Origin of the sequence: Chryseobacterium sp. JJR-5R (genome assembly GCF_034047335.1) — a bacterium.
In the GTDB taxonomy this organism is placed as follows: Bacteria; Bacteroidota; Bacteroidia; order Flavobacteriales; family Weeksellaceae; genus Chryseobacterium.
On the sequence record NZ_CP139137.1, the window covers coordinates 57,672 to 115,342 of the forward strand.

The 57,671-nt window shown below is 40.7% G+C and carries 57 protein-coding genes and 4 tRNA genes (2 of these 61 cut by a window edge); 19 read left to right on the plus strand and 42 right to left on the minus strand.

The genetic code is table 11. The features are described from left to right. Positions 1-1,153 carry the 3' portion of a right-handed parallel beta-helix repeat-containing protein gene (locus SD427_RS00265; protein WP_320559341.1) on the plus strand. It extends 683 nt beyond the left edge of the window, so 1,153 of the gene's 1,836 nt are visible here — the last part of the coding sequence; the start codon falls outside the window, past its left edge; its stop codon occupies positions 1,151-1,153. A 292-nt stretch (positions 1,154-1,445) separates the two neighbouring features. On the opposite strand, the gene SD427_RS00270 is transcribed toward SD427_RS00265, so the two are convergent. The 4 genes from SD427_RS00270 to SD427_RS00285 all read right to left on the minus strand — a co-directional run bounded on the left by SD427_RS00270 (position 1,446) and on the right by SD427_RS00285 (position 1,967). Continuing rightward, positions 1,446-1,527 (minus strand) — tRNA-Leu (locus SD427_RS00270). A gap of 186 nt (positions 1,528-1,713) precedes the next feature. After that, positions 1,714-1,797: transfer RNA gene (locus SD427_RS00275), tRNA-Leu, on the minus strand. A 6-nt stretch (positions 1,798-1,803) separates the two neighbouring features. Then, positions 1,804-1,879, minus strand: a tRNA-Gly gene (locus SD427_RS00280). Between the two features lie 6 nt (positions 1,880-1,885). Beyond that, a tRNA-Leu gene (locus SD427_RS00285) sits at positions 1,886-1,967 on the minus strand. Positions 1,968-2,147: 180 nt separating this feature from the next. Here SD427_RS00285 and SD427_RS00290 point away from each other — a divergent pair. The 3 genes from SD427_RS00290 to SD427_RS00300 are packed head-to-tail and all read left to right on the plus strand — an operon-like array spanning position 2,148 to position 4,118. Further along, on the plus strand, positions 2,148-2,531 hold the full coding sequence (locus SD427_RS00290) for a DUF3127 domain-containing protein (protein WP_320559342.1): 384 nt from the start codon (positions 2,148-2,150) through the stop codon (positions 2,529-2,531). A 56-nt stretch (positions 2,532-2,587) separates the two neighbouring features. Beyond that, a complete protein-coding gene (gene aat, locus SD427_RS00295) occupies positions 2,588-3,241 on the plus strand; it encodes a leucyl/phenylalanyl-tRNA--protein transferase (protein WP_320559343.1) in 654 nt (217 codons plus the stop codon). Next, positions 3,228-4,118, plus strand: coding sequence for a DMT family transporter (locus SD427_RS00300; protein ID WP_320559344.1), 891 nt, complete (start codon positions 3,228-3,230; stop codon positions 4,116-4,118). The genes aat and SD427_RS00300 overlap by 14 nt, the downstream gene beginning before the upstream one ends. 214 nt (positions 4,119-4,332) lie before the next feature. Here the strand turns inward: SD427_RS00300 and SD427_RS00305 are convergent, their stop codons facing one another. The 4 genes from SD427_RS00305 to SD427_RS00320 form a co-directional block, all read right to left on the minus strand. After that, the gene (locus SD427_RS00305; RefSeq protein WP_320559345.1) at positions 4,333-5,721 is read right to left on the minus strand and encodes a tetratricopeptide repeat protein; all 1,389 of its coding nucleotides are present in this window, start codon (positions 5,719-5,721) and stop codon (positions 4,333-4,335) included. Between the two features lie 123 nt (positions 5,722-5,844). Next, positions 5,845-7,227 carry a phosphoglucosamine mutase gene (glmM, locus tag SD427_RS00310; protein WP_320559346.1) on the minus strand — a complete coding sequence of 461 codons (1,383 nt, stop codon included), beginning with the start codon at positions 7,225-7,227 and terminating at the stop codon, positions 5,845-5,847. 1 nt (position 7,228) lies between these two features. Beyond that, positions 7,229-7,408 (minus strand): hypothetical protein, encoded by a 180-nt coding sequence (locus tag SD427_RS00315; RefSeq protein WP_320559347.1) that lies wholly within the window; start codon positions 7,406-7,408, stop codon positions 7,229-7,231. A 304-nt stretch (positions 7,409-7,712) separates the two neighbouring features. Further along, positions 7,713-7,901 carry a hypothetical protein gene (locus SD427_RS00320; protein WP_320559348.1) on the minus strand — a complete coding sequence of 63 codons (189 nt, stop codon included), beginning with the start codon at positions 7,899-7,901 and terminating at the stop codon, positions 7,713-7,715. Positions 7,902-8,052: 151 nt separating this feature from the next. On the opposite strand from SD427_RS00320, the gene SD427_RS00325 reads away from it, so the two are divergent. Beyond that, the gene (locus SD427_RS00325; protein WP_320559349.1) at positions 8,053-8,175 is read left to right on the plus strand and encodes a hypothetical protein; all 123 of its coding nucleotides are present in this window, start codon (positions 8,053-8,055) and stop codon (positions 8,173-8,175) included. 58 nt (positions 8,176-8,233) lie between these two features. Here SD427_RS00325 and feoB read toward each other — a convergent pair whose 3' ends face one another. From feoB to SD427_RS00340, 3 genes are all read right to left on the minus strand, one after another. Then, on the minus strand, positions 8,234-10,267 hold the full coding sequence (gene feoB / locus SD427_RS00330; protein ID WP_320559350.1) for a ferrous iron transport protein B: 2,034 nt from the start codon (positions 10,265-10,267) through the stop codon (positions 8,234-8,236). Further along, positions 10,267-10,473, minus strand: coding sequence for a FeoA family protein (locus SD427_RS00335; protein WP_056219827.1), 207 nt, complete (start codon positions 10,471-10,473; stop codon positions 10,267-10,269). The genes feoB and SD427_RS00335 overlap by 1 nt, the downstream gene beginning before the upstream one ends. 184 nt (positions 10,474-10,657) lie before the next feature. After that, positions 10,658-11,590 (minus strand): GLPGLI family protein, encoded by a 933-nt coding sequence (locus tag SD427_RS00340; protein WP_320559351.1) that lies wholly within the window; start codon positions 11,588-11,590, stop codon positions 10,658-10,660. Positions 11,591-11,826: 236 nt separating this feature from the next. On the opposite strand from SD427_RS00340, the gene SD427_RS00345 reads away from it, so the two are divergent. The 8 genes from SD427_RS00345 (at position 11,827) to SD427_RS00380 (ending at position 18,872) form a co-directional block, all read left to right on the plus strand. After that, positions 11,827-12,321 (plus strand): hypothetical protein, encoded by a 495-nt coding sequence (locus tag SD427_RS00345; protein WP_320559352.1) that lies wholly within the window; start codon positions 11,827-11,829, stop codon positions 12,319-12,321. A 24-nt stretch (positions 12,322-12,345) separates the two neighbouring features. Continuing rightward, complete coding sequence (locus SD427_RS00350) at positions 12,346-13,197, plus strand: YoaK family protein (protein WP_320559353.1); 852 nt, start codon at positions 12,346-12,348, stop codon at positions 13,195-13,197. A gap of 284 nt (positions 13,198-13,481) precedes the next feature. After that, the gene (gene mutL / locus SD427_RS00355) at positions 13,482-15,266 is read left to right on the plus strand and encodes a DNA mismatch repair endonuclease MutL (protein ID WP_320559354.1); all 1,785 of its coding nucleotides are present in this window, start codon (positions 13,482-13,484) and stop codon (positions 15,264-15,266) included. Between the two features lie 164 nt (positions 15,267-15,430). After that, positions 15,431-16,015, plus strand: coding sequence for a rhomboid family intramembrane serine protease (locus SD427_RS00360; RefSeq protein WP_320559355.1), 585 nt, complete (start codon positions 15,431-15,433; stop codon positions 16,013-16,015). Between the two features lie 6 nt (positions 16,016-16,021). Next, positions 16,022-17,014 (plus strand): endonuclease/exonuclease/phosphatase family protein, encoded by a 993-nt coding sequence (locus SD427_RS00365; protein ID WP_320559356.1) that lies wholly within the window; start codon positions 16,022-16,024, stop codon positions 17,012-17,014. Positions 17,015-17,085: 71 nt separating this feature from the next. Further along, positions 17,086-18,060 (plus strand): endonuclease/exonuclease/phosphatase family protein, encoded by a 975-nt coding sequence (locus SD427_RS00370; protein ID WP_320559357.1) that lies wholly within the window; start codon positions 17,086-17,088, stop codon positions 18,058-18,060. A 4-nt stretch (positions 18,061-18,064) separates the two neighbouring features. Further along, on the plus strand, positions 18,065-18,427 hold the full coding sequence (locus tag SD427_RS00375) for a hypothetical protein (protein ID WP_320559358.1): 363 nt from the start codon (positions 18,065-18,067) through the stop codon (positions 18,425-18,427). A gap of 40 nt (positions 18,428-18,467) precedes the next feature. Beyond that, positions 18,468-18,872 carry a hypothetical protein gene (locus SD427_RS00380; RefSeq protein WP_320559359.1) on the plus strand — a complete coding sequence of 135 codons (405 nt, stop codon included), beginning with the start codon at positions 18,468-18,470 and terminating at the stop codon, positions 18,870-18,872. A gap of 43 nt (positions 18,873-18,915) precedes the next feature. Here SD427_RS00380 and SD427_RS00385 read toward each other — a convergent pair whose 3' ends face one another. From SD427_RS00385 to mraZ, 17 genes are all read right to left on the minus strand, one after another. Then, positions 18,916-20,430 (minus strand): GH3 auxin-responsive promoter family protein, encoded by a 1,515-nt coding sequence (locus SD427_RS00385; RefSeq protein ID WP_320559360.1) that lies wholly within the window; start codon positions 20,428-20,430, stop codon positions 18,916-18,918. Positions 20,431-20,537: 107 nt separating this feature from the next. Then, on the minus strand, positions 20,538-20,948 hold the full coding sequence (locus SD427_RS00390; RefSeq protein WP_027387341.1) for a BrxA/BrxB family bacilliredoxin: 411 nt from the start codon (positions 20,946-20,948) through the stop codon (positions 20,538-20,540). Positions 20,949-21,326: 378 nt separating this feature from the next. Then, positions 21,327-21,773, minus strand: coding sequence for a GatB/YqeY domain-containing protein (locus SD427_RS00395; RefSeq protein WP_320559361.1), 447 nt, complete (start codon positions 21,771-21,773; stop codon positions 21,327-21,329). Between the two features lie 101 nt (positions 21,774-21,874). Beyond that, complete coding sequence (ftsZ, locus tag SD427_RS00400; RefSeq protein ID WP_320559362.1) at positions 21,875-23,800, minus strand: cell division protein FtsZ; 1,926 nt, start codon at positions 23,798-23,800, stop codon at positions 21,875-21,877. 90 nt (positions 23,801-23,890) lie between these two features. Continuing rightward, on the minus strand, positions 23,891-25,288 hold the full coding sequence (ftsA, locus tag SD427_RS00405) for a cell division protein FtsA (RefSeq protein WP_320559363.1): 1,398 nt from the start codon (positions 25,286-25,288) through the stop codon (positions 23,891-23,893). A gap of 76 nt (positions 25,289-25,364) precedes the next feature. After that, on the minus strand, positions 25,365-26,327 hold the full coding sequence (locus tag SD427_RS00410) for a cell division protein FtsQ (protein ID WP_320559364.1): 963 nt from the start codon (positions 26,325-26,327) through the stop codon (positions 25,365-25,367). A 44-nt stretch (positions 26,328-26,371) separates the two neighbouring features. Continuing rightward, complete coding sequence (murC, locus tag SD427_RS00415) at positions 26,372-27,739, minus strand: UDP-N-acetylmuramate--L-alanine ligase (RefSeq protein WP_320559365.1); 1,368 nt, start codon at positions 27,737-27,739, stop codon at positions 26,372-26,374. Positions 27,740-27,794: 55 nt separating this feature from the next. Further along, positions 27,795-28,886 carry an undecaprenyldiphospho-muramoylpentapeptide beta-N-acetylglucosaminyltransferase gene (gene murG / locus SD427_RS00420; protein ID WP_320559366.1) on the minus strand — a complete coding sequence of 364 codons (1,092 nt, stop codon included), beginning with the start codon at positions 28,884-28,886 and terminating at the stop codon, positions 27,795-27,797. A gap of 10 nt (positions 28,887-28,896) precedes the next feature. Then, on the minus strand, positions 28,897-29,139 hold the full coding sequence (locus SD427_RS00425) for a hypothetical protein (RefSeq protein WP_320559367.1): 243 nt from the start codon (positions 29,137-29,139) through the stop codon (positions 28,897-28,899). Positions 29,140-29,150: 11 nt separating this feature from the next. Continuing rightward, on the minus strand, positions 29,151-30,389 hold the full coding sequence (locus SD427_RS00430; protein WP_320559368.1) for an FtsW/RodA/SpoVE family cell cycle protein: 1,239 nt from the start codon (positions 30,387-30,389) through the stop codon (positions 29,151-29,153). Then, the gene (gene murD / locus SD427_RS00435; RefSeq protein ID WP_320559369.1) at positions 30,386-31,741 is read right to left on the minus strand and encodes a UDP-N-acetylmuramoyl-L-alanine--D-glutamate ligase; all 1,356 of its coding nucleotides are present in this window, start codon (positions 31,739-31,741) and stop codon (positions 30,386-30,388) included. Before murD ends, SD427_RS00430 begins: the two co-directional genes overlap by 4 nt. 72 nt (positions 31,742-31,813) lie before the next feature. Further along, positions 31,814-33,055, minus strand: coding sequence for a phospho-N-acetylmuramoyl-pentapeptide-transferase (gene mraY, locus SD427_RS00440; RefSeq protein WP_320559370.1), 1,242 nt, complete (start codon positions 33,053-33,055; stop codon positions 31,814-31,816). A 49-nt stretch (positions 33,056-33,104) separates the two neighbouring features. Beyond that, positions 33,105-34,565 (minus strand): UDP-N-acetylmuramoyl-L-alanyl-D-glutamate--2,6-diaminopimelate ligase, encoded by a 1,461-nt coding sequence (locus tag SD427_RS00445; protein WP_320559371.1) that lies wholly within the window; start codon positions 34,563-34,565, stop codon positions 33,105-33,107. 79 nt (positions 34,566-34,644) lie between these two features. Then, positions 34,645-36,636: a penicillin-binding transpeptidase domain-containing protein gene (locus SD427_RS00450; RefSeq protein WP_320559372.1), complete on the minus strand. Its 1,992-nt coding sequence runs from the start codon at positions 36,634-36,636 to the stop codon at positions 34,645-34,647. After that, on the minus strand, positions 36,620-36,985 hold the full coding sequence (locus tag SD427_RS00455; RefSeq protein ID WP_320559373.1) for an FtsL-like putative cell division protein: 366 nt from the start codon (positions 36,983-36,985) through the stop codon (positions 36,620-36,622). Before SD427_RS00455 ends, SD427_RS00450 begins: the two co-directional genes overlap by 17 nt. A 62-nt stretch (positions 36,986-37,047) precedes the next feature. Then, positions 37,048-37,941, minus strand: coding sequence for a 16S rRNA (cytosine(1402)-N(4))-methyltransferase RsmH (gene rsmH, locus SD427_RS00460; RefSeq protein ID WP_320559374.1), 894 nt, complete (start codon positions 37,939-37,941; stop codon positions 37,048-37,050). A gap of 42 nt (positions 37,942-37,983) precedes the next feature. Continuing rightward, positions 37,984-38,442: a division/cell wall cluster transcriptional repressor MraZ gene (gene mraZ / locus SD427_RS00465; protein WP_320559375.1), complete on the minus strand. Its 459-nt coding sequence runs from the start codon at positions 38,440-38,442 to the stop codon at positions 37,984-37,986. A gap of 272 nt (positions 38,443-38,714) precedes the next feature. On the opposite strand from mraZ, the gene SD427_RS00470 reads away from it, so the two are divergent. The 3 genes from SD427_RS00470 to SD427_RS00480 all read left to right on the plus strand — a co-directional run bounded on the left by SD427_RS00470 (position 38,715) and on the right by SD427_RS00480 (position 40,611). Further along, complete coding sequence (locus SD427_RS00470) at positions 38,715-39,476, plus strand: alpha/beta hydrolase (protein WP_320559376.1); 762 nt, start codon at positions 38,715-38,717, stop codon at positions 39,474-39,476. A 69-nt stretch (positions 39,477-39,545) separates the two neighbouring features. Further along, complete coding sequence (yihA, locus tag SD427_RS00475) at positions 39,546-40,169, plus strand: ribosome biogenesis GTP-binding protein YihA/YsxC (RefSeq protein ID WP_320559377.1); 624 nt, start codon at positions 39,546-39,548, stop codon at positions 40,167-40,169. Then, positions 40,162-40,611 (plus strand): GNAT family N-acetyltransferase, encoded by a 450-nt coding sequence (locus SD427_RS00480; protein ID WP_320559378.1) that lies wholly within the window; start codon positions 40,162-40,164, stop codon positions 40,609-40,611. Before yihA ends, SD427_RS00480 begins: the two co-directional genes overlap by 8 nt. A 68-nt stretch (positions 40,612-40,679) precedes the next feature. Here SD427_RS00480 and SD427_RS00485 read toward each other — a convergent pair whose 3' ends face one another. The 13 genes from SD427_RS00485 to SD427_RS00545 all read right to left on the minus strand — a co-directional run bounded on the left by SD427_RS00485 (position 40,680) and on the right by SD427_RS00545 (position 50,287). Then, entirely contained in the window at positions 40,680-41,582 is a 903-nt protein-coding gene (locus SD427_RS00485; protein ID WP_320559379.1) for a hypothetical protein, read from the minus strand. An 8-nt stretch (positions 41,583-41,590) separates the two neighbouring features. Then, positions 41,591-42,931, minus strand: coding sequence for a beta-carotene 15,15'-monooxygenase (locus SD427_RS00490; protein WP_320559380.1), 1,341 nt, complete (start codon positions 42,929-42,931; stop codon positions 41,591-41,593). A 4-nt stretch (positions 42,932-42,935) separates the two neighbouring features. Further along, positions 42,936-43,343 carry a hypothetical protein gene (locus tag SD427_RS00495; protein WP_320559381.1) on the minus strand — a complete coding sequence of 136 codons (408 nt, stop codon included), beginning with the start codon at positions 43,341-43,343 and terminating at the stop codon, positions 42,936-42,938. Continuing rightward, positions 43,336-43,746 carry a DUF6804 family protein gene (locus SD427_RS00500; protein ID WP_320559382.1) on the minus strand — a complete coding sequence of 137 codons (411 nt, stop codon included), beginning with the start codon at positions 43,744-43,746 and terminating at the stop codon, positions 43,336-43,338. The genes SD427_RS00495 and SD427_RS00500 overlap by 8 nt, the downstream gene beginning before the upstream one ends. 2 nt (positions 43,747-43,748) lie before the next feature. After that, positions 43,749-43,970, minus strand: a complete 222-nt coding sequence (locus SD427_RS00505; RefSeq protein ID WP_320559383.1) for a TM2 domain-containing protein — start codon at positions 43,968-43,970, stop codon at positions 43,749-43,751. Positions 43,971-43,974: 4 nt separating this feature from the next. After that, entirely contained in the window at positions 43,975-44,601 is a 627-nt protein-coding gene (locus tag SD427_RS00510; protein WP_320559384.1) for a PH domain-containing protein, read from the minus strand. Position 44,602: 1 nt separating this feature from the next. After that, on the minus strand, positions 44,603-45,115 hold the full coding sequence (locus SD427_RS00515; protein ID WP_320559385.1) for an SH3 domain-containing protein: 513 nt from the start codon (positions 45,113-45,115) through the stop codon (positions 44,603-44,605). 2 nt (positions 45,116-45,117) lie between these two features. Next, positions 45,118-46,188: a type I restriction endonuclease gene (locus SD427_RS00520; protein WP_320559386.1), complete on the minus strand. Its 1,071-nt coding sequence runs from the start codon at positions 46,186-46,188 to the stop codon at positions 45,118-45,120. Next, positions 46,178-46,531, minus strand: a complete 354-nt coding sequence (locus tag SD427_RS00525; protein WP_320559387.1) for a YegP family protein — start codon at positions 46,529-46,531, stop codon at positions 46,178-46,180. The genes SD427_RS00520 and SD427_RS00525 overlap by 11 nt, the downstream gene beginning before the upstream one ends. Positions 46,532-46,897: 366 nt before the next feature. Then, entirely contained in the window at positions 46,898-47,563 is a 666-nt protein-coding gene (locus tag SD427_RS00530) for a response regulator (RefSeq protein ID WP_320559388.1), read from the minus strand. 119 nt (positions 47,564-47,682) lie between these two features. Continuing rightward, positions 47,683-48,345, minus strand: a complete 663-nt coding sequence (locus tag SD427_RS00535) for a response regulator (RefSeq protein WP_320559389.1) — start codon at positions 48,343-48,345, stop codon at positions 47,683-47,685. 16 nt (positions 48,346-48,361) lie between these two features. Beyond that, entirely contained in the window at positions 48,362-50,002 is a 1,641-nt protein-coding gene (locus tag SD427_RS00540; RefSeq protein ID WP_320559390.1) for a hypothetical protein, read from the minus strand. Between the two features lie 72 nt (positions 50,003-50,074). Beyond that, complete coding sequence (locus SD427_RS00545) at positions 50,075-50,287, minus strand: hypothetical protein (RefSeq protein ID WP_320559391.1); 213 nt, start codon at positions 50,285-50,287, stop codon at positions 50,075-50,077. Positions 50,288-50,683: 396 nt separating this feature from the next. On the opposite strand from SD427_RS00545, the gene SD427_RS00550 reads away from it, so the two are divergent. Then, positions 50,684-51,469 carry a hypothetical protein gene (locus SD427_RS00550; RefSeq protein ID WP_320559392.1) on the plus strand — a complete coding sequence of 262 codons (786 nt, stop codon included), beginning with the start codon at positions 50,684-50,686 and terminating at the stop codon, positions 51,467-51,469. A gap of 81 nt (positions 51,470-51,550) precedes the next feature. Further along, positions 51,551-53,341: a metallophosphoesterase gene (locus SD427_RS00555; protein ID WP_320559393.1), complete on the plus strand. Its 1,791-nt coding sequence runs from the start codon at positions 51,551-51,553 to the stop codon at positions 53,339-53,341. A 96-nt stretch (positions 53,342-53,437) separates the two neighbouring features. Here the strand turns inward: SD427_RS00555 and SD427_RS00560 are convergent, their stop codons facing one another. Next, positions 53,438-54,514, minus strand: coding sequence for a phosphatidylinositol-specific phospholipase C1-like protein (locus SD427_RS00560; protein WP_320559394.1), 1,077 nt, complete (start codon positions 54,512-54,514; stop codon positions 53,438-53,440). Between the two features lie 327 nt (positions 54,515-54,841). Here SD427_RS00560 and SD427_RS00565 point away from each other — a divergent pair, with 327 nt between their 5' ends. Next, positions 54,842-57,671, plus strand: the 5' portion of a protein-coding gene (locus SD427_RS00565; RefSeq protein ID WP_320559395.1) for a TonB-dependent receptor. The gene runs 215 nt beyond the window's last position; the window shows 2,830 of its 3,045 coding nt (coding positions 1-2,830); its start codon is at positions 54,842-54,844; its stop codon lies off the right edge, out of view.

Here is a 57,671-nt window from a genome sequence, read left to right on the forward strand (position 1 = left end):
TAACAATACCGCAAATTACGGTTCCGGAATTCATACAGATCATGATACATCGGTGTTTTCCGGAAATGTAATCTATAACAGCAGTGCTTTAGTTGACGGTGGCGCTATTATAACTTATTACAGCAACATTACGGTCAGTAACAATAAAATATATAATAATACGGCTTCCCGGGCAGGGGGTGTTATGGTCACCAGCGGAAGCAGTACATTTACGGGGAATATCATCTATAAAAACAAATCAACCAGCGGCATTGCGGGAGGCATTTTCCTAAATTACGGAACGAATATCTTCTTGAACAATGTATTATATGAAAACAATGCATATTCTGCAGGAGGAGCGGTATATTCTGCCGGTAATAATACATTTACAAATACAATTGTCTACAAGAATTCATCATATACTGGCGGCGGCGGTTTTTTTTTAGGTGCAGGAACGCATATTCTCAATAACAATACATTATATAGCAATTCTGCCAGCGTTAATGGTGGCGGAATATACACCAGTAACGGAAACAGCATTTTAAAGAACAACATCTTTTGGGATAATAAAAAAGGAACTTCAGCAAGCGTGGCAGGTGCTGATTATTTTAACCTCAGCAATTCAACTGCAGTAAGCTTCTCAAACAATCTTTTACAGCTTCCGAATGCTTCCTACACCACAGCAAGCTTCAATTCTTTAGGTTCGAATCCTCAGGGAAATATATTTGCACAAAATCCAGATTTCGGAAATCCTGCCAGCCCTCTCAGAGCAGATGGTATTCCTCTTACGGCAGATGATGGCCTGGCACTGCAGAACAGCAGCATTTGCCGCAGCGCAGGAACTTCTTCCGGTACACCGGATTTTGATTGTACCGGTGCGCCCCGTACCGGAATTCCTAATATGGGTGCTTATGAAGTTGTTTTCACAACGCTTGACCTATCAGAAACCGGAACTGAAAGTACATTAAGGATATTCCCCAATCCTGCAAAAGAAATCCTTTATTTTTCGGAAGAATTGACTAATATACAGGTGTACTCTATGGAAGGCAGGGCATTAAACATTCCGGCCACCAAAAAGGATGCTGATCTTTCTCAACTGCAAAAAGGCTTATACATCATTACCGGAAAAGATAAAAACGGGAACAAGGTATCTCAGAAAATTATAAAGGAGTAAAATATCCTGTAATCAGATGATATTAGAGTATGTTGAATGCATTTTCAGCATACTTTTTTATTTATCAGGGACGTGTCTGCTAAAAAACAAAAACCTCTGTAATCAAATTAATTACAGAGGTTTTTTAAGTGCACTGGACATAACCTGAATCTACAGGTCTTTGTACACAAATTTCAAGTCCTTGCTGTCTGTTGGTACAATACCAGCTATATTACGGAGCGAAAAACAGAGCCCGGATAGCGGCCAACTTTAAAAGAGGTTGGTTGATCTGGCTGAACTGTCTCGCAAATTGTGCGGATGAAGGGACTCGAACCCCCATGCCTTGCGGCACCAGATCCTGATTCTGGCGTGGCTACCAATTACACCACATCCGCAGTTTAGATTATTTTGTAAGAACCTGCTTGCTTTATTAAGTACAAATATAAAATATTTCCGGATAATTTCATAGAGAGAAATAAAAAAATATTGTTTAATACACGTTATTTCCGGTAATGCATATGTAAATAATGATCAGACCGAAAACAAAAAACCTCCGTAATCTGATTACGGAGGTTTTTAAGTACCCCAGACGGGACTTGAACCCGTACGTCCTTACGGACACAGGATTTTAAGTCCTGCGTGTCTACCAGTTCCACCACCAGGGCATGGAGTGGAGCGAAAAACGGGACTCGAACCCGCGACCCCAACCTTGGCAAGGTTGTGCTCTACCAGCTGAGCTATTTTCGCATACAGTGCGGATGAAGGGACTCGAACCCCCACGCCTCTCGGCACCAGATCCTAAGTCTGGCGTGGCTACCAATTACACCACATCCGCGTTGTTTTTTTTGAAGTCGTATTTTAAAGAGCTTGCTTCGTTTTTGTGAGTGCAAATATAGGACATTTTCCTTTACTTCCAAACTTTTCAGTAAAAAAAATTAAAAAAGTTATATTTTTTATTTCCGACCCTTTGTATTACGTTTCATTTTATTACTTTTACACCGTTAATTAATATGATATGGAATTACAAGGAACGGTAAAGAAACTTTTTGATGCTCAGACATTTGCGAGCGGTTTCCAAAAAAGAGAAATGGTTATCCTTACGCAGGAGCAGTATCCGCAGCCGATAAACATAGAATTTTTATCTGATAAGATCAGTTTATTGGATAATCTGAAAGAAGGCGAGAACGTAAAAATAGGAATCAACATCAGAGGGAGAGAATGGGTTTCTCCTCAGGGCGAAACAAAATACTTCAACTCAATTACCGGGTGGAGAGTGGAAAAGGTTTCCGACAATGCTTCTGAGCCTACCCAGGCAGCACCTTCCCAGTCTGCATCTTCTGCATCTGCATCCAACGAAAACCCTTTCGCAGGTGACGATGACGATGATCTGCCTTTTTAATTAAACAACACTTACATATAAATCCTGCTTTTTAAGTGGGATTTTTTTTCCTGAAAATGGTTAGGCTGGATAACAAAGAGATTTCATTTCCTGATCCTGAACTTTATGACGGTCATGAAGGTATTATTGCTTTCGGCGGAGACCTGTCGGTAGAGCGGATCTGGTTTGCTTATCAATTGGGTATCTTCCCCTGGTACAATCCCGGGGAAGAAATTCTCTGGTGGTGCCCTGACCCGAGATTTGTCCTGGTTCCTGCAGAATTGAAGGTTTCAAAATCGATGCGGAAAATCCTTAACCGCAGTGATTTTACATTTTCGGAAAACCGGAATTTTACGGAAGTCATTAAAAACTGTCAGGAAATCAGCCGGAAAGGGCAGGAGGGAACGTGGCTTTCAGACGAGCTGCTGGAATCCTTTATTCAGCTTCACAGGTACGGATTGGCAAAAAGTATCGAGGTCTGGCAGAATGATGAATTGGTAGGCGGGTTTTACGGCCTGCAGATCGGGAATATGTTCTGCGGCGAAAGCATGTTTGCCAAAGTAAGCAATGCCTCAAAAGCAGGGTTTATCCATTTTGTGGAAACACATAAAAATGAGCTGGAGCTTATCGACTGCCAGTCGCACACCGATCATCTGGAAAGCCTTGGCGCAAAAATGATTCCCAAAAGGGAGTTTCTGAACATTTTATACCGGAACAATGAACGCGGATAAAGAAAAATGGGTTCTTTTGATTGTCCTGAGCCTGATCTGGGGATCATCATTTATTCTGATCAAAAAATCACTGGAACATTTCAACCCTTATCAGGTCGGAGCTTTAAGGGTTCTGATTGCCGGTATCATATTAATGCCGGTCGCTGTTTCAAAATATAAGCTATTTCCTAAAAGGCATCTGAAATGGCTGCTGCTGGCAGCATTTACAGGAAATTTTATCCCGATGTTCCTGTTTCCGATTGCAGAAACCGAAGTAAGCAGCAGCATTGCCGGAATCATTAATTCCATGATGCCGATTTTCGTAATTGTCGTCGGTGCTCTGATCTGGAAATTTGAAACCACAAAACAGCAGGTTCTGGGTACCCTGATCAGTTTTGCCGGAGTTTGCCTGCTGGCTTTCGGAGGTGATGGTGAAGGTGGATCCTTTAAGCTGATCCCGATCCTTTTATTGTTAACTGCTACTTTATGTTATGCCATCAGTACAACAACCGTAAAATCGAAATTAATGGAGGTTTCTTCCACGGTTTTATCGGCTTTTGTATTTGCCTTTGTCCTGTTTTTGCCTTCATTCTTTGCTTTAACGTGTACCGGATTCTTTTCTACGTTCAGCTTTAACCGGGATACGATGCTCGGACTGATGTTTGTAAGCCTGTTATCTGTTTTCGGGACCGGACTGGCCATGATGATGAACTACAGGCTCCTGAAAGTCTCTTCGCCTCTTTTTGCCTCAACCGTTACTTTGCTGATGCCGGTTGTTGCCATTGCCTGGGGTACCCTGGATGGTGAAAAGCTGTCTGTGGTGCAGTTTGCAGGAACTGTGGTTATTATTGCCGGACTGGTCTTTCTGAGGGCTAAATCGGTTATAAAAGCCAGATAATAATTTAATGGACACGACCGATTTAACTGCTAAATTTGATAATGACCAGTTTTTTCCATACACAGTCGTAAAACAAGAATTTGAATGTATATCAGCAGAAAATATATGAATATAAACAAAAACAATCCTGCAGCCTGCAGGATTGTTTTATTATTCACCAAAGACAATGTAAGATCGGCCTGAATGTAGTTTCTACTTCAGGCCTCTTATTATCTTATCCTTCTGAGTTCTTCTTTTTCGCCTTTGCCTTCACTTTTTTCACCTCATCCCTGATAAAAGGGTATTTCTTCTGCATATCAGATACAAGGGAAGGATCAAGTTCCAGGGCTTTAAGCAATGATTCTTTGCCTTTTTCCTGATCTTTAAGGTTGAGGTAACAGTTGCTAAGCTGGTAAAACAGTTCTGCCCTGTGATGGGCTTTTACCGCTTTATTCAATAAAATAATCGCTTCTTCATACTCGCCTAAAAGCATCAGTACTTCAGAATAGGCATACCAGTTGTAAAACCTTGTAGGCTCAGCTTCCACCAGCTTTTTCAGGCAGGAAAGGCTTTCTTCAAACTTCCCGGAATCAATAAATAAAAAGGCCAGTCTTTTCTGGTAATCCAGATTGCCTTCATTCAGGTGGGTTGCTTCTTTGGCAAAATGCAAAGCTTCCGTCATGCCGCCCATTTCTTCGTACAGGTAAGACTGTTCCATCATGGCAAGGTAAAACTGAGGGTCTTCCCTTAATGATTTCTGGAACGCATTCAGTGCTATGATAGGCTGTTTTAATGCTTTATAACAAAGCCCGATTTTATAAAATGTAAACGCTTTGGTATATTCCAGCTCCAGCATTTCCTCATAGACTTCGATAGCTTTCTTATACTGTCCCAATGCTTCGTAGCAGGCTGCTTTATTCGCATACACCCCAACGGAGCTTGAATTGATAGCCAACAGGTAATCATACCCTTTTATGGCTTCTTCATAATTTTTTCTGTTGAAATAGAACTGCCCGTACTCAAACCAGGCAATTTCGGAATAAGCGTATTCATCCAGGTATTCATTAAGAAAGGCAATGGCCTCGTCATTCTTATTCAGATCCGAAAAACAGACCATGCAGTTTTCCAGCGAATAATCATCGGTAGGATCTTCCGAAAGGGCTTTGCGGTAATGTTTAAGAGCGTTAAAAGGATCTCCGAGATTTACATATTCATCTGCAATAAAATTATGGAGGAAGTTCTCTTCTTCTTTCAGTTCCAGTGCTTTTTTACAGATATCTATCGCTTTTCTTGGGTTTCCTAAATTCGAATAATACTTTGCATAGCAAACCAGAAAGTCTGTGTTTTCCATAGAAGAACCTTTCAGCTCGCTGATCAGCTCTTTCGCCGTATTATAATCTTCCCATTCCAAAAGGATTTCAAGTTTTTTGATCTTGATATCTAAAGAATTGGGATGAAGCTTTAGTCCGTAATTCACTGCCGTATCGGCATAATTAAAGTCTCCCAGCTCCAGATAGTAAACAATAATGTCTTCTAACTCTTCTGTATCAAAGTAGAATTCATCATTATTTTCCATCATTTCCTCGAACTTTTTTACAAGTTCATTTCCAAAATATTCTTCCAATATAAAACAGTTTTAAGATTAAAGACTTGAGATATGAGATATACAAATACTCGGTTCTGAAAATCTTAGTACTAAATTTAATAATAAATATGATTAAAACGGTAACAGGGATGTTAATATTTATTAAATCAGGCTATTGATTTTAGCTATCATTTCATCTCCTAACTGGTCGGCTTCCTCCTGGGATTTAGCCTCTGTATAGATTCTGATAATCGGTTCTGTATTAGACTTTCTAAGGTGAACCCAATTATTTTCAAAATCTATTTTTACGCCGTCTGCTGTAGAAACCTCTTCATTTTGATATGCTTTTTCCATTTTGGTTAAAAGGTCATCCACATTAATCTCCGGAGTCAGTTCAATTTTCTTTTTGCCCATGAAATAGCTTGGGTACCCTGCTCTCAGTACGGAAACCGTTTTGTCTTCCTTTGCCAGATGCGTTAGAAATAAAGCAATTCCTACCAGAGAATCTCTTCCGTAATGCAGGTCAGGATAGATAATCCCTCCGTTTCCTTCTCCGCCGATCACTGCATTTTTTTCTTTCATTAAGGTTACCACATTCACTTCTCCCACGGCACTTGCAAAATACTCGGAATGACGGGTGTGTGCTACGTCTCTCAGGGCCCGGCTGGAGGAAAGGTTGGAAACTGCCACACCGTTTTTATGCTTCAACAAATAATCTGCAACGGCAACCAGGGTGTATTCTTCCCCGAACATTTCACCTTTTTCATCAATCAGTGCCAGCCGGTCAACATCCGGATCTACCACTACACCAAGATCTGCATTTTCTTTCTTTACCAGCTCACAGATATCTCCCAGATGTTCCTTCAGCGGTTCAGGGTTATGCGGGAACTGCCCGTTGGGTTCACAGTATAATTTTACGGTTTCACAGCCTAATGTATCCAGCAGCATCGGAATGGCAATGCCTCCCGTAGAGTTGACAGCATCCAGAACCACTTTGAACTTTTTAGCTTTAATGGCTTCTGCATCTACCATCGGCAGCGCAAGGATCTGCTGAATATGAATGTCAAACGCATCATCTCTGGTTACATACGTCCCCAGATCATCAACTTCGGCATAGCTAAAATCTTCACTTTCGGCCAGGGCAAGAACTTCTGCCCCGTTTTCTCCGGTAATGAATTCCCCTTTTTCGTTTAACAGTTTCAGGGCATTCCATTGTTTTGGGTTATGTGAAGCTGTAAGGATAATACCGCCATCTGCATTCAGTTCAGGCACCATGATCTCAACCGTTGGTGTGGTGGAAAGTCCCAGGTCAACCACATGGATCCCAAGGCCCTGCAGGGTTGCGGTTACCAGAGAAGAAACCATCTGTCCCGAGATTCTGGCGTCCCTCCCTATAACGAGGGTAAGGTCTTTTTTATTTTTATTGTTCTGAAGCCAGGTCCCGAATGCCGAAGCAAATTTCACCACGTCCAGCGGCGTAAGGTTATCATTTACGGCACCGCCGATGGTTCCCCGGATTCCTGAAATACTTTTTATTAGTGACATCCTATTTTTTCTTAGTTTGTTTTAAAATTTTCTTTTCATCATTTTCCAATTGGCGCTGGACTTTTTTAACATCTTCCAATGCAGGAAGATGTTCAGGTTTTATTCCTCGTTCTCCAGGCATTTTTCTTACTGCCAAATTATTTTCAATATGTTCATTGGCAATTTGTATGTAGCTATTCAAATCTTTTTCAACAACATTATGGCCGGTTAATTCGGTTGCAAAATCTTTAGCTTTAATTGTTAAAGTAGGAAGAAAGTCTGCAAGAGGCCTGGTCGCCTTTCGAACGGATTACTGAAAAACTTTTTTCGTCAACTCCTCTTTCATAGATAATCCCTGAAAGTCTTTTCTCTGTTTTCGAGAGTTTGTCTCTCGCAGTTACCCTTGCAACATCTAAAAGTCTTTTTTCAATAATTTCCTGCTTTCTCGTCTGGACAGCAAAATAAGTCTGTGCAAAAGCTATTTCTGATTTTGATGAATCTCCGTTTTAAGCAATAAGATAACAACCATAACGAGTTAAAGCTATATCCGGAATTTCTCTCTCTGATCCGCTTCCCAATAACACCATTTTCCCGATGTCGGCAAAATGGTTCTGCACATCTTCACCTACATTTTCACAAGCTTTTTTAGCTTTTTCAATAACCTTTAAAAAGTTATCCCACTTTGTATAATTCAAAATTCCCTGCAAATCTCACGCACTCCAGAATTCAATATCATTATATATGTATGATGCATTTTCGAATTTCAGAAAAAGCAGTTGTATTAATTCCTTTTTCACTGTAATTGTGTTTTATCCCACAAAAATAAGTAAAAAATGAATCTCAGAAATGTTTAGTTTTCCACAGGGATGTCATTTTTATGAACATCCGCAGTCTTTGTCGCAGTTTGTTCTCTTGGAACTGAATTTCTTCGGTGCAAAATTCTTCCTGAATACCTTAAACAAGGCATAACAAGCAAATGCAACAATAAAAAGGACAAGTATATATTGTAAAATCAGTGAAGAATCCATTATTTTAATATCTGGTATGCTAACATCGACACAAAGTAGGCCAAACCGGTCATCATCGCTACCTGAAAAGCGGTCCATTTCCAGCTTTTGGTTTCTCTGTAGACTACTGCAAGTGTGGAAATACACTGCATTGCAAATGCGTAAAACAAGAGGACGGAAACACCTGTTGCAAAACTGAAGACTTTTTCACCGTCCGGTTTTACATCGCGTCTCATTTTATCAATTACCTTTACTTCCGGGGCATCATCTTCCAGGCTGTATAAGGTAGACATTGTCCCTACAAAAACTTCCCGCGCCACAAAACTGGTCAGGATTCCCACTCCCATTTTCCAGTCGTAACCGAGAGGGGAAATCACAGGTTCTATCCCTCTGCCCATTTTTGCCAGATAAGAATGGTCAAGCTCAACATCGGTAGCTACCCATTCGTCCGGACTCTGTTTCGGGCCGAAATAACTCAGGAACCAGATAATGATGCTGACAATAAAAATGATTTTCCCGGCTCCGGTAATAAAGTCCCAGACTTTTCCCAATACCATCTTCAGATCGTAGGTAAAAAGCGGCGTTTTGTAGGTCGGCAGGTCCATCACCAGATAGGTTTTGCCTTTATTTTTGATGAATTTATTAAGGACGGCCGCAGAAAGCAATGCTACGACGAATCCCAGCAGGTACATTCCCATCAGTACCAAAGCCTTGTATTTTATTCCTAAAAAGGTATCGTCTGAAATAATAAGCCCGATGATAATACTGTATACCGGAAGCCTTGCAGAGCACGTCATAAAAGGAGTTACCAATATAGTCAGCAAACGTTCTTTTAAATTTTCAATATTCCGGGTTGATATCACGGCCGGGATGGCACAGGCTGTTCCTGAAACCAGCGGTACGATGCTTTTGCCGTTTAATCCGAAAGGCCGGAGAATCCGGTCCATTAAAAACACCACTCTCGCCATATACCCGGAATCTTCCAGCAGATACAGGAAGTATAATAATATCCCGATCTGGGGCGCAAAGATGACAATTCCTCCTATTCCCGGAACAATTCCCTTGGATATCAGAGAATTAATGGGTCCTTCCGGCAGGTGCTCGCCTGTAAAAGCAGACAGCCATGCAAAAAGCGTGTCGATCCAGTTCATCGGGTATTCTGCCAGAAAAAAAACACTCTGGAAAATGATTAACAAAATCATCATGAAGACCACATATCCCCAGAACTTATGAACCAATACCCGGTCTAATTTTTCGGTCAGCAGCTCTTTGAACTGAGGCTTTTTAGAAATAACGTCTGCTAAAACGGTATCGGCATGCTGATACCTTCTTACCGTTTCCTGAACCTGCAGCCTTTTCGGGACCAGGCTTTTTGAATCCGGCTCATTCAGCTGCTCCACAACAGAGCTGATTCTTCCCAGGTCTGTTCCCAAAGATAAACTCAGCCAAGCTTTATATTCATTGTCAATGCCTTGATGCGCAGCTACTTTATGAATAAAATCTTTATGTTCATTCGGGGTTTCAAAAGTCTGTTTGCCAGCTTTCACAAAAGTATTGTGTAAAACAGCTTCTTTGATATCATTGATTCCGATCTGCTCTTTGGCATTGGTACGGATAATTTTTATTCCCAAAGCTTCCGAAAACTTCTCAACATCAATGGTAATACCTCTTTTCTCTGCCTGATCAACCTGGTTTACGACCAGGATCATCGGAACGCCCAGATCCTGGATCTGCTGGAATAGCAAAAGTCCCCTTTTTAAGCTTAAGGCTTCAAGGATATAGATAACCCCTGCATAATCCTGCTGATGGTCCATTACAAATTTAGAAAAGATAGCTTCATCTTCAGAACTCGGATATATACTGTATGATCCGGGTAAATCTACAACCTCAACCTCCTCATCTTTATAGGTGTAATAGCCCGAATGGCTGGCTACGGTAACCCCGGCGTAGTTTCCGGTTTTCTGCTTCTTGTTGCAAAGCGCATTGAAAACCGTTGACTTCCCTACATTGGGATTCCCGACTAAAAGAACCTGTTTTCTCTGAATTTCCTGCATTAATTCAATTCTTCAACGATAATAAAATCGCCCTCTTCTTCGCGGAGAGCAATACGGCTTTTTTCATTTCCGAACTCTACATACATCGGTCCGCTGAAAGGTGCCTGGTATAAAATCCTGAATGACGTTTCCGGAAGAAGTCCCATTTCAATGATCTTATTCGGCATGGCAAGGCTGTCATTATCATACCCCAGAATTTTCCCCATTCTGTTTTTGGGAAATCCGCTCAACTTATGTAAACCGTTCTCTTTCAAAGCCAAAATTTTGTATATGCAAATATACGCTATTTAAATTTAATCTAAATAACAGGCGTGTATAAAAGAAATCAACCCAAATGCAATACTGCATTTGGGTTGATTCGAAATATAGTTAAATATGAATGTGTCTGTTTTAGTCTTTTTCTTTTCCTACCTTTTCCACGGTTCCCACTTTCAGTTTTTCATAAGGCGGTTCAATCGGGTTATCATTTAAGTTAAAGAAATCTTTGTACATTTTTTCCTGTTTTTTCATCATGTCACCGATTGTTCCATCCATTCCAGGGATTGTTTTCGACATCATTTCGTTGTTCATCATCGGTCTTATGGTTGCAAAAGGGTCTTTTTTGAAATCATTGAATGTTTTCTCAAATTTCTCTCTTGGCATTTCAGTTACTTTTAAGCCTACATTAGAAACTTTCTCGGCATATGTCAGTTCATCCCAGTTTGGTATTTTCCTGTTTCCCTGAAGAATCCATGAATAATTTTTACCTTCATCTTCAATTTTTACAATCAGTCCCGGAAGTCCTGAGAATTTGTATGGGCCATCCTGAAATGGAAGGTCTGTACTGAACCATGCCGTCCATTTTCGCCCTCCGAACTCAGCGGTAGCTTTCTGCGCATTGTAAGTTCCTATTTTTGCTTTTTCATTTGAAATCTTCCAGTCGAATTTAACGGTTTCATTATATCCGATGTTCATCGGGGTAAATCCGCTTGCTATTCTTTCGATGTACTGTAATTTCATATCCGGATAATGCTTTACAATTTTTTCTGAAAACTTAGGCATTTTAATGGATTTCGAAAGATCTTTAAAGGTACCTGCCTTTTGCATGGCCTCAACCTGTACCTTGATAATTGAATCCTGCCCGACAGCTGTATAATCCCGGTATACGGATCTGTCTTTAACAATATCAAGTACAGCCATTACTTTTTCGAGTTTGGCAGAGTCTTTCTTGGGCTTAAAGGTCAGCTCATAGAAAAAACGGTTGGCTGTTTCTTTGGAATCTTTGTCCTGTGCACCTGCAAAAGCAAAAAGAGCGATGAAGAATATTGAAAATAGGTTTTTCATTGTTTTTCTGATGTTTGAATAATTAGTTAGCAGTCTCATACTTTTGTTACATTATTTTTCTGATTTTTTTTACTTATCCTGATCAGGATCTTTTCAGACACATCCGGCTTTAATAAATTCTAATCTCATTTTAATCTCATTAATCACATTTTAATTTCGTTCCAAAGTCTTTTTAATCTTAACATCCTAATTTCGTATCATCGAAAAAGATAATGTAGAACCCAAATCTTGATGATATGACCAAAACGATTTTAATAGCCACAGATTTTTCTCTTGAGTCTTTAAATATTTTAAAGAAAGTAATGAAAGAGAAGCATGCCTCGGAAGATGAAAATCAATACAATATTCTTTTGGTTTCAGGATATGACACCGGAGATTCTATCAGGGATCTTCTGTTCAATACAAAAAGTACAATCTTTAATAAACTGATGCCGAAGGAGTTTGGCGATGCATACGGGATTATTAAAAATAAATACCCGCAGCTGATCAGTAAAATCGTCTGTGATATTTTTACGGGAAGCTTCCAGCGTACGTTTAACAACTATGTTAAAGTGGAAGAGATCAGTGAAGCATACTATTCTCCCTCGATTAAAAGTAAAGGAAAAGGAAAATTTGACCTGATCCCTTATATTAAAAAATGCAAAGACCTTGAGTCTTATGAAATTGCTGTAGCGCCTCAGAAAGGTCTTCCGGAAAAAGGAAGGCTGGCAGAGATCTTTGCAGAAGCCTAATGTGGAACGAAAAAGAAATGAAAAATGTTAAGGAATTATAGTAACAGCAGAACGTTGGGAGACAACATCAGACTGGGGACGCTGACCGCTTTTACAGCAGGGACTATAAATATTGCTTCCCTGTTGATATTTCTCTCTTTTACGTCTAACGTAACCGGTCATTACGCCATTTTTGCGGCAGAGATCAGCAAAGGGAACTGGTCGCAGGTAGCTGTGGTGGGGTTGTGGATCTTCCTGTTTTTCTTCGGAGGGTTTGTGTCCAATTTCATCGTGATTACTTTCAATAAAAGAAGCAAGTATTTCGCCCATGCCATGCCCTTGGTCCTGGAAATCATATGCCTTTTGTTCGTAGGGGTTTACGGACAGTTCTATTACCGGAAAACACTGGAAGAAACGGAATACCTGGTTTCCCTGATGCTGTTCGCAACAGGCCTTCAGAACGGCTTAACGGCAAGCATCTCCAACTTTTCAGTAAAAACTACCCACCTTACCGGTACTACTACCGACCTGGGGATCCTGTTCTCTATGTTTACCCAGAAGAAGTTCAGGGAAAACGGTGAGCTGGTGGCAAGAGCGAAGCTGCTGATGAGCATTATGCTGGCCTATGTTATAGGAGCTGTATTCTCTGGATTAACGTATTTCTATCTTGAGTTCAGGGTTTTCTATATCATCAGTCTGTGTCTGTTAGTGGTTATAGGATATGATGCCTATAAAATCCATATCAGGCATTTTAAAACCCGGTACAGATACAGCAAGATTTATAAAAAGCCGAATGCAATAGCATATCTGTATGACAAAATCCACGGCATTCCGGAGGTCAAACCGGAGATTAAGGAAAGGCGGGAGAAGAAGCGGACGCTTATATTTGAAGATTAAATGTGAATATCTGAGTTTTACGTATTTCTGGCTCTTAAAAAGAAAGTAAATAAAAAATATAAATATCAATGTTAATTTGTGTAAACTAGCTGTGAATCAATCCTCTGACTGTGTAATGCAATCAGGGGATTGTGTTTTTATGAACGCGGGTTTACCTTAATGTTCTGTATAAAGCTTTTTTGCGGCTAGGTTGTTGATATGTTGATAATTAAATTTTAATTCAGAAGGTTATTATTTCAATTCTTATTCTGAATGCCTATTTTTGTAAGTTGATTTACGTTTTTATGTCAGATATTATTCAGCTTTTACCGGATCATGTAGCCAACCAGATTGCAGCAGGGGAAGTGGTGCAGAGGCCGGCGTCCATTGTAAAAGAACTTTTGGAAAATGCAATTGATGCAGACTCTACAAAAATTGAGCTGATCATCAGGGATGCGGGGAAAAACCTGATCCAGGTGGTGGATGACGGTACAGGTATGTCTGAAACGGATGCAAGGATGGCATTTGAAAGGCATGCCACTTCCAAAATCAGAGGCACGGAAGATATCTTTAAAATTTCTACGAAAGGGTTCCGCGGTGAAGCACTGGCTTCTATTGCTGCTGTTTCCCAGGTGGAGTTAAGAACGAAGCGGAAAGAAGCTGCGATTGGGACCAATATCTACATAGAAGGCGGGGTTTTTCAGTTTCAGGATCCGGTTCAGACAGCTGAAGGATCTAATTTTTTAGTTAAAAACCTGTTTTATAACGTCCCGGCCAGAAGAAAATTCCTTAAAAACAACAATATTGAATTCAGGCATGTTATTGACGAATTCCAGCGTGTGGCCTTAGCTCACGAGAACCTGGAATTTTCCCTGTTCCATGATGACGAAGCAGTATTCAGATTAAGGAAAGGCAGCCAGATGCAGCGGATTGTCGATATTTTCGGAAGAAAGCTTCAGCCGCAGCTGATTCCCATTAAAGAGGATATCCTGTGGTGCAAACTCCATGGGTTTGTTGCCAAACCGGAAGGTGCCAAGAAAACAAGAGGCGAACAGTTCCTTTTTGTCAACGGCAGGTATTTTAAGAGCTCTTATTTCAATAAAGCCGTGCAGGATGCTTTTGAAGGGTTGCTGCTGCCGGGTTATATCCCGACGTTCTTCCTTTTCCTGGAACTGGATCCTGAAAAGATTGACGTGAATATCCACCCGCAGAAAACAGAAGTAAAGTTTGAAGACGAGCACCTGATTTTTGCCTTGTTGCGCTCAACCATCAAAAGGTCCCTGGGAATTTACAATGTAGCACCGAGCCTTGATTTTGAAAAAGATCCTCAGCTGGAGGAAATCCTGCAGAAGACTTTTCCAAGCAAAAGCAACGGCGGAGGCGGTTTTGTAAAGATGCCTGAAATTATTGTAGACAAAGATTATAACCCGTTTCTGGAAGAAAGGGGAATAAAACAGTCGGAAATTCAGAATCTGGCAAATATGTACCATCAAAATATTGCTGCCGAACCTTCAAAGATCAACCTGTTTGAAGATGAGGATTTTGATGAGGATCTTATGAGGCTGCCCAATGGATACTGGCTTTTCAACAAAGGGGACAGAACCCTGATGCTGGACATGGGTAGAATGCACAGGCTGGTGGTTTCCGAACATGCTAAGCCATTGAGGAAAGGAACAACCAACAGTCATTCTCTGTTATTCTCCCTGGAATATCATATGAATGAGATTGAGAAGAGTAAATACAAATCCATTAAAAAATACCTTCCGGAGTTAGGATTCGAGACGAGCATTGCGCATGAAAATGTCATGAGGATTGACGCCGTGCCGGAAGGGTTGAAAGAAACCCAGGTGATGAAGTTCCTTGAGGATCTTTTTGAAATCCTGGAATATAAGACAGAAGAGGAATTCCTGCATTTTTACCACAGCCAATGGAACAAAATGCAATCAAAATCCAGGTTTGATTTTATCTACAAGAAAGATGCGGAACAGCTGATTAAAGATTTTACGGCACTGGGCTTCCCGGAATTTTTACCGAACGGAAAAAGATGTTTCTTTGAAGTGCCCTTTAATGATTTTAAGAATAAATTTTAGAAAACATGTTTAACAGTATACCACCGATTACAAAAAATATAATTATCATCAATGTTATTGTTTATATAATTGCGAATCTTGTTCCAGTACTATATAATATTCTATCAGGATTCTATCCTTTTTCTCCAAATTTTAAATCATGGCAGATCATTACTCATATGTTTATGCATGCACCTATTAGAGAAACTGGGGGATTTATGCATATTTTATTTAATATGTTTACCTTGTTCAGCTTCGGGCCTGTTTTAGAACAGAATCTAGGTCAGAAGCGGTATCTGATACTTTATTTCCTAAGTGGTTTAGGCGCATTCTTCTTATTCAATCTATGGAATTTCATTGAAGTACAGCAAATATCCAGTGAACTGCAGCAGTTAGGATTTGATATCAATGGATATTTGTCCGGTGCCAGTGTTCATTTTTCAGGCACATCAGACTCGGTTATCCAGCAGAAAGGTTTGGTAGAGAACCTTAATGGCATAATGGGAACACCTATGGTGGGTGCTTCGGGAGCTATTTTTGGGGTAGTTGCTGCTTTTGCCACGGTCTATCCTGATGCAAAAATCGGGATCATGTTCATTCCGATACCGATGAAAGTAAAATATGTGTTGCCTGTTATCATACTGGTGTCAATCTGGCTGGGTGTTTCCGGGAATTCAGGAGGCATTGCCCATCTTGCCCACGTTGGCGGAGCTCTGGTAGGGTTCATCCTGGCTATGCTCTGGAAAAAACATTTGTATAGACTTAACTAAAGCTTTGTGAAAATTATCCGTCTCATACTTCTGATCTTACACATAGGAATTTTCTTTCTTTTAACCGGGATGCTGCTGAACGCTTATATTCCGCCGAAGATTTCACCGTGGTTCAATCTGCTTTCCCTGGGATTTCCTGTCCTGATGATTGTATATATTTCCCTAACCCTGTTCTGGATTTTCTGCTGGAAAAAGAGGGCCTTTGTATTTATTTTTTCAGGGCTGCTTTTTTTTAATGCTTCCATACGGTGGATTAATTACATGCCTGCAAAGAATGACCTGTCAGATTTAAAAATTGTATCCTTCAACACAAAAGGAGGAAAAACAGCAGGGGAACAAAATATTGAGAAATACCTGAATTCCCAGAATGCCGATGTCCTGCTTTTACAGGAAGAATCAGGGAATGGTTTAAATTTTTCCGGATATACTAGAGGAAGCATAAAGGCACTGACAGCAGTATTTACAAAGCATGAGATTGTAGATGAAAAACTGATAGATCCGGATTCGGAATATATAAGATCCTACGGGACACAGACGGATATTAAAATCCGGGGGAAAATATACCGTTTTATCAATGTGTACCTTCACCCTTTTAAGTTTGAAAAAAGCATGGTAAAACTTGATGGAAACAATGTGCAGGATGAAGAGAAAATAAAAAACATCGTCAAAAGACTGATCCCTACCTTTAAAATTCATCAGGAAGAAGTAGCGGCAATCAGAAAAGCAGTGGAAAGCTCGCCGTATCCTGTCATTCTCGCTGGGGATTTTAATTCGGTGCCGAATTCCTACGAATACTATCATTTATCGGAAGACCTGAAAGATGCTTTTATGGAAACCGGAAGGGGCAGCGCCACAAGTTTTCACGACTATAAATTCCCGATCAGGATTGATTACATATTTTCATCAAAATCAATACAGCCTGTCAGATACACAGTAGACCGTTCCGTCAGAATTTCAGATCATTTCCCGGTTATTGCGACTTTCAGGCTTCAGCGGTAATCATAAAAATCGTTAAACTTTATGGGTTGGTCGGTTTTTTGCTGAAAAAATGGGGTATCTTTACTAGTATAATGAAGTTCCGCCAGATCCTGTTATTCTCGCACATTGCTGTTGCTGTCTTACTCCTGAGTACTTTGGGAAATGCGTGGGTGCCACCTAATTTTGTAGGCTACCTCAATTTCCTGTCATTGGGATTCCCTTATCTGATTTCTCTTTATCTTATATTTACCTTAATCTGGGTTGTTAGGAAAGAAAAAATAGCCATTGCTTTTTTATTGGGAACTTTCTTGTTTTATAACCCGATCCGCCGCTGGATCAACTTTACGCCGAAAACTGAAAACTTAAAATCCGTCAGAGATATAAAAGTTATTACGTTTAATGTTAAATACGGTGATTTCGGGTGGGAGAAAGTAAAGAAATACATCAGTGATCAGGATGCGGATATTATACTGGTTCAGGAAAAAGATACCAGCCGGGCACTGAGGGACGACATGGTTAAATATCCGTCTGTTATCCTGAAAACCAAGCACAAGATCATAAGGCAGGAAGAACTGATTACCGACAAATCCCGCGGAAATTCATTTTACGCAGATGTTGATATCAATGGTAAGATTATTCGGATCATTAATGTATATCTTGAGCCTTTCAGGCTGCAGAAATCAATGTTTAAACTTGACGGTGCAGGAAAAGAGGGAGGCAAAATCAATACGCTTCTTTCTCATATGACACCTACCTTTAAAGCACATGAAGACCAGATCAAAAAAATAAGGAAGGCTGTAGACCTGTCCCCGTATCCGGTGATCTTAGCGGGCGACTTCAATTCAGTACCGAATTCCTATGAATATTATAACCTGGGCAAAGACCTCCAGGATGCCTTTCTGGTGGCCGGAAACGGTAGTTCTTCCAGCTTCCATGATTATAAGGTTCCGCTCAGGATTGATTATATCTTCAGCTCAAAATCAATTATTCCGTTAAGCTATAAAGTTGATAATTCCGTTAAGTTATCAGACCATTATCCTGTAATTGCAGAATTTCTTTTAAATTAGTCTCATGAAAAATTTATTTTTTGCAGCATTTATTTTTTCAGTTGCGGCGGTTTCATGTTCTAAAAAAGAACCGGTAGACCTTTATCCTGCAGACAGCCCGAAACCGGCCTATGATACGGCTGCCGTAGATTCTTTTTCCAATGGTGCCACTTCGGTGGATATCGTGCGACAGATCAGGATGTCTTCACAAAAATACCAAGACTCTGTAAAAGAAGCGGTAAAACTTCAGGAACAGGAGAATAAGATGAAAGAAGAGCTTGAAAAAGAAAGCAGAAAGAAAGCGGATGAAGAGAAGAAGAAAGCAGATGCTGAAAAAGTAAAGAAACCATCTGAGGCACCTGCTGCAAATGAGCCTAAAACAGAGTAGCCATAACTTATACAATTACATTTTAAAATTATAAATACGTATGAAAAAAAACATTTTATCAGCATTGATCGTTGCAGTAGCAATTGTATCATGCACAAAATCAAGCACAACGGAAAAAGTGGAAAATCCGGATGGATCCGTAACGACTACGACTACAGTTTCTGAGAATACATTAGGTATTGACACGGCAAAGATCAACCAGACCAAAGAAAATGCAGATGCTAAAATTGATGAAGCCGACAGGAAAATAGACCGTGTTGCAGAGAATGCGAAAGATAAGATTGACGCTACGGCAGATAAAACCAAAGCAGACCTGCATAAGGCCGGACAGGATATAAAGCAGAGTGCTAAAGAAGTGGGTAATGATGTAAAGGATGCTGCTGCAAAAGGAGCTTCCAAAGTAGAAGAAGGAGCAAAAAAGCTGAAAGAGGATTTAAGCCGATAAATAAAAAAAACCGCAGACTCAAACCATCTGCGGTTTTTTTATTTTATTTATTCAGTTCCAGCAAAGGATCTATATATTCCCTGTCGTTGCTTAAGCGGGGCACTTTATTCTGTCCGCCGAGCTTGCCCTTGGCTTCCAGCCACCGGTAAAATAAATTTTCTTTCGCAATATGGACAATAGGCCTCTTCAGTGTTATGTTATTGTACCGTTTTGCTTCGTAATCCGAATTGATGGACTTAAGATGGTTGTCGAATACATCAACAAACAATTCCAGGTTATCCGGCTCTTTACAGAACTCAAAAATCCATTCGTGGGCACCGCCTTCATTATCTTTCATAAAAATGGGAGCGCCAGTAAAGTCAGAAACCGATGCTTTTGTCTCTTCACAGGCTTTTGTAAGTGCCGATTCTACATTGGTAATCATCAGTTCTTCCCCGAAAGCATTGATATAATGTTTCGTCCTCCCGGTAATCTTTATCCTGAAAGGGTTTACTGAAGTAAATACAACGGTATCACCGATCAGGTACCTCCATAACCCGCCGTTGGTGGTAATAACCATGGCGTAATTTTTTCCGGTTTCCACGTCTTCCAGATTGACTACTTTCGGATCAGACAGGTGGAACTGGTCCATCGGAATAAACTCGTAAAAGATCCCGTAATCCAGCATCAGCAGCATTTCATCACTGTCAGACCGGTCCTGGATCCCGAAAAAGCCTTCAGAAGCATTATAGATTTCATAATAATTGATCGGTTTTCCGATGATCTGCCTGTACTGTTCCCTGTAAGGCTTAAAACTGATCCCGCCGTGAAAAAATACCTCAAGATTCGGCCACAGCTCAGCGATATTGCTGATGTCGGTTTCCTGAATTACCCGCTGCAGCAGGACCATCATCCAGCTGGGAACACCCAGGATGCTTCCTACATCTTCATTCTTCACTTCAGAGATAATTGCTTTCAGCTTGCTTTCCCATTCTCCCATCAGGGAAACCTTTTTGCTGGGCGTAGTAGTTACTTCTACCCAGAACGGCAGGTTATCTATGAGAATAGCCGAAAGGTCGCCGAATTTGGTGTTGAAATCGGCATACAGTTCGGAGCTTCCTCCCAGACGCAAGTTTTTATAGTTGAAAAGCTGGTTTTCCGGGTGGTTATTCGCATAGATGGAAACCATGTCTTTTCCGGCTTTCATGTGACAGTATTCCAGGCTTTCCGTAGAAATCGGGATAAACTTGCTTTTTGCGTTAGTAGTTCCGGAAGATTTGGCAAAATGCTTTATGTAGCCAGGCCAGCTTACATCTTTCTGCCCCTGCCTTGCTTTTTCAATATAGGGCTCCATTTCCTCATACGTGACTACGGGAACCTTATTTTTAAAGTCCTGATAGCTTGAAATAGAATTGAACCCGTATTTCCTGCCGTATTCCGTGTCTTCTGCATGAAAAAGCTGAGAGAACAGGATGCCTTTCTGTGTCTCGATGGGATGATCCATAAAATTCTGGATCTGGTCGATCCGTTGGCGGATAAACCAGTTAACCACAGTATTGAAAAGTGCTTTCGTTGCCATTTCAACAAATATAATACTATTTGATTTTTTATAGGATTTTTATCGCAAAAAAATAAAAAAACCGTTACATTTTTTGTAACGGTTCCCTATTTAAGATTGATAATTTCCTAGCAATATTCATCATAGGCAGCCTGAAGGTTTGCTGCAATGGCACCTGCAGGATTTCCTTCGATGTGGTGTCTTTCCAGCATATGAACCAGTTCCCCGTCCTTGAAAAGCGCTACGCAAGGTGAGCTTGGAGGGAATGGTGCCAGGTGTTTTCTGGCTTCAGATACAGCTTCAGTATCAAAACCTGCAAAAACAGTAGTTAAATGATCCGGCTTTTTATCTCCAGTCAAAGAGTATACTACACCCGGTCTTGCCGCGCCTGCAGCACATCCGCATACGGAATTGATGACCAAAAGGGTAGTTCCGGACTGTTTGATGGCCTCTTCTACCTGAGCCGGGTTTGTAAGGTCTTCAAAACCTTTATCTGTAAGTTCAGCCTTCATAGGCATTACTAAATCTGTTGGATACATATTTTTATTTTTAATAATTCACAAATTTACGCATTTCTTTACTTTTCATCAATATATAAAAACTATCGGTGTCTTTGTTAAATGAAATGGATTAAATGCAGATATAATATTTATAATCAATTTTGTATGAATTAAATTTATTAATATTTAAAAATAATTACTAAATTTGAAATGATTCTGAAGACAAAATACTATGAAAAAACATTTACATTTATCCCTCAGTATGTTACATGACCCTGAATCCCTCTTGAAATAGCCAGGCCATGAGTAATCAGTAATCTAAAACAGAATCCCGCAACTGAAAGTTGCGGGATTCTTAATCAAATCGATATGCAATGGTTGGATATCCTCAGTTATGGAAACAGGATAAATTTCTTATTATGAAAGCAGTTTCTTCGCCATTTCGGAAATGCTTTTGCCATCTGATTTTCCGGCCAGGGATTTTGATGCTATTCCCATCACCTTGCCTAAATCTTTTACAGATTCGGCTCCGGTTTCAGCAATAATAGCCTTAATTTCTGCTTCCAGCTCTTCTGAAGAAAGCTGTTTAGGCAGAAACTGCTCAATAATTTTCATCTGTGCATCTTCCACTTCTGCAAGGTCAGTTCTTCCCTGTGCCGTAAACTGATCGTAAGAATCTTTACGCTGTTTCACCATCCGCTGTAAAATGGCAATTTCCTGCTCTGCTGTTACTTCCGTGTCCCTTGCTTCGGTCTTAAGCAGCAAAATCTGGGATTTTACGGCACGCAGGGAATCCAGGGCAACTCTGTCTTTAGCCCTCATCGCCGTTTTTATTGCTTCGCTTATGGTATTTTCTAAACTCATGGTTTTATCTTTAAGCTTGAGGCAATAAGCGGTAAGCTTAATAATTCTAATCCGGCCGGAAAAGTCTGATGCTTACTGCTTATTGCTTACAGCAATTTAATCTAATCTACGTCTTTATTTAAAAATCTGTTTTCCCTGATCTGTATTGACCCGTTGTTATCAGACAGATAAGTATTGATGTTCTGGTCTGATGCATTGTTGTCGTCAATAGAAATATTTTTTCTTTTAAAGGCAGGAACCGATTCAAATTCGCTTGAACTGTCAAAACTCTGATATCTCGAATTGAATTCTTTCAATTTATTTCTCCGCTCTATGATTCTTTCCTGATCTACTGTTTTATTCACAAAAGTGAATGCCGTTTCATCAGTTTGATGAACCTCTGCCTCTCTGCTGTTTGCTGTTATTTCAGGCTCTTCTGCAGGTTCTTCTTTTAAATGCTGAAAGAAATGCTCTACTTTCTGTAGAGGTTCTTCCGTGAGCTGGTTCACCTGGTGAGAAGCGAACTCCGCTTTTGGCTGTCCGGAATCATTCTTAGGCTCTTTTTTTACCGGTTCATTCACAAAGAAATTGAACTCGACAGGTTTTTCCTGAGCATAGGTATTACCAAACGGGCTGTTGGAATGAGGTTCTTCCTTTTTGTCATCAAAGTCAAATCTGAAGGACTGGGTTTCCAGGTCATTCGGGTCATCGCTTTCATCATCTGAAGAAGTAAACAGGCTGTAAGACTCTTCCCGGTCTTCCTCCTCATTTCTCCAGCTTTTGGTAAAACTTTCCGGTGCATCATCTTCATGATCAAGGAATCTGCTTTCAGGTCTTTTGGGTTCTTCCTCAATCATCATTTTTTTTTCAGCAGAAGAAGAACCGAACAGAGGCGTATCATTATCCTCGTCATCTAACCTGAAAAGGTTTTTCCCGCCGAAATCATGATTGCGTACGGAGTTCGACTCTCTTTGATCCCTTGTTTTAAAAGGTGATTCTTTATGGCTGTCAAATGTATCATTCAGGCTGATCTTGATTTTCTCGGTAGGTCCGGAAAACTTTTTATTGTCATTGGAAAAACCAGTGGCAATAACCAGTACGCTTACAGAATCTCCCAGTTCCTCATCAGCACCTACCCCGAAAATAATATCTGCCGTGTTTCCGGCTTCTTTCTGGATATGGTCCATGATTACACCGATTTCGTCCATCGTTACCTCTTCGGCACCGCTTCTGATCAGCAACAGTACATTTTTGGCACCGATAATCTTGTTGTCATTCAACAATGGGGAATCAAGTGCTTTGCGTACCGCTTCCGCTGCTTTATTTTCACCAGAAGCCACACCTGTAGACATCAATGCCGTGCCTGAATTCTGAAGTACGGATTTGGCATCTCTAAAGTCAATGTTTACATCGAAGTATCCGGTAATTACTTCCGCCATTCCTTTGGCAGCGTTGGTCAATACTTCATCGGCTTTTGAAAATCCCTGTTTAAAGCCGAGATTTCCAAATTGCTGTCTGAGCTTATCATTGTTGATCACGATTAATGAATCAACGTTGTTTCTTAATTTGTCAAGCCCGTTTTCAGCCTGCTCAAGCCTTCTTTTGCCTTCAAAGCTGAAAGGAACCGTTACGATACCCACAGTAAGGATCCCCATGTCTTTTGCCACTTTGGCAATAACAGGTGCTGCCCCGGTTCCCGTACCACCGCCCATTCCGGCTGTAATGAAAACCATTTTGGTATTCTGGCCCATGGCCGCTTTGATCTCTTCGATGCTTTCTATGGCTGATTTTTCACCGACTTCCGGATCTGCACCGGCACCAAGGCCCTCCGTAATGGTAGTTCCCAGCTGTACTTTATTGGACACCGGATTATTATCCAGCGTCTGGGCGTCCGTATTGCAGATGACGAAATCCACCCCGTGGATCCCTTTTTCGTACATGTGCTTCAGCGCGTTATTTCCACCGCCTCCGACACCGATTACTTTTATGATTGATGAGTTTCCTTTTGGCAAATCAAATGAAAACCCCTGTGTCCCTAAATTTTCCATAACTATATTTTTTTATAATTATAATGATAACTGACTGATGATATACGATAAGGAAAAATCATACGCCATTTATCATTCATCATTTATAATTTACTCTACTTCTTCAAAGAATTTTTTTACTTTTTCCATCAGCGACTGGCCGAAAGTCAGTTTTGCCGCTCTTTTTTCCCGCTGCTCACTTATCGGATCATGTTGCATAACGGGCTCAGCCTGTTCTAAAGCCTGCTGCAGCAATATTCCGTCCGTAACTGTTTCGTTTTCAGATTCAGATGAAGCCTCTTGCTGTTCCTCAACAGTTTCCTGAAGCTCTGCATTCTGCTTCTTATCCCTGATCTTCAAACTCTCCATTAACAGTCCGATGGATGTGGCATATTCCGGGCCTTTAAGATACTGATTTTTATCGTTAGCAATATACTCATTTGCAAAACCTATTCTGCTGTCAAAACCTGTGGTATAATTGGCCAGCTGTCTGAGGTGTTTCAGGTTGGAACCACCGCCTGTCAGGACGATGCCGGCAATCAGTTTTTTCTTCTGTTCGAACGCGCCGTAGGCTTTAAGTTCCGTATTCACCATTTCCAGGATTTCCTCTACCCTGGCATTGATGATCTGGGCTAGGGTTTTAAGGGAAATTTCTTTATCCGGCCTTCCGTGAAGCCCGGGAATGGTTACGTAAGTACTGTCTTTTTCCAGTTCAGGAACTGCAGAACCGAATTTAACCTTCAGCTGTTCTGCATGTTTCTCAATAATGGAGCATCCTTCTTTGATGTCTTCCGTAATGATTCCGCCTCCGTAAGGGATAACACAGGTATGACGGATAATATTGTCTTTAAAGATGGCAATATCCGTGGTTCCGCCACCGATATCCACAATGGCTACACCTGCTTCTTTTTCTTCTTTGGTAAGGACCGCTTCTGATGAAGCCAAGGGCTCCAGGGTAAGGGCTTCCATTTCCAGGCCTGCTTCACGGACACATCTTGCAATATTCCGGATGCTGCCCATCTGGCCTACCACCACGTGGAAATTGGCTTCCAGACGTTTTCCGTGCATGCCTACCGGTTCCTGGATTTCGCCTTCGGAATCTACTTTATACTCCTGGGGGAGAACATGGATGATCTCCTCGCCGGGGAGCATTACCAATTTTTTTACCTGATCTTTTAATGCTTCAATATCATCATCTGTGATGAACTTGTCCGGATGTTCACGCATAATATAATCGGAGTGCTGCAGGGAACGGATGTGTTTTCCTGCAATCCCTACCGTTACTTTACGGATCGGGACTCCTGCGCTGGTCTGTGCTTCAGACACAGCCGCTTTGATTGAATTAATGGTCTGCGAAATGTTATTCACAATACCTTTGTGAACACCAAGACTCTTAGCCTTCCCGACACCGAGAACTTCTATCTTCCCGTGTGCATTCCTCCTTCCGACAATGGCGACAATTTTCGTCGTCCCGATGTCCAGACCTACTGAATACTCTTGATTTTCCATTGTTTATACCGATTTGATTTTTTATTTTTTTAAGATGCAACAGGTTATTATCCTAATTGTTTGTTACACACTTTTATTATTCAATTTTGACTTTTGCTTTTCTTTTCGGTTTTTCAACCGGTGTTTTTTTCTCTGCCTTTTTGACTTTTTTTGGCTGTACCGGGATTTTTGCTTTTTTTGCAGCAGCAACCGGTTTTTTAACCTGTTTTTTGACTTCAGCTACTTTCGGCTTATCTTCAGCTTTTTTAACCGTGGTAACCGGATTTTTTGCCAGTTCCTTATTTCCTGCTTTTAAAATACTGTCATTGTCTTTGAAATAAGGATTCAGGGTAGTAACAATCTGGTTCTGATACTTCACGGATACCATGTTGTATTTTTCAGGATCCTGGAAGACCAGGTATTTTTCCACGAATGTTTTAAACCCTTTTACTTTAAATTCAATATTGTTTAAGTCTCCTATTTCTACTTTATAATTTCCTTCGCTGGTCAGAAGGTTATAATTGCCGTTGTCTTTTGAAATCCCGATGAAATATTTTTTGCTGAAATCATCTTTGTCAATTTTTTCCACCAGTTCGGCTACTTTTTCATATTCATCTTTTTTTACATTTCCAGTTACCAGCATGCATGGATGAGAATATGTTTTTGAAATGGGGAATTCTGTTCCTTTCCCATCTACATAAAAATCCCTGCCGTTTGTATTTAACCTGAAAACAGGAACTCTCTGTATGATATCGAGGTTCAGTCTGCCGTTGAGGTTTAAGTAGACATTGGCACTGTCAACAGCCGGAAGCGCATTGATCTTCTTCTCAAGTGCCGGAATATCCAGCTCCCCGACTTTTCCTGAAGGGTTTTCCTTTTTTACAATTTCCCGGATATCTTTCTCATCGATAAAATATACCGATGCTTTCTCGCTCATTTTTACAGAAATTTTATCGTCCGTAATCTTCTGGCCGCTGAATTTCTTCAGGGAGAAGCTCAGCAGGAACCCGAGGAGGATCACGGTGACGGCAATTTTTAATATTCTGTATTTATTCTTCATTATTTTAAGATGACCGTTTCAGATGCCTGGAACGGGTTTAAAATTTATTGATTTTTACTAATTTCCATCCATTCACAGATAGGGTCGTACAGGGTATCTATATTTCCTGCGCCTATGGTGAGAATGATGTCAAACTCTTTTTCTTTTATTTTACTGAAAGCATCCTGTAATGGTGATACTTCCTTTTTATCCAGTGTTATTTTTTCTGATAACCATTTTGATGTAATTTCCGGGTAATTTTCCTGCAATTCGCGCGCGGGATAAATATCCAGAAGGATCAGTTCATCTGCCTGACTTAAACTTTCTGCAAATCCGTCTGCAAAATCCTTTGTCCTGCTGAACAGGTGCGGCTGGAAAATTACCAGTAACTCCTTTTCAGGATAAAAAGTCCTGATTGAGCTTATTACTGCATTAATCTCCGTAGGATGATGCGCATAATCATCGATATATATTTTACCGTTTTTGCAGCTGTGTTTTGTATATCTCCTTTTAATTCCTTTAAAACCGGCAATGGCTTTTTTCAGCACTTCAAAACCCACTCCCAGGTTATGAAGGATAGCCAGGGCTACCGTTGCATTTTCCACATTATGGATTCCGGGGGTTTCCCATACAAAATCTTTTACCGTTTCTTCAGGGGTGTGAAAATCAAAAAAAATCTTATCATTCTCCATCCGAAGACGGTCCGAAAAATAATCGGCTTCTTCATTCACGGCATAGGTTACGTGAGGCCTCCCGATATCGATTCCTTTTCTTACAAAAAGCTGCCGGTCATCAGGAACCAAAGCCGCAAATTGCCTGAAACCTTCTTCAATGGTATTTTTATCGCCGTAAATGTCCAGATGGTCAGCGTCCGTTGAAGTGATCACCGCCCAGTCCGGAGACAGATTCAGGAAACTCCGGTCGTATTCATCCGCTTCTACTACAGCATATTCTGAGCCGTTGTACAGGAAATTCGATTTAAAATTCTCAGAAATTCCCCCTAAAAAGCAGGAAAAAGAAAGATCTGCTTCCCTGCATAAGTGGGAAACCAAAGTGGAAGTGGTGGTTTTGCCATGCGTTCCGGCAACAGCAATACAGTCTGTGCTTTCTGTAATAAGGCCCAACACTTTTGCACGCTTTAGTACTTTGAACTGATTTTCAGTGAAATAGTCCAGGATTCCCAGCTGTTTAATGGCAGGCGTATAGATCACCAATGTGTTTTTCTGATGAAGGGACGTGATGTTCTTATCAATAGCATCTTCAAAAACAATATCAATTCCTTCGTTCATTAAAACCTGGGTAAGTTTGGTATTGGTTTTGTCATAACCTGAAACTTTTTTGCCCGAAGCATGGAAGTAGCGTGCCAAAGCACTCATCCCGATACCTCCGATTCCAATGAAGTAAAAATTCTGATATGTTTCTAAATTATTCATTACTTATTTAAAAAATTTAAAGATTAAATGATTAAAATTCATTCAAATTATCTTATTATATTACTCTAAAAATTTCATCTACAATCTCTTTTGCAGCGTCCGGCTTGGCAAAATAGGTAAGATTTTCAGACATTTCTTTTCTTATATTTTCATTTTCGCAGATTTCTGACAGCGTATTCCAGAATTCTTCCTGCATTTGCGTGTCTGTTACCATTCTGGCTGCCTTTTTTTCAACCAGGTTCATGGCATTTTTGGTCTGATGGTCTTCCGCTGCAAAGGGAAAAGGAACCAGTATAACCGGTTTCCGTGCTACTGCCAGTTCTGAAATGGCAATGGCCCCCGCTCTGGAAACAATAACATCTGCTGCAGAATAGGCGGTTTCCATATCTTTAATAAACTCCTTCAGCTGAACAGAAGCCGGAAGATCAAGGCCGGAAGACAATTCGCTGTAATCCAGTTTCCCGGTTTGCCAGATCAGCTGATACCCTTTTTCTTTAAGCCTTTCCAGATTTTCCTTCCAGGCATTGTTTAAAGTCCTGGAGCCTAAAGAACCTCCGACTGAAAGAATGGTCAGCTTGTTTTTATTAAGACCCATTTTTTCTTTTGCCTGTGAGGGATCCTGCATTCCTGAAACAATTGCTGAGCGGATCGGGTTGCCCAGAAACTTTATTTTATCAGCCGGAAAGCCTTCTACTTTAGGATAGGCCGTAAAAACGGCTTTTGCTTTTTTGCTTAATATTTTATTGGTGACGCCCGCATAGGCATTCTGCTCCTGGATAAAGATAGGAATTCCCAGTCTGCTTGCTTCATACAGGGCCGGGCCGCTTGCGAAACCGCCGGTTCCCAAGGCAAAATCCGGAGCGAAGCTTTTAATAATCTTTTTGGATTTAGATAAGCTTTTTAAGATTTTAAAAGGCAGACCCAGATTTGACAGCATATTCCCTCTGTTGATTCCTGCGATGTCAATACCTTCAATGGTATAGCCGGCCTGGGGAACTTTCTCCATTTCCATTTTCCCATTGGCCCCGATGAACAAAAACTCAGCATCCGGAAACCTCCTTCTGATTTCGTCTGCAACAGCAATAGCCGGGAAGATATGACCTCCTGTTCCGCCGCCGCTCAATAATACTTTTAGTTTTTTGTTCATGATACCGATTTTAAGCCGTAGGCTGATTTTCAATCAAATCAATAAATTCTACATCAGCCAAAATTTCATTTTTCCCCTCGATGTTTTTTTCCGATATAGCTTTTACAGTGTACATCGCATCATTAAGCTCTATAACTTCGCCGACTTCCAGTTTAAAAGTTTCAAGAAAATTGGCTATATTCTCGCTGGTATCCATAACCACCGGGTTTTCTGAATTTTTATGATCGGTAAAAGTAATTTTTCTTATTTCCATTTTGTTTTGTTTTAAGCGATATCGTTTATTTCTGCAATGCTTTGTTTTTTGCCCATTCCTTCTTCATCATAAATCTGGATCCTTGAGCTGATATTTAAAATAATCCCCAGCTGCAGGTAGGTCACCAGCATGGAAGTTCCTCCGTAACTGATCAGCGGCAGCGGCTGACCGGTAACCGGAATCAGATTGACCGCCACGGCGATATTGACCGAAAGCTGTATGAAAATCATCACACCGAGGCTGAGCACGAGTAATGATCCGAAAAAGGCGGGCATCTTACTGGCGATCATTACAATGCGGATCATCATAATCAGGTACAGGCTCACAAGAAATGCAGCACCGATAACTCCGTATTCCTCAACAATAACTGCAAAAATAAAGTCGGAGGCAGATTGAGGAAGCATCTGTTTTAATGCACTTTTTCCAGGGCCCATTCCGGTAATCCCACCATGTACAATGGCTGCTTTTGCCTGCATTACCTGGTAGTTTTTGGCTTTTATGCTTTCATCATCAACATCAGCCGTTTTTGCTTTGCTTGAGGTAAAGGTTTCGATACGGCTCATCCAGGTATGCACACGGTTTCCGCCGATTAGATTGGTATTCAGGGCAATGGTTAAAAACAGGACAATCGCAACAAATGACGAGGAAATGAACCCTGCAATATATTTCCAGTGTAGCTGTCCCACAATCAGGACAATAACGGAAACCATCAGAATCATTAATGCGGTTGATCCGTTGTCTTTTGCAACCAGTACGAAAACCAACAGGATAGGCCCGAAGATGTACATGATATTTTCAATCGGAAGCCTTTCACGGGTAATTTTCTTTGTCAGATAGCGGCACAGATAAATAATGAGCATCAGGAACGCGAAGGAAGACGGCTGGAATGAAATCGGTGTCCCGGGAATTTTCAGCCACCGTGAAGCACTGGCTCCGTCAATGGTCTGCCCGGTAAACATGGTGATGATCAAGAGGACAATCATCAAGCCGAGCATAATACTGCTGAGCTTGCCGATGTATTCATATTTTACCATCCCGACCACCCTCATAATGGCCAGTCCCAAGACCACAAAGAACATATGCTTGATCACGTGACCGGTGGTGGTCCCGTTATTTACGATATATTCCAGATTTGAACTTGCAGAATAAACAGGGAAGATGGAGAAAATGGAGATCACAAGAATGACCATCCAAAGTACCTTATCGCCCTTCAGGAATTCAAATCTGTTTTCTGTGTCTTGTTCGTTCATATATTTGCTTTCAGCTTTTGGCTACTGGCTTTTAATACCTGTTCTTTAAACTGGCGGCCCCTGTCTTCATAGCTTTTGAATAAATCAAAGCTGGCGCAGCAGGGAGAGAGTAAAACCGTATCTCCTTTTTTAGCTAGGGATCCTGAGATCTTTACGGCTTCTTCCATGCTTGAGGTGTCATATATCAGTTCCTTCTTATTTTTAAAAAAGTCTATAATCTTTTGGTTGTCAATTCCTAAACAGACAATGGCTTTTACTTTCCTTTTGACTAAATCTTCAATTTCGGTATAGTCATTTCCTTTATCCAGGCCTCCGACGATCCAGACGGTAGGCGTTTTCATGCTTTCCAGTGCGTAATAGGCAGCATTAACGTTGGTTGCCTTGCTGTCATTGATGTATTTTACGCCATCGGTTTCAGTAACAAGCTCCAGCCTGTGCTCTACCGCCTGAAAGGTCATTAATGAATTCCTGATGCTTTCATTATTGATTTCCAGTATTTTACCGGCGATGGAAGCTGCCAGGCTGTTGGCTACATTATGGCTGCCGGGAAGTGATAATTCTTCCGCTTTCATGGAAAACCTGTTCTGCATCTGTACAACAATCCGGTCTTCATCCATAAAACCGCCTTCAGACAATTTTTCTTTGGTTGAAAAAGGAATCATTTTCGCTTTTATTTCCAGCTTTTCCAGCAGGTTTTTACTCATTTCATCATCTTTATTGTAAATGAAGAAATTGTCATTTTCCTGGTTTTCCGTAATCCTGAATTTAGCCAAGGCATATTCTTCATAATTGTAGTTGTACTGATCCAGGTGATCTTGGGACAGATTCAGCAATAGAGAAATATAAGGCCTGAAATTCTGGATGTCATCCAGCTGGAAAGAGCTTACTTCCAGCACATAATATTCATGGTGCTCATCAGCCACCTGTTTGGCAAAGCTGTATCCGATATTTCCGCCTAAGCCTACCTTCAGTCCGTCGTTTTTCAGGATATGGTATATAAGTGACGTTGTTGTTGTTTTTCCGTTGCTGCCAGTGATAGCAATGATTTTTGCGTCTGTAAACTCTGAAGCAAACTCAATTTCAGAGGAAAGCCTGATCCCTCTGTCCTGGATTTTGTAGATGATCTCCGCTTTTTTAGGAATTCCCGGACTTTTTACAATCCAGTCGGCGTTTAGGATCTTTTCTTCACTGTGGTTCCCTTCTTCAAACTCAATATCATTATCTGTAAGAAACTGCTTATAGTTATCTTTGATAGCCCCTTGGTCTGAAAGAAAAACTTCCAGGCCCTGTTTTTTGGCCAAATAAGCAGCTCCGCACCCGCTTTCTCCTCCTCCTAAAACAACTATTTTCATATTTATCTGCTTTATGCTGTGGACTGTAAACTTTAAGCCTTATGCTTAATGCTTACGGCCTACTGCCGGTTTTTATCTCATTTTTAATGTAATCAGGCACACAATGGCCAGCATCACCCCGATAATAATCATCCGGTTAACGATTTTGCTCTCGTGAAAACCGCCTTTCTGATAATGGTGGTGCAGGGGTGACATCCTGAATAGCCTGTTGCCCTGGGCATATTCAATGCCGAATTTTCTTTTTCTGTATTTGAATACAATGACCTGAAGCATTACAGAAACATTCTCTATCAGAAAAATCCCGCATAAGACGGGGATCATTAATTCTTTTCTTAAAATAATGGCTAACACGGCAATTACTCCGCCCAGCATCAGGCTTCCCGTATCCCCCATAAAAACCTGGGCAGGGTAGGTATTGTACCAGAAAAACCCGATGACGGCCCCTACCATGGCAACCACAAAAATGGTGGTTTCCCCCATATTCGGGAGGAACATAATGTTCAGGTAATCCGCAAAGATGATGTTTCCTGAAAGGTAGGCAAACAAGCCCAGTGCGAGTAAAATCACCGTGCTTGTGCCTGCGGCCAGGCCGTCAATCCCATCTGTAATATTGGCTCCGTTGGATACGGCAGTCACAATGAATATCATAATAGGGATAAACACTACCCAGGCCCATTCATGCGCATCTCTGTCGTTCATCCAGAAAAGGATCCCGCTGTAATCGAACTCATTGTTCTTCGCAAAAGGAACGGTAGAAACGGTTATTTTTTCCGTAGGCATAAAATTCTGCTCTACATTATTCCTGTTGACCACCTTGGCATCCGAATATTTTCTTTTTACGGTGATGTCCGGATGGAAATACATCGTAACGCCTACAATCAGGCCTAAGCCAACCTGTCCTACGATTTTGAATTTCCCGCTTAATCCATCTTTATTTTTCTTGATTTTTTTCAGGTAATCATCCAGGAAACCGATGGCCCCCATCCAGATCATTGAAACCAGCAGAAGAACGATGTATACATTGGTAATCCGGGTAAACAGCAGAACGGGAATAAGCGTTGCCATGATGATGATAAGGCCTCCCATGGTAGGTGTTCCTTCTTTCTGCTTCTGCCCGTCCAATCCCAAATCACGGACCAGTTCGCCCATTTGCTTTGTCCTCAGGAAACTGATGATCCTTTTTCCGTATATCAAAGCAATGATCAGCGAGAAAAGCACCGCCATCCCGGCACGGAAGGAGATGTACCTCAGCAGCCCCAATCCCGGAACGTGGATTCCCTGACTTGTTAGATATTCGTATAGATAGTATAACATTTCTTATTTTTTATAAATGATTATCGATGAATGATATCAATTATCATTTTTACTTACTCATTAATTTCCAAAGCTCAATGATGACTTCCCTGTCATCAAAATGATGTCTTACCCCATTGATTTCCTGATAATTTTCATGGCCTTTTCCGGCTACCAGTACAATATCCTTAGGTTCTGCAAATTTTATGGCCATTTTTATGGCTTCTTTCCTGTCCGGGATTGAAGTATATTTGCTGAAGTACTGGGGTTCAACGCCTGCTTCAATTTCCCTGATGATCTGTGTAGCGTCTTCTGTTCTCGGGTTGTCTGAGGTAATGATGGCCAGTGTGGATTTTTTACTGGCAATATTCCCCATTTCCGGTCTCTTGGCATGGTCCCGGTCTCCGCCGCAGCCGAATACGGTGATCAGCCTTTCATTCTTTGTCCTGATATCATTGATGCTGTCCAGAATATTTTCCAGGGCATCCGGTGTGTGGGCATAATCTACAATAAAGAAGATTCCGCCGTCTGATTTGAAGGTTTCGAACCTTCCGGAAACCCTTTTCAGCTGACTGATCGCCTGAAGGATTACTTCCTGCTGAAAGCCAAGCTCAGCAGCAATGCCGAAAACCAGCAGTAAATTATAGACATTGAACTTCCCTGTCAGGGTAGTCCAGAATTCTTTTCCGTTGAAGTTCAGCAGCATCCCGTTGAAATCAGCTTCCAGAAGTTTTCCGTGGTAGTCTGCCATAGTCTTCAGAGCATAAGACTTTTTTGCCGCCTTGGTATTCTGAAGCATGACCATACCGTTTTTATCATCGATATTGGTAATGGCAACTGCATTTTCATTCAACCCGTCAAAAAACGTTTTTTTGGTTTTTAAGTACTCGCCAAACGTTTTATGATAATCTAAGTGGTCATGGGTCAGGTTCGTAAAACCTGCTATTTTGAAATGAAGCCCTTCGATTCTGTTCTGTGCAATGCCGTGGGAGCTTACTTCCATAAAGGCGAAGTCGCAACCTTCTTCAACAGCCCTGGCTAAAATTTTATTGGTGGTAATCACATCCGGTGTGGTATGGGTAGCAGGAATTACCTGATCTCCGATCCTGATTTCAACAGTGGACAACAGAACGGAATCATAGCCTAAAATTTTGAAAACATCGAAAAGTAAAGTAGAAACAGATGTTTTTCCGTTCGTACCGGTAATTCCGATTAAGTGGAGCTTTTCTGAGGGGTTCCCGTAAAAATTGGAAGCTAACTGACCTAAGGCTTCTGAAGAATCCTTTACTTTAACGTATGTGATATTTTCATCCGTATCTACCGGAAATTCTTCGCAGACAATCACTTTGGCACCTTTTTCAGCAGAATCAGCAATAAATGCATGTCCGTCTGCAGCCGTTCCTCTGATTGCAATATAAAGACAGTTTTCTGTAACCTTTCTGCTGTCTAAGACCAGGCCTGAAACCTCACGGGTGTTATCACCATGAATTTCTAAGACCGGAATTCTTTTTAATAGTTCTGTTAATACCATTTTTATATGGATGGGCTTTGCCCCCGTTTCTATTTTTTATTCTGACAGGTTTTCATGCTGCCATTTTTTAGACTGTATTTTAATTCTGCAGGGATAAATAAATCCTTTGGTTTTTACTGATTATGGTGCCTTCAAGAGGAAACTGTTCCGTGATCCTTCCGACCCCTTTGAAATCCACGCGGTACCCCAAATTTTCCAGCTGCGGAATAACGTTTTTACCTATTAATCCCACTACACCGGGCATCTGCTTATTGTTAACGGCTACTCTTACATTCGGCTCAACCATTTTGTTCAGGTTTACCTTTCTGTCGACCAGCATTTCTTTTTCTATATTCTGCGGTGTTTTCAGGAATGTCTTTCCTGCAATTTCTTTAAATACCGGTGCAGAGACAGTTCCCCCGTAAAATCCTTTTGCGGTATTCGGCTCACTGATCATCACATAACAGGTATATTTCGGCTTGTCAACAGGGTAGAAGCCGGCAAATGAAGCGCGGTATTTCATAGGGCCGGGCAGCCAGTATTCAAACCTTGCAGTCCCTGTTTTTCCTGCCATTTTGAGGTTCGGAGTGAAGATGCTCTTTCCGGTTCCCTTTTCCACGGCTTTTGTCAGTGCGCTGGTCATCATTTTAATGGCTTTTTCCGATGCCATTTTATTCACCATCACTTCCGGCTTTGCGGTGTACATCAGTTTTCCGTCCTTCATGATCTTATCAATAAATAAAGGCTTCAGCATTTTACCGCCGTTGGCAACCCCGTTGTAGAATGAGGTTAACTGCAACAAATTAATGTTTGATGAATATCCGTAAGCAATGGAGGCCAGGGTTGCGGCATTCCATCTTTTATGTTCCGGTGTTATGATTTTCGGTTTGGTGATGCCCGGGAGCTCGATATCCATCTTGTCGAACAGTTTCCATCTTTTCAGGTGGTCCAGGAAAATCTGCGGTTTCTCTGCGTAATATTTTGTAATCAGTTTTGCAGTTCCCACATTGCTGGATTTCGCCAGTACATCACTGATGTCATAGATGCCATGGCCGTGCCCGTCTGAGATTCTTTGCTTGGCATAGACCCAGACTCCGTTTCCTACGTCCACCGTGGTATTTTCGTCAATAAAGCCGTCATCCATGGCTGCCAGAAGCGAAATGGTTTTAAATGTGGAACCCGGCTCAATATTATCTTTTAAAGCATAATTGTAGGAATCAACGAAATTTCCGTCTTCATCCCGTCTCAGGTTTACCAGGGCGCGCACTTTTCCGGTTTCTACTTCCATAACGATTACGGTCCCGTGCTTAGCCTCGAAATTGATCAGCTGTTTTTCCAGCGCTGAATGGGCAATATCCTGGATCCTGAGGTCTAATGTGGTATAGACATCCTCGCCGTCTACCGGTTCTTTTACTTTCCAGTAATCAATCGGTTTCCATTGGGACGAATTGATCCTTTGTTCCAGTCTTTTCCCGTCTGTTCCTCTCAGGTATTTTGAGAAAGCGCCTTCAAGCCCGGAACTGTATTCGCCGTTGTCCATCCCGATGGTTCCGGCTCCGATTTCTGAAGTGGCAAGCTCGCGCTTATAGTTTCTGTCTACGATGAAGCCGCCTTTGTTTTTCCCTCTCTTAAAAATCGGGAATTTTCTGATTCTGTCATACTGGTCGAAATCAAGGCCTTTTACCAGCATATAATACTGGTTTTTCTTTTTTCTCTGCTCATCAAATTTCTTTCTGAATTCAGGCCGCGGCTTTCCGAACATCCTGCTCAGAGAATCGGTTAATGCACCGATATTATTGGTGTAAACCGTATCCTTCATGGTTTTGAAATCAAGGTAGATGTCGTACCGCATAACGGTTGTTGCGAGAATAGAGCCGTCTGAAGCAAACAGGTTTCCGCGGGCTGCTTTTAGAGTTGCCTCACGGTAATTTTTATTGATGTAATCGTCTTTGATCTCCTGTACATTGGTGTTCTGAAGGATTACGATCCTCGCCAGGAACATGACAAACATGCACAAAGCCACCCCCGTAAAGAGGTAGCCCCATTTTAACGTTTTTTTACGCTTGCTGTCGTATTCATTCGGTTTTTGCATCTGTACTGTCCAGTTTGATTAGGAGTTTATGAGGATGGTTTTCCAGGGTCATCAAAGAGTCCCTGGCTACTTCTTTTCCCAGCTGAGATTCCATTTTTACTTTGATCAGCTTACTTTGTGCATAAGCGTTTCTTGATTTGTATTCTTCTGTTTCTTCCTTTAACGCGTTAACGATTTTTATTTTTTTATTCACCAGGTGGTTGCTGTAGATGATGGCCATCATCAGCACAAACAACAGCAAAAAATACTTGTAGTGTATTTTTACCTCATCACGGTTCAGGAAATTCCCTTTTACAATATCTATAAAAGTTAATTTTTTCTGAGGGCGGTATGTTGTTCTTTTTGCCAATTTATTTATGGTTGATAATTGATGAATGATATATTCAGTTGTTTATCATTTACTGTTACTCATTATAATTTTATTCCTGTTCTCATTTTTGCACTTCTGGCCCTTGAGTTTTCTTCAATTTCCTTGTCATCAGGAATAATTGCTTTGCTCTTTACCAGTTCAAATGCTTTTTTATAGTTTCCGTAAATATCCCTTTCCGGCTCGCCTTCGAACATTCCGTTTTTCAGGAATCTTTTCACCAGCCTGTCTTCGAGCGAATGGTAAGAAATAACCACCAGCCTTCCTTCCGGCTTCAGACTGTTATAGGACTGAACCAGCATTTCTTTTAAGGCCTCAAGTTCCTGGTTGACTTCGATCCTTATTGCCTGAAACAGCTGGGCATAAAATTTATTGACCTTATGGGGCGGAAGATAGCTGAACAGTTTTTTCAGATCTTCCGTAGTATTTATTTTTTTGATCTTCCTGTGGTACACAATGTCCCTTGCCAGTTTTCTTGCTTCCCTCAGTTCACCGTAATAATAAAAGATATCCGCAAGCTGGTCCTCTTCATAATCATTGATTACCCTTTTGGCATCAAGGATCTGCATTACATTCATCCGCATATCCAGCGGCGCGTTGCTTCTTGTTGAAAAGCCTCGTTCTGCCTGGTCAAACTGATGGGATGAAACACCCAGGTCTGCCAGGATACCGTCTGTCTGCGAAATGCCGTACATCAGCAGGGAATTCTCCAGAAACCTGAAGTTCTGGTTAATAAGTGTAAACCGGGAGTCGTCAATTTTATTTTCAAGTGCATCCAGGTCCTGGTCAAAGCTGAAAAGCTTTCCTTTATCGGACAGCCTGCTCAGTATTTCCCTGGAGTGTCCGCCACCGCCAAAAGTACAGTCCACGTATATTCCGTCCGGATTCGTCACCAAATCATCAACACTTTGTCTCAGCAAAACGGGGTTATGATACATGTTAGGTTGTGTTTTTTCTTACTTTATTAATATTCAGCGTTTTTATTCTTCATCAAATGCACCCATTACCTCTTCTGCAAGGCCGGCAAAATCTTCTTCATTGGTAGAGATCACCTTTTCATACGCTTCCTTGTCCCAGATTTCAAATAATTCTCCTGCACTGGTAATTACAATATCTTTCTGAAGATTTGCAAAATGCGTCAGATCCTTTGAAATCTGCAGTCTTCCTGCGCTGTCCAGTTCTGCCGTTTTCACGCCTGCCGTAAACATTCTGATGAAATCAGCATTTTTTTTAATAAATCTGTTCAACTTGTTAATTTTGCCCATCACTTTATCCCATGCATGCATAGGATATACTTCAAGGCAGGGTTGGAACACGGATCTTTTAACTACAAATGCCTTATCTTCCAGATCTTCCATCTGTTTAATCAGAGAGGAAGGGACTTTCAGCCGGCCTTTATCGTCAATCTTGCACTCATATGTTCCAATGAAATTCTTCATTTGGGACAAATTTATATAATAATTTCCAAAAGCTCCCACTTTTTCCCACATTTTACCTTAATGTTAATAAGTTTTATGATAAGCTAAGTTTCACTGGTTTAATAAATTGATCGGCTGTCTGTTGTACAGACTGTTATTCGGTCCATAGCAAAGAATTAATTAAAAAAGCAGAGAAAAAAGAGTTTGGTATGTTATTTTTATTTTAAATTAGGCTTATCAAAATATTTTTGAGGTTTAATTTGTATTTTTGCAAGGCTTTATTAAGGCATTATATGATATTTAGTACGAAAAAAGAAAAGAAGTATACCTTTGTTGAGGCGGGAGAAGGACATCCATTGGTGCTGCTGCACGGTTTAATGGGTGGTTTAAGTAATTTCGATAAGATGGTTGATTTTTTTTCTAACCGGGGATTTAAGGTATATGTTCCCCAGTTGCCGATCTACGATTTGCCGGTACTCAATACCAATCTTACTACGATAGCAAAATATATCATCAAGTTTATAGAAAGCCACATTGAAGGGCCTGTAAGTATTGTAGGGAATTCCATGGGCGGCCATGTAGGGCTTATCCTGGCTCTGGCAAGACCGGACCTTGTTAAGAACCTTGTGCTTACGGGAAGTTCAGGCCTGTATGAGAGAACATTCGGTGACAGTTTTCCCAGAAAAAACGACCGTTCCTATATCAGAAAAAAAACAGAGGATGTTTTCTATGATCCTGCTGTTGCTACCGAAGACCTGGTTGACGAAGTGTTCGGGGTAGTGAATGACAGGATGAAAGGCATTAAAACCGTAATGCTGGCAAGAAGTGCCATCAAACACAATATGCTGCATGATTTACCTAAAATTCTGACGCCTACATGTCTTATATGGGGAAGGCAGGATAACGTAACGCCGCCTGAAGTGGCTGAAGACATGCATAAATTTATCCCGAATTCAGACCTGTTCTGGATTGATAAATGCGGACATGCGGCGATGATGGAAAAGCCTGATGAATTCAACGAGATTCTGTATGGCTGGATAAAAGACAAAATTTAAATCAAATAATAATATAGACAACCATTAAGAGCTTCTTAATGGTTTGTTTTTCTAAAAATACTTCAAGAAATGGTTATTAAAACAGCAACGTTTGTCAAGAGCAGCGGAAAATGGCAGGACTGCCCGGAACCCAACCTTCCCGAATATGCTTTTATCGGGAGGTCAAATGTCGGGAAATCCTCATTGATCAATGCCATGATGAACCACAAAGACCTGGCTAAAACTTCAGGGACTCCGGGAAAAACGCAGCTCATCAATCATTTTTTAGTGAATGAAAACTGGTACCTTACCGATTTGCCGGGATACGGGTATGCCAAAGTTTCCAAATCCATCAGGAAAGATTTTGAGAAGCTGATTACCAATTACATCCTCAACCGCAGAAACCTGGTGAACCTTTTTGTTCTGGTTGACTCCAGGCATAAGCCCCAGCTGATAGACCTGGAATTCATCCAGTGGTGCGGCGAAAGCGGCGTGCCGTTTTCCATTGTGTTCACCAAAGCGGATAAACTGAAGCCTAATGTAGTAATTTCCAATGTGGAAGACTATAAAAAAGAACTGCATAAAACCTGGGAAGACCTTCCTGAGCTGTATGTAACGTCTGCCGAAAAAAAGGAAGGCGTCGACGAAATCCTGAAATTTATCAAAAAGACCAATGAATTTTTAACATTAAACCACGTGACTTTTGATGAGTGATATTGTGTGGAAAATCAAGTCTTTTGATGAATTTACCGTTCCTGAATTATATGCTGTCCTGAAAGCCAGAATCGATGTTTTTGTAGTGGAGCAGAACTGCCCGTATCCTGATCTTGACGGTTATGACCAGAAAGCAATCCATCTCTGGGCAGAGGAAGACGGGGAAGTCCTGGCCGGCTGCCGGATTTTCAATAAAGGGATCAAATACGATGAAGCTTCTATCGGAAGGGTATTGACCACGGAAAAAGCAAGGGGCAAAAGCCTGGGAAAACAGCTGATCAAATATGCGGTGGAAACAGTTGAGAACCGTTTCCATACTTCTGAAATCAGGATTTCCGCACAGGATTACCTGCTGAAGTTCTACAGTGGTTTCGGGTTTGAAGATACAGGCAGGAAATACCTGGAAGACGGCATTCCGCACACGGAAATGCTCAGGAAATAAAGAAAATAAAAGCGAAGAATGACTTATCATTTCTTCGCTTTTTAATGGTTAAATATATAGAATGGTTTTTAGTTCTTATTTGAAATAGCCTTTAGAATAATAGGTTCGATATTAGAAGGCAGGTCGGCAGATTTTATCTGGTAGTTTTTAATCTTCATTTCCCTGAACCAGTTTCCCCAGTATTCTTTGATCACGGCTTCTTCAAAAGGGTTTCCTTTTTCCGGATGGATGCCGAGCACAATGACTTCAAGATTATTCAGGTGGTCATTAGCTTTTACGAAGCCATAACCATTTTTTTCAATGTCTGTTTTAAAATTAGAAGTCGTAAGGTTATTGGCTTTGATCAGTTTGCCGGTGAGATAAGAAGTTTTGTAGGAATTATCATTCTTTTCCTCAAATTTGGAATCTGTATGATACATATAGCCATCGGTCAGGATAAAAAGGATATTCCTTCGGTCATTTTTAATGCAGTAATCCTTAACCTTATTCTTAAAAAATTCCCAGATATCCGAACCAATGTAATTTTTATCTTTAATGGCTGACTGATAAATGTATGAAGGAATTTCAGCATATTTTTTTTCAACCGATGCAAAATAATCCTTGGAGGTGTTTTTATCAAAGGAAACTTTCAGGTCTTTCGTAAACTGGTTGATTTTCGGGTCAGAAGGCTCCGGGTTGAAAAATACCTGCATCTGGTCGTCATAGGTAATGATCTTTTTTGATTTGAGATGATCAATAAATCCTTTCTGGATCGCTTTGATATATTCCATGTCTCTCTGGAAATAGGGCATGGCAGGATTCGGATTCTTATCCGGGTCGATTCTGTCCGACAGGTCAATCAGGATACTGACATTGATGTTGTTTGAATCAACAATAACTGAATCCTCTTTTTTAGGATCTGTTTCGTTCACTTTTTTATCACAACAGGATACTAGGCCAATCATAAAAAACAGGTAAAATATTTTTTTCATAATTCTGATTATAAAGATGATAAATACACTAAATTCTGGTTGTTGTCATTAGCTCCCACGGTATCCAGATTGGTATTGTAGGTGTCAATACAGCTATCGATCATGATCTGTTTTTCAGTTCTTGAAACGGCTATTCTTTCACCGATGAATGTAATCCAGCCCTGAACATATTCCGAAGCGTACATTTTATAATCTTTCGTGGGAATAATTACTCCGTCAATGATATTCTGCAGTTCCTCAATCCTGCCCCGGGTTTTGATTACTGATTCTTTGATGCTTCCGATATTGGCATTAATGTCTTCAATTTCCTTTTTCAGGGCATTGGCCTTTTCTGTCAGGAACTCCACTTTTTTCTGCCTGATCTCCTGTTCGTTTTTAATCCGGTCTTTTTCCCGGTGCTCTTTCATCACAAAATCAAATACGAGCCCCCAGATAATGTATACGATGAATCCGGCAAAAATTATTGCCCAGAACTGAACATGAGAAAAAGCAATTTTGAGATCAAATGGCGGAGAGTCAAAAACTTTTTCGAAATTATATAGTCTAAATTCAATTTGATACGCCAAAATGATATCAAATACAAAGGTAATTGCTAATAATACCCCAATTTTAATGTAATTAATTCTGGTTTTATTTTCCCAGAACATATGTATTAAGTATCCGAGACCAAGAAATACAAATGGAATCAGAGTAACGAAAGCACCTTCAATAAGGCCATCATCCCAAGCTTTTTCCCAAGCTTTTGCATCTAAGACATTTTGTATTAAAGTAATTTTTGAATCAAAAACTTTAAAAAAGGCAGAATATGAAGTCGAAATATAGAATGTTAATAGATATAAAGTAATAAATGTAAGAATAATTGCTCCGATCCAGAATTTTGCAGAGGCACCTCTCGTCGCTTTTACGTTGTACTTTTCAGGGTTTCTCGGCAGGTCCAGGATTTCCGCTTTTAAAGCTTCAGCATCCTGCTGATGGATTTCAATTTCTTTATTTTTATTTTTTACCTGCTCTTCTTTGGTTTCCACGGAAACGGTAAATGCTTTGATTTCGGTTTCCCGGTTTTTCTGTTCATTGACATAGGATTCTTTCAGCTTCTGCTGTTTTTCCACCATTTCCTTTTCTTCATTCTGGAACCTGGAGTATACTGCATCCAGGCAGATGGATAAAGTTGAATGGTTCCCGCTGGTCCTTGAACTGTCTCTGTAACCGGATTCATGATAAGTCCGTTTCCTGCTTTCTTCTGAAGACTCCTCATCCGGGTTTATTTCAGTTTCAGGAAGCTCTTCCTGTACAGGTTCTGCCGGAGAGGATTTTAATTTAAATAAATTTTTTATACTGGTGGTATCCATAGCTTTAGTTTTTTAATTCAGATAAAATGTCATTCTTATTTTTGCCGGTCTGTACGGCTTCAATCAGGTAATCAACAATTGCCTGTGCATTTTCTTCCAGAAACCCGAACATGATCACGTATTTTTCCATGGCAGCATATTCGTTCGGGGAAACTGCTCCGTCTGCCCAGATCATTACGGTAAGATCATACAGGTAGTCTACCTTTTCTTCGATGGTCTGTGGAAGGAATGATTTGATATTAATCGGATGCAGAAGGATCTCATCCAGGTTTTTTGAGGAAATCCCCCTTTCTTCAGCGCATGTATAGAGCATTTTCAGTTCCAGGGCATTGAAGTCATCATCACAGATGGCCATCTGGTAAAGCCTTAAAAAATGAGCTTTGAGGTTTTCGGTTATTTGCGTATTATCCATGGTTGGCTGGTTGTTCTTTGGGTTGTTTAGGGTTAATGATCCGGTCTCGTGAAGGTGCGCTCAGCTGTTTTGTATATATTGGCGTTTCTTCGGTAATGTCTTCTTCCTTTTGCAGTACCTGCCTTTCCACAAAAGCGATGAGCAGAAACAGGATTCCCGTTAGGGTATCAATTGGAATCCATATGCTTTTCCGGTACAGATAAATAGGAAAAACAGGATTGAAGAGAATAAGGATGATAAGAAATACGATGCTGAAATACTTATTCCCCGAGCTTAAAAAAAGGTAGATGGCGAGTAAAGCGCCGATGGAAACAAGAATCCTTAAAAAATTATAATATTCTATGGGAAGCCTGAAGATACTGATGAAACAGCAGAGTGCACAGAAAGTGAAAAATGGTTTCATAATTAATGTTTAAATCCTTTCTGAAAATTGTATTTAAAATTAAATCGATGTTCCGACATAAAGATGAAAACAAAAAAATCGATGAGGGCTATGAAAGAAGGAATAAAGGTCCAGCAAAAAGCCAGATACAGTATTCCGGTTATGGTCTGTCCCAGATAAAATCTGTGGATGCCCAATCCTCCCAGAAAAAGAGCAAGCAGTGCGGCGGTAGTTTTCGATTTCATAAGGTTATACTCTGGATAAAATTTCGTTCTTTTTCTCTTCAAATTCTTCTTGAGAAATAATTCCGTTTTCCGCTAAACCTTTCAGCTTTTGCAGCAGGGCAAAAGGATCTTCATTTTCTATCATCAATGGTTTTACCTGCTGAAACTGATGGGGCGAAGTAATAATCGGGGTAGCATTATTTACCGTAATGCCTCCTCCTGCAGATGCCCTTCTGGTTTCCAGATCCTTCTCTCTTCTTACGCCTCTCATTCTTTCTTCAATTTCCTGTGCAAATTGATAAAGCTTTCTGGCCTGTGCTTTCGGAAGATAATCCATCATATTGTTGAGGTTTCTGGTTGTCCTCATCATGAAAACAGAACCGATAATCCCTTCTTTGATATGACAGTCTGCCACATCCACCCAGCTGTAATCTTGGAAATCCATCGATAGGCCGAAATTTCTGGGCCTGCAGAATATAATCCTTCTGTTGGTAAGGGCAATGCAGTCCGGGGACAGGTTGAGAACCGGTTTTTTCTGAACGGCAATATATTCTACAGATTCCTGAGAGGTGAGCAGGCTGTTGATTCTTCCCAAAAGTTTTTCGACGGCTTGAGGATCTTGCTCTTCATTTAAAAATTTCTTTAAGTTCATGTTATTTGTTTTTAGTTGATTTTGTATCGTTATGATATACATATCCTATTTTGCCGGATTTCTGTACTTTCACTTTATACCAGTGAGGTTGTTTTTCAAGCCAGATTAATTTTTCATTTTTCGTAACTCTTTCTATTATGTTAGACTCTTTAGACTGTCTTTCGTAAATAATGATTTTTGGAATGCTGGCGATGTTCCTGCTGTTAGACCCGATATTGATATTGACCTCATCAATAACAATCTTAGGCGGCTTTTTAGATTTTTTTCCTGAGGAGGCATAAGATTCAGATTTTTTGTGCTTTTGAGGTTTGCTCTTCCCTGGGGATTTTACAATGCATGCACTGCAGGTTCCGCCGGCACCACAATGCCCGCAGCGGGAGCAGGTTGTGCAGGCAGAACAGTTGGCAGAGCCGGTACACCTTCCGTCGTGCCCAATATTGTCATTGGCTTTAAAGCATGAGTGTAAAAAGAGCATGCTTAAGGTGATTATGATGAATGGAATTAGTTTTTTCATGGTTAATTATAATTTTCCAGGGTTTGGTGGATCTGGTTCCGGTACTGATAAATTTCGTCAAGGCTTGTTAACAGCATTTTCTCTCCGGTCTCTTTCCCATTATGAAAAGTTTCCAGGTATTTGTTTGTGGTATTGAAGTGGAGCCTGCAGAGCGGTTTCCTGTTGTTGTCATCCAGCAGAATCCCAAAATAGGAAAGGGTATCCCGGTAGGCAATTCTTGCAGAAGGAATTTTCTCCCTTAAAATGGCCTTTACAATCTGGAAGCCTTCCAGCTCTTCTTCTGTGGTAACGATTTTTGAATCATTGTTTTCGTCTACCGGCTGAGAGGTCTTTACCGCATCATCCTGCTTTTCCATCTGCTCATTGATGCTCAGCGCAGACTTCAGCCTGAAGCTGATGGATTCGTTAATGGAAGTAGCCAGTGCTTTCCTGGTGTATTCTTTAAAGGGAACCATCCGGTTGGCCGTAATCGGTTTTTCAAAGAAGCGGCTGACCAGGAGCTTTACCATTTCGTCTGAAGGATGTTCAATTTCCTTTTCAAACTCTTTCCGAATCGCCCTGATGTATTTCAGGGCTTCCGCAGAATCCAGGATTTCTTCAAGGTTATAGTCTTTCTTGGTAAATTTTTCCAGGATTTTGATCGAGCTGTCTTTCAGATCTTCAATATTGATGGTGAAGAAAGGCTTTTCATCCATAATATTGGGTTTCTCCAGATCGGTGTAGAAATTATAAACAATTCCGTTGGTAAGAACACCGAACCGCGTTTTGGAAACATGGTAATAGCGGTGGAGCTGGGAGTTATGGGCGTCGGCGCTTTCTTTCCAGTGCTTGCATTCAATAATAAAGATCGGCACGTCATTATGGCGGATCACGTAATCCACTTTCTCTCCCTTTTTGGTCCCGATATCACAGACGTGCTCAGGAACCACTTCCGTAGGATTAAAAATGTCATATCCTAAAATCTGGATAAAAGGCATAACGAATGCGTTTTTGGTCGCTTCTTCGGTTCCGATCTGTTCTTTCAGGCCGGCAACCCGCTGGTGAAGCTGCTCGAGTTTTATTTTAAGATCCATAATGGCTGTTTTTAAGGGTTTGATCCATAATTTCTGCTGAAGGGGCATGGGCCTGTACCGAATGGATCCCGTTTTCCATCGCTGTTTTTGAACTGTAGAGCTGGCTTTTCCCGATAATTTCCCCGTTCCGGGCTTTCAGGACAAAATATTCCTTTCCGTTGACGGCTGTTCTTCTGTCGTACCGAGAATCGTCCTGCGCATTGTTTTTTACGGAATCTATTCCTTTCCGGCAGGAGGCTTTCTGAATATAGCCTTCGCTGGTTAAAATAATTTCACCGTTCCCGGCTTTAAGACTGAACTGGTACTCATGATTGCTTCTCTGAGTAATGATAAATTTTCCCATGATGATTATTTATTTGGTATGGCAAGCATTTGAACAATAATAACAACCATTAATGTTATATTTTCGACTTGGATATAGTCTTTTTGCTTCAGTTATCGCTTCCTGGCAAGATCCAAAGTAACCCAGGTACGTTCTGTTTTCGATTGAGGGTAAATAACTGCATGAACTTTCGTGAACCTCATAATCTCCGTTAGATTGCTGGTTGTTATTGATGTAATACTGTTTCATAATATTTGTTTTTATTTAACGCTTCAAAAGTATCACCCCTCAATGAAAAATTTTTACGGGTTTCCGTAAAACGGGCAAAAAACAAAAAAAACCTTTCAAAAAAATTGAAAGGCTGAAATATAAAAGAAATGAAAATTTTCAGATGATCCCGATATCCTTGCAGAATGCCACCAGCTGTTCATTGCTGTTGACTTCAAGGTCTTCTTTCAGGCTGTTTAACCTTTTTTCCACGCTGCTCAGGCTGGAAGGCCGGATACTCCGTTCTTCAAGATGGACAGGAATATTTTTTTGCAGGATTCCTTTCGAGAGCAGTGACACCAGCGTAATATCATAAGTGGAAAATTCATAATTATTGAACTTTTTCATCTCCTGCTTAAGGTCAAAAGAAAGATAATTTTCGCCGATGTACACCGAAGCGATGGATTTTTTCAGGTCTTTGGAATCATTTCTTGCTTTTTGCACATATCCGTTGATGTGATAATCTGAAAACAGATTTTCAATGACTCCGGTTTTGCGTTCAGCTGAAAACACAATGACCTTCAGGCCGGGCTGTAACTCTTTGGCCTTTCGGATGAGGTCTTTCCCGTCTTTGAGGTTTTGGGCATGATGGTCCTCCTCATAGTACAGATCGGTGATCATCAGATCATAGGGCTGCTGCTCCCGAAGGGCTTTCTGGATTTTTCCGATGGCATCATCGCAATAGTAGACAAAATCCACGATGGGGATATTCAGGTCTTCAAGGGTTTTCTGTACGGAGATATTAATGCTTTCGTGATCTTCGGCTATTAAAATTTTTTTGAACATGGTTATATTGTTAATTAAAGTTAGGATTTTTCGATGCTTCAAAAGTATATCCCTTTATTTCTGAATCCTTACGGTTTCACGTAAAACAGCGAAAAAATGAATTCTTCTGCAGGGATGAACTATATAATGCCGATATCCTTGCAGATTACCACCATTTCAATATTATTTTTGGCACCCACGCTTTCGCGGAGTTCATTCAGGCGCTTTTCAATGGAACGGATGCTGTGGGGCTTCATGCCATGCTCTTTAAGCCATGCCCCGATTTCATTTTGCCTGTAGCCCTTAGCCAGCAGTTCAAGCAGTTTGATGTCATAAGAATCGAACTCTACAGGCGTATTGCGTATCGCATTCAGGATTTCCTGTGAAATTACAATTTCACCAATAAAAACTTTCCTGATGGTGTGTTTAAGATCCTTTCCGTCATTTCTGGCTTTGCTTACAAAACCGTTGATATGATGTGTTTTATAAAGATCGTCGATCACTTTAGCTCTTTTTTCTACAGAAAATACCACAATTTTTAAATCGGGCTGTACTTCTTTCGCTTTCCGGATCAGATCCTGTCCGGAACCTATATTCTGAGGGATATGATCTTTCTGGAAAGACAGGTCGGTAACTAACAGGTCATACGGAGTCTTTTCCAAAATGGCTGCTTTAATTTTTTCCAGGGCATCATCGCAATAATTTACAAAGTCAAAATGTATGATATTCAGTTCGGTCAGCGCATTTATAATTCCTAAGTTCATGACCTCTTGGTCTTCGGCGATTAAAATTTTTTTGAACATGGTATGGTCACAATATTTAAGAAGCAGGAACCGAAAGGTTGACTTTGAGCCCTTTTTCAATTTTTGTGTCAAAAGTAATGGTTCCGTTAATCGCTTCAATACGGGAAACCGTATTCCGTAATCCGTTGTTGTAGATCAGGTCCCCGGAAATGCCGATCCCATTGTCTTTATACTGAATATCAACAGAGTTATTTATTTTTTCAAACCGAAAAGCGACATTGGTTGCGTTGCTGTGCTTCCTCATATTAACCATCAGTTCGCGGATAATCTGGTATACTTCTTCTTGTACAGGCAGTGAAATGGTTTCCCAGAGTAAAGCGGTGTTGCCTGCCGTATAGGTTTTTACTGCAGTGTTATTGAAAGAAGCAATAAGTTCAGAAATTCTTTTACTGAATTCCTGTTCATCACCGGTTTTGTCATAAGAGATATCCCTGGATTTTTCGTAGACAAATTCCAGTTCATCCAATGCTTTATCCCGGTCAAAATGTTCCTGGTTTTCAATTTTGGTCATGACCTGATAAATACCGTTGGCCACCACATCATGTACTTTCTTGGACATCTTAAGCTGGGTGTTTTTGACTTCGAGCTCTTTTTCCTGCTGAAGCCTTTTCTTTCTTTTTCTGTACCAAAAGAAACCACCGATTAAAAATAATGACAAAACTCCTATTCCACTATTTTTTCTTATCCTTTCAATCTCGTTATCTGCTTTTAATTTTTGGTTTAGGGCATTTTTTTGTTCTACATCGTATCTGATTACCGCAAATTGATTTTTAGCTTTGCTTCTTGCAATTTGTACACTATCATTCAAAGTTTGGAATTCTTTAAAATAAATTAAGTAGTTCTCTTTATCTAAATTAATTATTTTCTGTAATGCCTGTAACTTATCTTCTTTGCTATCATTTTTAATTGATATTTCTAACATTTTCTTTGAATAATCAAGAGCTTTTGATTTGTCCTTATCAAAGAAATAATCAGCCAAAGTGGCATAGCTTGAGTTTTGAGCTAAAAGATCATTTTGTTCTTGCCTGATTTTTAAAGCTTTAAAAAACTCAGGAAGAGGGTTGTAATTTTTATTCTCATAATATTTAACTTTTGCTAAATTATTTAATGCTCTTACATAATCTTCTTTAATATTTGTGTTAAGTGCTAAATTAAAATTATAATCTGCTCCCTTATAATCTTGTAAAGACATTAATGCATCACCCAGATTGTTATGATATAGTGCTATATCATCGGGCTTATTTGCGTACTTTAATGCTTCTTTATAAAATTTAATGGCGTTATCAAAATCATAAAGGTAAGATGAGGAAATGCCCATATTATTATAACTGGAACCTAATGATAATTTTATTATACTGTCATTGATATTTTTAAGAAATTTATTGCCTTCAACAGATGTCTCGATGCTGCCATAATAGTCACCCTTATATTGCTGAATAATAGCCATATTTACTAATGACCTACCAACTCCAGAAGAATCTTTAATATCTAAATAGGAATTCTTTGCTAGATTAAAATAGTAAAAAGAAGAGTCATTACTAATTCTCTTTGCTTTCTTATAATAATCATCAGCAATATTTTTATTTTGAGTAATTGTTGTCTCTTTTTTGCAAGAAAAGCATAAAATTAAAAGAGTAAATAAAAAATAAGTTTTCATAGTTTTATAAGTTTTCATTCCACAAAGTAAAGAAAAAGAGCAGATTTAAACAATCTGCTCATACATAATTAATTATGGTTGTGTAAATGGAGGAGGATTTTGTCCTGTATTACCTCCGGTACTGCCCCCGCTACCTGGTCCACCAGTTCCGTCTCCCGGGTCAGTTCCCGTTACCGGATCTGTTCCCGTTCCCGGATTCGGCAATTGGTTTATTACTGTTCCGTTATTGTCGTTGTTACATGATGTGTTTGCGTTATGGTTTCCGAATGCTAAACTGAATAGCATTAAAAAAAATTGTATCATTTTGTCAAAAAATTTAATGTTAAAGCATTCGTGTTCTTCCCTGCGAAACCGATCGCAGACAGTGGAACACGTTGAAAAAATTTGAAGCGCTTCTTAAATTTTTTGGGAAGTAGGAACCTTCAAAAACGGAAGAGAAAAATCTGCTTCCCAACCCGGATATTTTCTTCCGTTTTATCTGGTGATTTTTGAAATCAGGTTTCGTTGTTGTTTTTTCGTCCCTGATTTCTTTTACAAATATCTAACAGAAACAAGCCTTTTTCCTAGACAGACGTAGGACAGGGGAAGGTCAGTAAATCATTGGTTTTTACGGAAATCCGCAATTTATTTGTCCGGGTTTTGTCTAATTTGGACAGCGTATAAACCCCTTAAATAAATTCTATGTTTGAAAAGCGAAAATTGCTGATGAAAACAGCATATGAAAAAGCCAAAAAAGAACTCAACAGAACCAAGACCAGTGATGTTTCTGTTATGACTTTTTTAAGTTTGGAATTAGAAGCACATTTTGGTACATCTAAAGATGTGAGAACTTTTGTGAGGTATCATAAAAGACTTTTGAAAGACAATAAAGATTATGATATCGATGAAATTACATTAGACCAATTAAGTTGGTATGTAGGATATAAAAACTTTGAAAATTTTTGTGAAAATTATAGTTTTGAAAAAGATAAAGGTGATACGAAGATCCAATTGAAAATTGATCATGATGAAGAATCTTTATCCGAAAAATTATCTAAAATCATCATCAATATAACCAATACGCCTGTTTTCAATGTTCCTCAAATGGCGAAAAACGGGATGGGGATAGGGATGCTTGCTTTAGTCCTCTTTACAGGGTTATCTTATGGAGGAAATGGAAATGTAAGTGATAATGGAAATAAGTGTATGTATTGGGATGGTGATGAGTATAAATTAACCTCTTGTAATGACAAAAATCCCAAGCATCAACTCTTGCCTGTAGATACTGTTAAACTTAAGTATTTCAAAAAAATCACCAAGCCGGATACATTGAATGTTGATAATTCACTAGGAAATATCTATTATTCAAAATATAACAATGAAGTAGAATTTTTTACAATGGATGGGATAAACCCAAATACAGGAAAAAGCCTGAAAGATGCCACGGAACATATGCTTACAAAATACGCCGGAAATTATGTAGAATAAATACTTTTTAATAATCATTTAAAACTCCGTTAAACCCGTTCCTGAAATATTCCTTTACTTTCGTCTTATTTTTATTTTAAGATGAATAAAGGAATATTCTCATTTTTACTCTTCGTGTTTACTGTATTCCAGGCGCAGCATAAGCCGGTACAGATTGCTTTTCTTTCGGATGTGCATTTCCAGGACCTGTACGGAAGTTTTTCGGATCATGGTTTCAGAGGAATTGTCAATCCCGGGACCGGGAAACCGACCATTCTGCGGACCATGGATTCGCAGCTGCATTCCACCCGGATTTTCAATGAGAACTATTTAGCCTTCCTGAAAGCACTGGATGATATTGCCGAAAAAGGCATTAAAATTGTAGCCATGCCCGGGGATTTTTCGGATGACGGGCAGGCGTATAACCTTCGGGGATTAAGAAAAATCCTGGATCGGTACCGCGAAAAATACGGGATCAGCTTTTACCTTACCACCGGCAACCATGATCCGGTGGGCCCGTTCCGGCAGGATGCCGGGAAAGATGATTTTCTCGGGCAGGACGGAAAGCCATTGGGGATTTACAGCAGGGAAAACCCCGGAACCCCGGAAAATAAAATCATTACCAAAGACATCGCAGCATCCGGCTACCTTGAGATTTTAGATGAATTAAAAGGCTTCGGATTTTATCCTGACAAAGAAAACCTGTTCTGGAGCACGCCGTTTGATCCGGCTTCTTTCAAAAGCTATTCTTATGAAAACGCCCTGCGTCAGGCAGGTTATTCCAAACGGATGTATGAAGTTTCCGAAGGGTTTTCCGTTCCGGACCTGAGCTATGTGGTGGAACCTGTGAAAGGCATCTGGATGATTGCCATTGACGGGAATACCTATATCCCGAAAAATATGCATGAAAGTCCGGATCATGCTTTAAATTATAAAGGCGCGGGCATCGGTTACAATAATGTGATTAGCCATAAGAAACATCTGATCAGATGGGTAAAAAAAATCATGCAGGAAGCAAAGATGAACGGGAAAACTGTCATTGCCTTTACCCATTACCCGATGATTGACTACAATGACGGCGCGACGGATGAAATTAAAAGCTTATTGGGTGAAAAAAAGTGGCAGATGGAAAGAGTGCCTGGTGATGAGGTGGCGAAAGCATTTGCTGATGCCGGTTTGCAGGTTCATTTTGCAGGGCACATGCACATCAACGATACCGGAATCCGGAAAACCGGGGACAAAATGCTGGTGAATATCCAGGTTCCTTCACTGGCAGCCTACCTTCCGGCTTATAAAATCCTGACCGTTCATGCTCCGGATAAAATGGAAGTGCAGACGGAAGTTTTAAATACCGTCCCGGGCTTTGATGCCTTGTTTCCTTTGTATGAAAAAGAATATGAAGCCTTAAAAAACGATCCGGGCAAAATCCTTTGGGACAAAAAGATCTTAAAATCGCAATCCTATCATGATTTTATGCTGTTTCATCTGAAAGAACTGGTCCGCTTGAGGATGATCACGGATGACTGGCCGAAAAGTTTCGTTGAAAAAGCCGGGAAATTGAATGGTGAAGACCTGTTATTGCTGGTTGGGGACAAAAATCAATTAAAACAGAAAGGCATCAGTACAGCAGGCTTCAGGACGTGGAATTTTGACGATTTGCTTCTTGATCTCTATAAATTCCAGGCCGCAGATGAGCTGGCAAAAAAAGATATTCCCGAAGAAAGGCTGCGGCAATACCAGGTTCTGGAAAAGCTTTACCGTGATAACCCGTCCCGGGATCCGTTTATGGTACAGCTGAAATCAGTCTTTACAATTCTTTCCTTACTGTCAGATTCGGATCCTGCAGATCATTTCAAGATAGATCTTAGAAAAAAGAAGGTAAAGAGGCTGTGATTTTTGGAATCTGTGGGAAAACCAATCGGATAAAATGGAAAAAGCCATCAGAAACCTGACAGCTTTTTCCTATAAAATCTAATCGTAAAAATGTTCTTATTTTCCGTTTACCGGATTTGTTCTTTCATATTTGGATTTGGCATCCTGATCGAAGCTGATCTGATAACCTGATTTAAAAAGCCTGCTGGGCTGATAATAATCCGTGGTAATAACCTGTGCGCCACTTTTTTTGGCTTTTTCAAACCTTGAATAATCTTCTTTCCTCGCTTCCATCGTATCTGCATCTGCTCTCGTCCGGACAATGTAGCCTTGTTTTACCCGGTCTGCAATCTCAGGGCCGGGATCATTCATCAGTAAGACGGCCGCCTCATCAGTTCCCGGTGTTGAATTGGTAAAAACCATTCTTCCTCTTAAAGACGGGTGGCCCTTCATATACAGGTCTCTGTTTTCGCTGTTGTTATCCAGTACAAAGAGGAATTTCCCACCGGCATCTTTCACTTTTGGCCAGTTTTTATGGAGAACCGCTTCATTCAGGGTCTTGTAAGGTCCGCGGACCTCGTCCGGCGTAATGATTTTATCTTTCCCTAAGTATTTTATCAGTTCATGATCCAGTTCATCAAAAAGTTTCGCGGTGTAATGTTCCGGCTCCGTCCCGAACCGGTTGGCTTTTCCGTCTTTGGGTTCCAGTGTAATAAAGACAGGTGTGTGGCCGGGGTGGGCATCAGACCATTTTTTCAGATCTTTCAGGCAGTCTTCCAGGGTATAATACCAGGTCTGGTAATCAATATCCGTAATATGGATCATTTTATAGCCCGGCTTTTCCATTTTCCCGTCCGGATCAAAGGGTTCAGTGGTTTTCACCAGGTCCAGTATTTTGGGATGGGCATATTTTCCGCCTTTGCTGTCCGCGTATACATCAATTTCAAGGTTTCTTAGTCCCAGGTCCAGCTGTTGGGGAACCGGGATATGCTCGTACTGGATCCTCGGCAGGAAATTCATGGAATCCTTTAAGGATAAATAATGGTATACCTCCGGCAGGATGGCCTTTTTGTAAGAGTTATGCGAACCGATAACCTGGATTTCATTGATCTTTAATCCCTCCTGAAAATGGGACTGTGATAAGTAAAGATTCAGCGGGGAGAGATACAAAACTGCAAGGACTGCCTTTTTCATTGCGATGATTTTTGTAAAGGCGAAATTAGCAACTACCGGCCGCATAACATATATGCAGTATGTTAAGTCTCTTTTACGATTCTGTGAATGCATGAAAATGCCCTGCCGTAAGCCTTTGATAATGAACAGGGTTTGCTTCTGTGATTTCCAGTGTATTAATATTTTTTGATTTTAAGATAATATTAGGTTAAAATGATTCCCGTACAGATGCCTTTACTTTGTGGCCGGAATAAAAACTAACGTGCTTAAACGAAAAACCACTGTTGCGGGAACAACAGCGGCTTTTTAAAAGCAATGTAACCGTATGCAATTACTTAGCTTAATGATATGTACCACAAATTTAATTTTTTTAAGTTTAAAAAACTAATTCCTGTCGCATTATTGTTCCTTGCAGGCCATCAGGCTCACGCCGGGGGACTTGCGGCGGCTTATGCTGTTTCTTTTCAGGCAGGTGAAACCATTACCGGAACAATAACGGACCAGGACGGTTCCTCCATAGCTGGGGCAAAAGTCACGGTGATGGAAACGGGTGCAACGGCAGTTACCGATGCCTCGGGAAACTTCAGCCTTTCTGCTGCCATCGGGCAGACGTTATCCGTTTCTTATGACGGGTATGAAATACAGCAGGTCAAAATTTCGGGGACTTCCGTTTCCGTTCAGTTAAAATCAAAAAAAGAGGCAACTTCCATTGAAGAAGTAACGCTGGTGGGGTATGGCTCCCAGAAAAAATCAGACCTTACCGGGGCAGTCAGCCAGCTGAAAGCAGAAAATTTCAAAGAAGGGATGAATATTTCCGTGGATAATCTGATGCAGGGTAAAATTGCCGGTGTCCGTATCGTTCAGTCAAGCGGAGAACCTGGAGCAGGCGTTAATGTTTCCATCAGGGGAATCGGTTCAATCCGTAGCGGAAGCACGCCTTTGTTCGTGGTGGACGGCGTGCCTCTAAGCAACGATGCCGTAAGCGCGTCAGGCCCGAACGTAGGCCTCGGTAATGCACAGGCAAAAAACCCGTTAAACTTTCTGAATACCTCGGACATCGAATCCATCACAGTATTGAAAGATGCTTCTGCGGCCGCTATTTACGGAGCGAGAGGGTCCAACGGAGTGGTGCTGGTAACTACCAAAAGAGGAAAGAAAGGGGAGCCGATGTTTACTTATGATACCTATTTCGGCTTTTCTTCCGTGATCAAAAAGCTGGATCTGCTAACGGCAGACGAATACAGGGCGGCCGGGATCAACAAGCTGTATGACCACGGCGGAAACACGGACTGGCAGGATGAGCTCTACAGGACTGCCGCCTCACAGAACCATTCGGTTTCATTCTCAAAAGCGACGGAGACCGGAAATTATTTTGCCTCGCTCTCCCACATGGATCAGGACGGGATTGTGCTGAACAGCAATTTTAAAAGAACCACAGCCCGCCTGAATGCAGAAGAATCTTTCTTTGATAATAAAAGGCTGAAAGTTAAAGTCAACCTTACGGCAAGTGACATCAAGGAAACCGGAGTTCCGAACGGAGCCAATGCAGGATCAGATGGGCAGCTGATCATCCATGCTTTAATGGCAAATCCTACCCGTTCCGTATACGATGAAAACGGGAACTTCACCAATTTCAATATGAATGCCCATTATAATCCGCTCTATCTGCTGAGTGTTTACAATGATAAAACCAATACGTTCAGGGTGTTAGGGAATACGGAAGCCACCTTGAGAATTCTTCCGGGATTAAATTACAAATTCAATTTGGGGATTGATAAAACGATGTCTGAAAGAAATACGACAATGTATCCCAACCTTACCGACAGAACGCCGAAAGGAGCTTACGTACAGGCTAACCTGGATTCTTATAATGTGCTTCTTGAACATTACTTAACATATGATTTTAACCTGAATAAGCATAATTTCAGCTTGCTGGGAGGATTCTCTTATCAGAAATTCAAATCTACGGGAACGTTTTTCGGCGTACGGGATATTGCAGCCCAGGGAGCGGGAATTGCGCCGGACATCAATCCGGGATATTCGGGGACGCCATTTATCCCGGGAGCAGGCTATGCCCAGGAAAACGAGCTTCAGTCCTATTTCGGAAGGGTGAATTACAATTTTGACAAGAAATATTTATTAACCGCCTCTTTAAGGGCAGACGGTTCCACACGTTTCGGGGACAATAACAAATACGGGTATTTCCCGTCCGTTGCCGTAGGCTGGACGGTTTCAAACGAAAATTTCCTGCAGGACTCCCGAATCATCAGTGAATTGAAATTGAGAGGAAGCTGGGGACAGACCGGCAACCAGGAAGTCCCGAACAAAATTACCAAAGCAAGTTATGCATTGTCGCAGACCACCGGCTATTATTTATATGATAACCTGAATCTGGCCAATGGAATTATGATTTACAGAACAGACTATCCTGATTTGAAATGGGAAACCGTAGAGCAGTCCAATATCGGGGCAGACTTCAGTTTATGGGGAAATAAGGTATACGGTTCCCTGGAATATTATAATAAGACGACAAAAAATGCAATTCTGTATATTCCGGCACCTCCGCTGAGCCCGACCGTTATGATGTACAGAAATGCCGAAGGAAAAATTGTCAATAAAGGTTTTGAATTTTCTTTAGGTTCGGAAATTGTAAAAAGTGAAAATTTTACCTGGAATCTTGATATCAACGGGGCTACGATCAACAACGAGGTGAAAGGCCTTCCTGTTTCAGCCATTTATTCAGGTGAAGTTTCAGGGCCCGGGTTTTCAGGGGTTACCGCGAACATTTATGCCAACGGGCATGAAGCGGGATCTTTTTACATGTATAATTATCTGGGCGTTGATGCCAACGGGAAATATATTTACGAAGATGTGGATGGTGACGGAACCATCGGCCAGAAGGATAGAAAGATTTTTGAAGGAGCCATTCCGAATTTTACTTTCGGGATCAATTCTTACATGAGATACAGGAAGTTTGATTTTGCATTCTCTTTCATCGGGCAGACGGGCGGTTACCTGGTGAACAATACCGCGCTGGATTTAAATATCAATAACCTGGCTTCAGACCGGAATGTCCTTAAAAACCTTTATGACTCCGGAGCAGCTTTCACCAATCAGCCGCAGCTTTCTTCTTTATACCTTGAAAAATCAGATTTTATCCGTCTGAACAATGTAAGAT

Bases quoted from the DNA above. Each gene is read 5' to 3' on its own strand.
- SD427_RS00290 (WP_320559342.1), top strand. From the start codon at position 2,148: ATGGAATTACAAGGAACGGTAAAGAAACTTTTTGATGCTCAGACATTT.
- aat (WP_320559343.1), top strand. From the start codon at position 2,588: ATGGTTAGGCTGGATAACAAAGAGATTTCATTTCCTGATCCTGAACTT.
- SD427_RS00300 (WP_320559344.1), top strand. From the start codon at position 3,228: ATGAACGCGGATAAAGAAAAATGGGTTCTTTTGATTGTCCTGAGCCTG.
- glmM (WP_320559346.1), bottom strand. From the start codon at position 7,227: ATGTCACTAATAAAAAGTATTTCAGGAATCCGGGGAACCATCGGCGGT.
- SD427_RS00325 (WP_320559349.1), top strand. From the start codon at position 8,053: ATGTTTAGTTTTCCACAGGGATGTCATTTTTATGAACATCCGCAGTCT.
- feoB (WP_320559350.1), bottom strand. From the start codon at position 10,267: ATGCAGGAAATTCAGAGAAAACAGGTTCTTTTAGTCGGGAATCCCAAT.
- SD427_RS00335 (WP_056219827.1), bottom strand. From the start codon at position 10,473: ATGGGGAAAATTCTGGGGTATGATAATGACAGCCTTGCCATGCCGAAT.
- SD427_RS00340 (WP_320559351.1), bottom strand. From the start codon at position 11,590: ATGAAAAACCTATTTTCAATATTCTTCATCGCTCTTTTTGCTTTTGCA.
- SD427_RS00345 (WP_320559352.1), top strand. From the start codon at position 11,827: ATGACCAAAACGATTTTAATAGCCACAGATTTTTCTCTTGAGTCTTTA.
- SD427_RS00350 (WP_320559353.1), top strand. From the start codon at position 12,346: ATGTTAAGGAATTATAGTAACAGCAGAACGTTGGGAGACAACATCAGA.
- mutL (WP_320559354.1), top strand. From the start codon at position 13,482: ATGTCAGATATTATTCAGCTTTTACCGGATCATGTAGCCAACCAGATT.
- SD427_RS00360 (WP_320559355.1), top strand. From the start codon at position 15,431: ATGCATGCACCTATTAGAGAAACTGGGGGATTTATGCATATTTTATTT.
- SD427_RS00370 (WP_320559357.1), top strand. From the start codon at position 17,086: ATGAAGTTCCGCCAGATCCTGTTATTCTCGCACATTGCTGTTGCTGTC.
- SD427_RS00375 (WP_320559358.1), top strand. From the start codon at position 18,065: ATGAAAAATTTATTTTTTGCAGCATTTATTTTTTCAGTTGCGGCGGTT.
- SD427_RS00380 (WP_320559359.1), top strand. From the start codon at position 18,468: ATGAAAAAAAACATTTTATCAGCATTGATCGTTGCAGTAGCAATTGTA.
- SD427_RS00385 (WP_320559360.1), bottom strand. From the start codon at position 20,430: ATGGCAACGAAAGCACTTTTCAATACTGTGGTTAACTGGTTTATCCGC.
- SD427_RS00390 (WP_027387341.1), bottom strand. From the start codon at position 20,948: ATGTATCCAACAGATTTAGTAATGCCTATGAAGGCTGAACTTACAGAT.
- SD427_RS00395 (WP_320559361.1), bottom strand. From the start codon at position 21,773: ATGAGTTTAGAAAATACCATAAGCGAAGCAATAAAAACGGCGATGAGG.
- ftsZ (WP_320559362.1), bottom strand. From the start codon at position 23,800: ATGGAAAATTTAGGGACACAGGGGTTTTCATTTGATTTGCCAAAAGGA.
- ftsA (WP_320559363.1), bottom strand. From the start codon at position 25,288: ATGGAAAATCAAGAGTATTCAGTAGGTCTGGACATCGGGACGACGAAA.
- SD427_RS00410 (WP_320559364.1), bottom strand. From the start codon at position 26,327: ATGAAGAATAAATACAGAATATTAAAAATTGCCGTCACCGTGATCCTC.
- murC (WP_320559365.1), bottom strand. From the start codon at position 27,739: ATGAATAATTTAGAAACATATCAGAATTTTTACTTCATTGGAATCGGA.
- murG (WP_320559366.1), bottom strand. From the start codon at position 28,886: ATGAACAAAAAACTAAAAGTATTATTGAGCGGCGGCGGAACAGGAGGT.
- SD427_RS00425 (WP_320559367.1), bottom strand. From the start codon at position 29,139: ATGGAAATAAGAAAAATTACTTTTACCGATCATAAAAATTCAGAAAAC.
- SD427_RS00430 (WP_320559368.1), bottom strand. From the start codon at position 30,389: ATGAACGAACAAGACACAGAAAACAGATTTGAATTCCTGAAGGGCGAT.
- murD (WP_320559369.1), bottom strand. From the start codon at position 31,741: ATGAAAATAGTTGTTTTAGGAGGAGGAGAAAGCGGGTGCGGAGCTGCT.
- mraY (WP_320559370.1), bottom strand. From the start codon at position 33,055: ATGTTATACTATCTATACGAATATCTAACAAGTCAGGGAATCCACGTT.
- SD427_RS00445 (WP_320559371.1), bottom strand. From the start codon at position 34,565: ATGGTATTAACAGAACTATTAAAAAGAATTCCGGTCTTAGAAATTCAT.
- SD427_RS00450 (WP_320559372.1), bottom strand. From the start codon at position 36,636: ATGCAAAAACCGAATGAATACGACAGCAAGCGTAAAAAAACGTTAAAA.
- rsmH (WP_320559374.1), bottom strand. From the start codon at position 37,941: ATGTATCATAACCCCGTTTTGCTGAGACAAAGTGTTGATGATTTGGTG.
- mraZ (WP_320559375.1), bottom strand. From the start codon at position 38,442: ATGAAGAATTTCATTGGAACATATGAGTGCAAGATTGACGATAAAGGC.
- SD427_RS00470 (WP_320559376.1), top strand. From the start codon at position 38,715: ATGATATTTAGTACGAAAAAAGAAAAGAAGTATACCTTTGTTGAGGCG.
- yihA (WP_320559377.1), top strand. From the start codon at position 39,546: ATGGTTATTAAAACAGCAACGTTTGTCAAGAGCAGCGGAAAATGGCAG.
- SD427_RS00480 (WP_320559378.1), top strand. From the start codon at position 40,162: ATGAGTGATATTGTGTGGAAAATCAAGTCTTTTGATGAATTTACCGTT.
- SD427_RS00485 (WP_320559379.1), bottom strand. From the start codon at position 41,582: ATGAAAAAAATATTTTACCTGTTTTTTATGATTGGCCTAGTATCCTGT.
- SD427_RS00490 (WP_320559380.1), bottom strand. From the start codon at position 42,931: ATGGATACCACCAGTATAAAAAATTTATTTAAATTAAAATCCTCTCCG.
- SD427_RS00495 (WP_320559381.1), bottom strand. From the start codon at position 43,343: ATGGATAATACGCAAATAACCGAAAACCTCAAAGCTCATTTTTTAAGG.
- SD427_RS00500 (WP_320559382.1), bottom strand. From the start codon at position 43,746: ATGAAACCATTTTTCACTTTCTGTGCACTCTGCTGTTTCATCAGTATC.
- SD427_RS00505 (WP_320559383.1), bottom strand. From the start codon at position 43,970: ATGAAATCGAAAACTACCGCCGCACTGCTTGCTCTTTTTCTGGGAGGA.
- SD427_RS00510 (WP_320559384.1), bottom strand. From the start codon at position 44,601: ATGAACTTAAAGAAATTTTTAAATGAAGAGCAAGATCCTCAAGCCGTC.
- SD427_RS00515 (WP_320559385.1), bottom strand. From the start codon at position 45,115: ATGAAAAAACTAATTCCATTCATCATAATCACCTTAAGCATGCTCTTT.
- SD427_RS00520 (WP_320559386.1), bottom strand. From the start codon at position 46,188: ATGGATCTTAAAATAAAACTCGAGCAGCTTCACCAGCGGGTTGCCGGC.
- SD427_RS00525 (WP_320559387.1), bottom strand. From the start codon at position 46,531: ATGGGAAAATTTATCATTACTCAGAGAAGCAATCATGAGTACCAGTTC.
- SD427_RS00530 (WP_320559388.1), bottom strand. From the start codon at position 47,563: ATGTTCAAAAAAATTTTAATAGCCGAAGATCACGAAAGCATTAATATC.
- SD427_RS00535 (WP_320559389.1), bottom strand. From the start codon at position 48,345: ATGTTCAAAAAAATTTTAATCGCCGAAGACCAAGAGGTCATGAACTTA.
- SD427_RS00540 (WP_320559390.1), bottom strand. From the start codon at position 50,002: ATGAAAACTTATTTTTTATTTACTCTTTTAATTTTATGCTTTTCTTGC.
- SD427_RS00545 (WP_320559391.1), bottom strand. From the start codon at position 50,287: ATGCTATTCAGTTTAGCATTCGGAAACCATAACGCAAACACATCATGT.
- SD427_RS00550 (WP_320559392.1), top strand. From the start codon at position 50,684: ATGTTTGAAAAGCGAAAATTGCTGATGAAAACAGCATATGAAAAAGCC.
- SD427_RS00555 (WP_320559393.1), top strand. From the start codon at position 51,551: ATGAATAAAGGAATATTCTCATTTTTACTCTTCGTGTTTACTGTATTC.
- SD427_RS00560 (WP_320559394.1), bottom strand. From the start codon at position 54,514: ATGAAAAAGGCAGTCCTTGCAGTTTTGTATCTCTCCCCGCTGAATCTT.